The organism is Rhizobium aureum (genome assembly GCF_030182495.1).
In the GTDB taxonomy this organism is placed as follows: Bacteria; Pseudomonadota; Alphaproteobacteria; order Rhizobiales; family Rhizobiaceae; genus Rhizobium; species Rhizobium tropici_C.
On sequence record NZ_JAQJCI010000015.1, the window covers coordinates 57,672 to 115,342 of the forward strand.

Genomic DNA, 57,671 nt, shown 5'->3' on the forward strand with positions numbered 1-57,671 from the left:
GGAAGCCGGCGTCGAAGGCGCGCATCGTTTCACGCAGCGCATGTGGCGGCTGGTGTCGGAAGCCGCCGATGCTCTGAAGACAGTTGAATCGACTCCGGCTAAGGAAGGCGAGGGGCTGGCGATTTCGCAGGTCGCCCATCGTACGTTGAAGGCCGTTCAAGGTGATTACGATAAGCTCGCCTTCAACAAGGCCGTGGCGCGCATCTACGAATTCGTCAATGCGCTGGCCGCACCACTCGGCAAGGTGGCGGCCGGTCAGGCGGATGGCGCCTATCGCTCCGCTGTCCGCGAGGCCGTCGAAATCCTGATTTCGCTGGTTGCGCCAATCACGCCGCATCTGGCCGAAGAATGCTCGGCCGCCCTCGGCAACACGCATATGGTCGCGACCAGTGCATGGCCGGTCTATGACGAGGCGCTCGTCATCGAAAACGAAATCGTCTATCCCGTTCAGATCAACGGCAAGAAGCGCGCCGAATTGACAATCGCGCGCGATGCAGATCAGAATGCCGTGCAGCAAGCCGTGCTCGCCCTGGATGCCGTTACGAGCGCATTGAATGGTCAGGCGCCAAAGAAGATCATCGTCGTTCCACAGAGGATCGTAAACATTGTCGTCTGATAGTCTTTTCAAGTTCGCCCGCATCGCTGGCGTCGCTTCCCTTGTGGCTGTTGCCGGCCTTCTGTCCTCCTGCCAAGTTCGGCCGCTGTATGCCGTCAGCACCGGTGTGACGCAGAAGCTCTCCGAAGTCGCTTTCTCCGACGTCGGTTCGCGCGTCGGACTGCAGGTCCGCAATCAGCTGATCTTCATTGCGGGCCGGGGCGCCGGCGAAACGAAGACGCCGAAATATACCGTTGACCTCAGTGTCACCTCCGGTACGGGAGGCGTTATCTATCTGCCGTCGTCCAGTACGTCGGCCGCCGGCCGCACCACGGTGACGGCGTCCTTTACGTTGAAGGAAGCAGTCACCGGTAAGGTCCTTAAATCCGGTAGCCGCTCGGTGACGTCGCTTGTCGACTTCCCGACACAGGAATTCGCCAAGCAGCGCGCGATCCGGGATTCGGAAGATCGGGCCGCCCGCGAAGTTGCCGAGATGGTGGCTGCCGACATAGCAGCTGCACTCAGCCACTGACAAAGAGCGCGGCATGGCGGAAATCAAGTCTCACGAATTCGACGGATTTCTCCAAAATGCCGCGCGAAACTACCGCATCTTTGCTATTTATGGGCCGGATCGTGGCTTGGTATCCGAACGTGCCGCCCAAATCGCCGGCAAGACCGGCGTAGACCTGAACGACGCCTTCTCTCTCATCAAGCTCGACGTCGCGGATCTGCAGAATGATGCCGGCCGCCTGCTCGATGAAGTAAACGCCATCGGTTTGTTCGGCGGCGAGAAGCTCGTCTGGATTCGCGGTGCCGCCAACGAAAAGGCGCTCATCGAATCGCTGCAGATCCTTGCTGACAATCCTCCAGATGCGAGCTTCGTCATTATCGAAGCCGGTGATCTCAAGAAAGGATCGGGGCTACGCAAGGTCGCGGAGCCGGCTCGCAGCATCGCCACGATCCCTTGCTATGCTGATGACATTAGGGCTCTCAACAGCCTGATCGATACTGAGCTGGCAAACGAAGGGCTGCGCATCACGCAGGCGGCTCGCCAGACACTGCTGGAGCTTCTTGGCGGCGATCGCATCGCCTCACGCAATGAAGTTCGCAAGCTAGCCCTTTATTGCCGCGGTCAGGAGATGATCGAGGAGCAGCACGTCATCGAAATTATCGGCGACGCCAGCGCGGTTTCCGCAGATGACGCGGTCGACGCCATCCTGAAGGGTGATTCGGAGGCTTTCCTGCGCGCGATGCAGAGAATTGCTTCATCCAAAACTCCGATGTTCCTCGTGCTTCAGGGCTGTTTGAGGCAATTTCAGATGCTTGATACGATGCGAGCAGAGATGGATGAAAAGCGGATCGCTCCCGCCCAGGTCATGCAGACACATGGCCGTCATCTGCATTTCCGCCGCAAGCCCATCATCGAACAGGCGCTGAGAAGCTGGACCGCGCCGGCCATTGCCCGGGAAATGAATAGATTGCAGACAGCGATTCTCCAGACACGCCAGCGGGCTAGCCTGGAAGATACTATTGCCACTCAGACCCTATTGTCGACTACCTTGCAATCGGCTCGAAAAGGTTGATGCTTCACCAGAAATGACAGGAAAAGTTATAGGGCCCATTCCTGATGGACCCGGTTTTGCCTCGGTATGCTGACTGTAATCGCCAGGGCTACCGTTTGCCTTTAGCGCCGCTCCAGCAGCCGGCAAATCTCCTCGAGCTGCTCCAGCGTCTTATAGCTGATCTTCACCTGGCCGCCATTGCCGCGATGGTTGATCGAAACGTCCAGACCGAGCGTGTCGGAGAGCGTGCGCTCCAGCGCCAGCGTGTCAGAATCCTTTTCGTCCTTGCGGGCACCTGCGGGACGGGGATCGTTCTGCGCCTTGATGTCATTCTGCGCCAACCGCTCAGCATCACGCACCGACATGCCTTTGGAGACAATGGTGCGGGCCAGCGAGGCCGGATCGGAGGTCGACACCAGGGCACGCGCATGGCCGGCAGAAAGACTGCCGCTGGCAAGCATATCGCGCACCGTATCGGGCAGCTTCAGCAGCCGTAGTGAATTGGCGACATGGCTGCGGCTTTTACCGATGATTTCGCCAAGGTCGTTTTGCGTATAGCCGTGCTCGGCAATCAGTTGCTCATAACCCAATGCCTCTTCCAGCGGGTTGAGATCGGCGCGCTGGACGTTTTCAACGATCGCAATTTCAAGGGCGGTCTTGTCGTCGACATCCCGGACAATGACCGGAATTTCGATCAGGCCGGCGAGCTGCGCGGCCCGCCATCGCCTTTCGCCGGCTATGATTTCATAGCGGTCCGCCGAAACCGTGCGTACGACAACCGGCTGGACGATGCCGTGTTGGCGGATAGAGCTGGCCAGATCATGCAGCTCGGTCTCATCGAAATAGCGACGCGGGTTTCTCGGATTACGGCTGATGAATTCGATCGGTACAAGGCGATCCGGATTGACAGCCGGCTTGCCCGCATCCACCGGCGTCGGCTGGTCCATCTCACCGATGAGAGCCGCCAGTCCGCGCCCGAGACGCCGCTTCGAAAGATCATCATTCATCACCAATACTCACTCTGGAACAATACTAATTCATGCGGCAGCCTTGCGCTGCCGTTCTCTCTGGATCACTTCCGAGGCCAGTTGCAGATAGGCTTGGCTGCCCGCACACTTCAGGTCGTAGAGAATGGCTGGCTTACCGTAAGAAGGTGCCTCGGACACGCGTACGTTGCGCGGGATCAACGTATGGTAGACTTTTTCTCCCAGGTGAGTGCGGACATCGCTGACCACCTGCTGCGCCAGATTGTTGCGGGAATCGAACATCGTCAAAACGATCCCCTGAATATCCAGAGACGGATTGACTGTACGGCGCACCTGATCGACGGTTTCCAGGAGCTGGCTGAGGCCTTCCAGTGCGAAAAATTCGCACTGCAGCGGCACGAGCACCGAATGAGCCGCCGCCATGGCATTCATCGTCAGCAAATTGAAAGAAGGCGGGCAATCGACGAGAATATAGGAGAAGGCGAGGGCCTCCGAGGCATTCAACGCCCGACGTAGCTTAAAGACGCGATCCGACTGCTGCGCGATCTCCATCTCGATACCAAGCAAATCCATTGTCGATGGCACAATGAAAAGATTAGGAACAGCGGTTTCCTGAACGGTATCCATGACCGAATGAGTGCCAACTAGGAGATCGTAGGAAGAGAGCTTCCGATCCCGCCGCTCGATACCGAGACCCGTGCTGGCATTGCCCTGCGGATCGAGATCAACGATCAGAACGCGCTCGCCGATCGCGGCCAGCGCAGTCGCCAAGTTGATGGCGGTCGTGGTCTTGCCGACGCCGCCCTTTTGATTTGCGATGGTAATAATCCGGTTTCGCTCGCCGATCATCTGCCGCATATCCAATGATGGTTAATTCAGGCGTCGCAGGCGATTAAGCTCCAAAATAACGGAATCTCGCTCGACGACACTTCGATGTTTTACCAGATCGAATTCCCAACGGCCACGGGCTTTCTCAAGCTCACGCTCGTAATCCCGGCCTTTATGCAGGAAAAGGCGCAGATTTTCATTGCGCTCCACCCAAGGAGCTGCGTAGTCCAGCAGCAAGTCCAGCTCCGCAAGAGCCCGCGCCGAGATCAAGTCGCAATGTCTGACAATGCCCGGCGCCTCCTCGATGCGAACCGCGTGAACTGCGCCCCGGGCTTCGCATTCCCGCAGGCAAACCCGCAGGAAGGCGGCCTTCTTCTGGTTGCTTTCGATTAAATCGACATGGCCGAAGCCCGTTTCGGCCAGGAGAATCGCCGTTATCACCCCAGGAAAGCCACCGCCGCTCCCGAGATCGACCCAATGGCTCGGCGCGGGATGAAGCTGAAAAATTTGAGCGCTATCGGCAATATGACGGCGCCAGAAATCATCAATGGTCGAGGGCGCAACAAGGTTTATCGTCTTCGCCCACTTCTGGAAGAGCTCAGCGAAATGCTGCAGTCGCTCCTGTGTTTCACGTGAAACACGTACACCGTTCAATTCCATGCTTTGGACTCTCTAACCTTGTAGTATCAAGATACGAGCTTTTGCGCATCCTGAGTGCTCATCTTTCTAAGATGGGCCAGCAACAGAGAAATGGCCGCTGGCGTCATTCCGTCGATCCGCGACGCTTGAGCAATGTTCTTCGGATTCGCTGTGGCCAGTTTCTGCTTCAACTCGTTGGACAGACCAGAGAGAACGGCGAAGTCGAAGCCAGAAGGGATGGCGCGCTCTTCTTCTTTCCGAGCCTGCGTTATATCCGCAGTCTGCCGATCCATATAGACCGCATAGACCGCTTCGATCTCGACCGCTTCGGCGACGCTCCGTTCCATGGATTGCAGCTCCGGCCAAAGGCGCGACAGCGCTTCGATCGACTGACCCGGATGCGAGAGGAGTTCATACGCCGAACGCCACTGACCATCCTTGTTCAGGTGCATGCCGGCTTTTTCGGCTTCGTTCGGAGTGATCCTCAAATCTTTCAGACGAATGCGTGCTTGTTCAAGCTTCCTCACATACCGGTCGAAACGCGATGCACGATCAGCACCGACGCAACCGATGGACAGGCCAGCCGGCGTCAGGCGCACATCCGCATTGTCGGCTCGCAGCGAAAGACGATACTCCGCGCGGGAAGTGAACATGCGATAAGGCTCCGCGACGCCGCGCGACGTCAAGTCGTCGATCATCACGCCAATATAGGAGTCCGTTCGGCTGAATTCGATCGCTTTGCCACCGGAGGCAAGACGCGCCGCATTTAAGCCGGCGACAAGGCCCTGTGCGCCTGCCTCTTCATATCCCGTCGTGCCGTTGATCTGTCCGGCCAGAAAGAGACCGGGAATCTTCTCCACTTCCAGGGAGAGTTTCAGTTCGCGCGGATCCACATGATCATATTCAATGGCATAGGCGTGCTGGAGAATTGTAACTCGTTCCAGGCCCGGAATGGTTTTGATGAAGTCCTCCTGGACATCCTCCGGAAGGGAGGTGGATATGCCGTTCGGATAGACGGTCGTGTCATCGAGGCCTTCCGGCTCCAGGAATATCTGATGGCCATCGCGCTCACCGAACTTCACGATCTTGTCCTCGATAGAGGGACAATAGCGTGGTCCAACGCCTTCGATCTGCCCTGAATACATCGCCGAACGTTTGAGATTCTCGGCGATGATCCTATGCGTATCCGGAGTCGTTCGCGTCACGCCGCATTCGATCTGTGGATTCACGATGGAATCAGTCATGAAGGAAAAGGGCGTGGGATCTTCATCCGCGCCTTGTCTTCCGACTGAGGCCCAGTCGATCGTCGTGCCATCGAGGCGAGCCGGGGTTCCCGTCTTCAAACGGCCGAGGGCGAGCCCATGCCGCAACAACGTGCCTGAAAGGCCTACTGAAGGCTCTTCGCCAACGCGCCCAGCTGGAATTTTCTTGTCGCCAATATGAATAAGGCCGCGAAGAAAGGTTCCTGTTGTCAAAACGACAGCGCCACACCGGATGATCCTGCCATCCTTCAACGTGACTGCAGAAACGCGCCCGTACTCAAGAACGAGATCAAACGCATCCCCTTCTATGACATCAAGATTGTCGATCGCGCCAATTTCGGCCTGCATGGCCAGACGATAAAGCTTACGATCGGCCTGTGTGCGCGGCCCACGGACAGCGGGGCCCTTCTTGCGATTGAGCATGCGGAATTGAATACCGGCCGCATCGGCAACCCGCCCCATCAGGCCGTCGAGTGCATCGATTTCCCGCACGAGATGGCCTTTGCCAAGACCGCCGATCGCGGGGTTACAGGACATGACGCCGATCGTGTCTCGTCTATGTGTCACCAACGCGGTGCGCGCGCCCAGGCGTGCGGCCGCGGCCGCGGCCTCGCTGCCGGCATGGCCGCCACCTACAACGATCACATCATATGATTCATCGAACATCATCAAGTCCTCGGTCGTGCCGCCTGTTTGGCACACCAATTTCAGGAGTCAAGAAGGTTTCACGTGAAACGTCGGTTCGAATCCACTTCGATATCCGATCGGCATGTTTCACGTGAATCATTTGCCGATGCAGAACTCCGAGAAAATCACATCCAACAGATCTTCGACATCGACGCGTCCTGTGATCCGCCCAAGGCTCGCAGCGGCCCGTCGCAAATACTCCGCCCTGATATCGAGACCTCTGTCCTCGGAGGCGAGTGCCGCAGCGACGGCAGCTAAACTCTCACCCAGCAGCATCCGATGCCGCAAGCGGCTCGGCAATGCCAACGACAGAGATTCCGAGCGATCCTGCAGATCTTGCCGGAGAAATTGATGTAGCGCCGGCAAGCCCGCCCCCGTCTCCGAGGAGATAAGCACATCATACTCGCCGTCGCCCTGACCAGGGTGTAAGTCTGATTTCGTCCCGAGCGTGACGATCTTGCCGGAGAAACCGGGGAAATCGAGCTGCGGACCATGGCCGATTTCCGCTAACGATAGGACAAGATCGGCATCAGCGACGGTGTTAAGGGCGCGACGTATCCCCTCGCGCTCGACAATCTCATCGGTTTCCCGCAAGCCTGCCGTATCATAAAGCTTGACAGCATATCCCTCTATATTCAGATCGATATGCAGAACGTCTCGCGTCGTTCCGGCGATGTCGGTGACGATCGCCACCTCCCGCTTCGCCAACGCATTCATGAGGCTGGACTTGCCGGCATTCGGCGGCCCGGCAATCACCACTTTCAGACCATCGCGGATAATCTCGCCAAGATCGGCGCCCTTGAGATGGTCGGACAACTCAGAATGCAGACGCTGCATGTCTGCCCATACCATATCCGATACGGAGCCGGGAACGTCATCCTCGTCTGCGAAATCCAGCTCGGCTTCGATCAGCGCCCGCGCGTGGGTCAGCCGGTCAGCCCAGCCATTATAGAGCTCCGATAATCCGCCAGCAGCGTGTTCCAACGCGAGCCGGCGCTGCATTTCCGTCTCGGCACCAATGAGATCCGCCAGGCCCTCCACCTCGACAAGATCCATTTTGCCGTTCTCAAGGGCACGGCGCGAGAATTCTCCATGCTCCGCAAGACGGCACCCATCAAAAGTGGCAAGCTCTGCCAGAAGCGCATTCACAACGGCCTTGCCGCCGTGAACATGAACCTCGACGCAATCCTCTCCGGTAAAAGAGGCTGGCCCCGGAAAAATTAAAACAAGACCATGGTCGATAGTTAAACCGTTACGAGCCCGAATCGTTTTCAGCGCGGCTTGCCGAGGAGCTGGCAGCGTTCCGGCAAGGGACCCAGCGACGGAAAAAGCGGAACGACCGCTGATACGGATAACGGCGACGCCGGCTGGCAAGCCGCCGCTGGAGAGTGCATAGATGGTTTGGTCTGCCGTCATTGAACTGATCCGTATCCGAATCGATTTTCGTTGATACTTCGCCTAAGAAATTCTGCTCAATAAAACGAAATCGGGGCCGCTAGAAGGCGACCCCGATCATAGCATGTGCACCGTATCTCTAAAGCGATACGCTTACGGAATCCGGCTAAGGATTACGTATTCATCGAATCGAAGAAATCCGGATTGTTCTTCGTCTGCTTGAGCTTGTCGATCAGGAACTCAATCGCGTCGGTTGTACCCATCGGCGCCAGAATGCGGCGCAGGACGAAGATCTTCTGCAGATCCTGGCGCGGCACCAGCAGGTCTTCCTTACGCGTACCGGACTTGAGAATATCCATTGCCGGGAAGATGCGCTTGTCGGCCACCTTGCGGTCGAGCACGATTTCCGAGTTACCGGTACCCTTGAATTCTTCAAAGATAACTTCGTCCATGCGGCTGCCGGTATCGATCAGGGCCGTCGCAATGATGGTCAGCGAGCCGCCTTCTTCGATGTTACGCGCAGCACCGAAGAAACGCTTCGGGCGCTGCAGGGCGTTGGCGTCGACACCGCCGGTCAGAACCTTACCAGAGGAGGGGACCACGGTGTTATAGGCGCGGCCGAGGCGGGTAATCGAATCGAGCAGGATGACGACGTCGCGGCCATGCTCAACCAGGCGCTTGGCCTTCTCGATGACCATTTCAGCAACCTGGACGTGGCGCACGGCCGGCTCGTCGAAAGTCGACGAGATGACTTCGCCGCGCACGGAGCGCTGCATATCCGTCACTTCTTCCGGACGTTCGTCGATCAAGAGAACGATCAGGTAGCAGTCCGGATGATTGGCGGTGATGGAATGGGCGATGTTTTGAAGGAGAACGGTCTTACCGGTACGCGGTGGTGCGACGATCAGGCCGCGCTGGCCCTTGCCGAGCGGTGCTACGAGATCGATCACGCGGGGCGAAAGATCCTTCGACGTGGGAACGTCGAGTTCCATACGAAAACGCTCGTTCGGATAAAGCGGCGTTAGGTTATCGAAGTGAACCTTGTGACGGATCTTTTCCGGATCATCGAAATTGATCGTGTTGACCTTCAGCAGCGCGAAGTAGCGTTCGCCTTCCTTCGGTCCGCGGATCGGTCCCTCGACCGTGTCGCCCGTCTTCAAGGAGAAGCGGCGGATCTGGGAGGGGGAAATATAGATATCGTCCGGACCGGGAAGATAGTTAGCGTTCGCGGAACGCAAGAAACCGAAACCATCTTGCAGAACTTCGACGACGCCCTCGCCGATGATTTCTACGTCTTGGCTTGCCAGCACCTTCAGGATTGCAAACATCAATTCCTGCTTGCGCATCGTGCTGGCGTTTTCCACTTCGAGCGATTCGGCAAAGGCCAGGAGATCGGTCGGGGATTTATTTTTCAGTTCCTGAAGCTTCATTTCAGCCATGAAGGGAGTTACTCATTTTTTAGGAGGGGAAGGCAATGTTGCTCGTATTCAGAACCGCGATAGGGGCGCTCGCGGGAGACAGAATGGATACATGCCACGAAGAGAAGATGGCGGGAAAATAGCGACTCACTTTCTGAACCGCAAGGGGGGCACGCAAAATGAAAGAAATTTTACGTCGTGTCTAATATAGCCCCGCCTCACGCAAAGGGCTTGACGACCACGAGAATGACGATCGCGATCATCAGAAGCGTCGGCGCCTCGTTCATGACCCGCCAGTATCGGGCAGAATGCTTGTTCTGATCGCGGGCAAAGGCGCGCACCGCAGCGCTGAAATGGCCGTGAACGCCCGAGAGAATCAAGACAAGCCCGATCTTGGCGTGCAGCCATCCGCCTTGGAAATCATAGACGGACCAGGCAAGATAAAGCCCGAAAATCCAGGTCAAAATCATTGCCGGGTTGATGATGTAGCGCAGCAGTCGCTGTTCCATGACCTTGAACGTCTCGGATTGCTGCGAACCGGGTTCGGCGTCGGTGTGATAGACGAACAGCCGCGGCAGATAAAACATGCCGGCCATCCAGGAGATGACGGCGATGATGTGCAGCGCCTTGATCCAGAGATAGAGATCGGCCGGATGCCAGGCGAAAAGTCCGATCGCCAGAACCGCAAAAATGAGGATCATGACATAGGCGCGTCGTCCAGCCCTCTGACCCGGAGCGGCGTCCGTCTGCTTTTCCACCGTCATCAGTTCCTCCATCCCCGCACACGCTCAACAAGCCTGGCAACATTATCGGGATCCGCCTGCGGGGTAATGCCATGTCCGAGATTGAAGATCAGCGGGCCATTCCCGAGCTGCTGCAGGATATCGTCGATCCCGACGTCCAAAGCCTTGCCGCCGGCAACCACGCGCATCGGATCGAGATTGCCCTGCACCGGCCCGTCCTTCTGCAGTTCCCGAGCAAAGGCCAACGGCACCGACCAGTCGAGACCGATCGCATCGGCTCCCGTCTTCTGCCGATAGGTTTTCAGCAGGTATCCAGCCCCTTTGGCAAAAGCGATCACCCGCGCCTTTGGCCGCCGTGCCTTCACCGATGCGATCATTTTCGCAACCGGCTTGACCGCAAAAGCCTCGAATTCCTTCTCGCCGAGCACGCCGGCCCAAGAATCGAAAATCTGCACGGCATCGGCGCCGGCGTCGATCTGCGCTACGAGATAATCGGCCGAGATATCGGCAAGCAGCATCAGCAGATGTTCGAACGCTTTGGGATAGCGATAGGCAAACAGCCGGGCAGGGGCCTGATCGGGCGTACCATGGCCGGCGATCATATAGGTCGCAACGGTCCAGGGTGCGCCACAGAAGCCGAGGAGCGTCGTCTCCACCGGCAACTCCTGACGCAGCCGCCGTACCGTCTCCATGACCGGCGCCAGATGCGCCATGATGCCCTCCGGCTTCAATGCAAGGATGCCGGTCTCATCGATCGGATCCATCTCCGGCCCATGCCCTTCGGTGAAGCGGACATTCCGCTTCAATGCGTCGGGGATGACCAGGATGTCGGAAAAGAGAATGGCGGCATCGAAACCATAACGTCTTATCGGCTGCAGTGTTACCTCGACGGCGTGATCGGGCGTATAACAGAGATCAAGGAAGCTCCCTGCCTTTGCGCGAGTCTCTCGATATTCGGGAAGATAACGGCCCGCCTGCCGCATCAGCCAGAGAGGGGGAGGGGTGAGCGTTTCACCGCTCAGCACTCGCATGATCTTCCGGCGTTCATCGCTCACAGACGTCGTCCTATATAAAACCAAACATATATTGAAAGGTTTCTATTTCTTAGAGTCGGTGACTAGCAAGGATTAAAGTTCATCCAGCGCCTGTCCAATTTGTCGCGCCTTCGGCATGAATCTGCAAAGATTCTGACGCGAGCTGTCGATATGTGGAAAGAAAAGATGATCCTTCAATCTTTTGAAGAGCTTGCAAAGAGATCTGTCTCCCGCCGTTCTGTGGATAAATCGAGGATGGAAGTGGCGCTACCGATCTTGTCCACATTGCCCACAGCCGCGGCGGAAGCCGTCTCGCGAAAATTCCAAATGTGGAAAACTTGGCCGTTTTCCACTTGCCGAGGACGGGCCCCTTCTCGTACCTGTCTTTTCTCCCGAGATATCAACAGGTGATGGAAAGTAGCGTGGAAAACCGAACAAGCTTCTTTCATCTGCACCTGATTTCTGACTCAACGGGTGAGACTCTCATCTCCGCCGGCCGTGCCGCCTCGGTGCAATTCCATGCCAGCCAGCCGATCGAGCATGTCTATCCGCTGATCAGAAACCGCAAGCAGTTGCTGCCGGTTCTGGAGGCGATCGATAACAGCCCCGGCATCGTCCTTTATACGATCGTCGATCGTGAACTCGCCGATTTCATTGCCGAGCGGTGCAAGGAAATGGGCGTACCATCGGTCAACGTTCTCGAACCGGTCATGAATGTCTTCCAGACCTATCTCGGCACGGCATCGCGCCGCCGAGTCGGTGCGCAGCATGTGATGAATGCCGATTATTTCGCTCGCATCGAAGCGCTGAACTTCACCATGGATCATGACGATGGCCAGATGCCCGATGATTATGATGAAGCCGATGTCGTCATCATCGGCATCAGCCGCACCTCGAAAACGCCGACGAGCATCTACCTGGCCAATCGCGGCATCAAGACCGCCAATATCCCGATTGTCCACGGCGTGCCGTTGCCGGAGAGCTTGAGCAGGGCGACGAAGCCGTTGATCGTCGGACTGGTGGCAACGACCGACCGGATCTCGCAGGTACGCGAAAACCGTATTCTCGGCACGACACCCGGCTTCGATCGTGGCGACTACACGGATCGCGCCGCCATCTCCGAAGAGTTGAAATATGCCCGCTCACTCTGCGCGCGGCACAATTGGCCGATCATCGATGTCACGCGGCGCTCGATCGAAGAGACCGCCGCCGCCATTGTTGCCCTGCGCCCCAAGCTGCGTTAAGCGCTGCACATTATTATCTCGGAGGCAGCCTTCATGACCGCGCCCCTTATTCTTGCATCATCCAGCCCGTTCCGACGAATGCTGATGGAAAATGCCGGATTGCATTTCCAGGCCATCGCCGCCGATATCGATGAACGCGCGATCGAAGCCCCGCTCGAACGGGATGGCGCCAGTCCGGATACCGTCGCGCTCGTGCTGGCAAAGGCGAAGGCGAAGGAGGTCAGCGATCGCTTCCCCGGTTCCCTCATCATCGGTTCGGACCAGACCATGTCGCTTGGTGTCCAGGTCTTTCACAAGCCGAAAACAATGGCGGATGCGGAAAATCATCTGCGAACCCTGTCGGGCAAGACGCATCGCCTGAACAGCGCCATGGCGCTGGCGCGCAATGGCGATATCATCTGGGAGCACGTGTCTCACGCCGATCTGACCATGCGGGACCTCGCGGCTGACTTCATCCACCGGCATCTCGGGCGCGTCGGAGAGAAGGCATTGTCAAGCGTCGGCGCCTATCAGCTCGAGGGAGAGGGCATCCAGCTCTTCTCGAAAATCGACGGCGATTACTTCACGATCGTTGGATTGCCGATGCTGCCGCTGCTGGAAAAACTGCGTGAGTTGGGGACGATCGATGGATGATTCACGTGAAACATCGCCCGTAAACGCTTTCGTAACGGGTTATCCGGTCAAGCATTCGCGCTCGCCGCTGATCCACGGTTATTGGCTGAAGCAGCTTGGTTTGGCTGGGACCTATCGTGCCCATGAAGTCTCTATAGAGGATTTCTCTGCCTTCGTCGCGTCTTTGAAAGCTGGCACCAGCGGCTTCGTCGGCGGCAACGTCACGATCCCTCACAAGGAAGCGGCGTTCAAGCTCGCCGATCGGCCTGATGAGCTTTCGGAAGAACTTGGCGCGTCCAACACTTTGTGGCTCGAGGACGGGCTGCTGCATGCGACGAATACCGATGGCCGCGGTTTCACGGCGAACCTCGACGAGCGCCATCCCGGCTGGGATCGCACCGATAGCGCCGTCATTCTTGGGGCAGGCGGTGCCAGCCGGGCCGTGATTCAGGCCGTGCGCGACCGCGGCTTCAAGGAAATCCACGTCGTCAACCGCACGGTCGAGCGGGCGCAGGAATTGGCGGATCGCTTTGGCGAACGGGTCCATGCTCATCCGATGGCCGCGCTCGGTGAGGTCATGCAGGGTGCCGGCCTCTTTATCAATACGACATCCCTTGGCATGGACGGCGAAGCAGCACCTCGGATCGATTTCTCGCCTCTTGCACAAGGGGCTGCCGTCACCGACATTGTCTATGTACCCTTGAAGACGCCGCTTCTGGCGCAGGCCGAGGAGCAGGGCTTTGCCATCGTCGATGGTCTTGGCATGCTGTTGCACCAGGCGGTGCCAGGTTTCGAAAAATGGTTCGGAAAGCGTCCGGCGGTTGACGATAGTTTGAGGGCGTTGATCATCGCGGATATGGAAAAACACTGATGATCAGGATCGGGCTGACGGGATCGATCGGCATGGGAAAATCCACCTCGGCGAAGCTCTTTGCCGAAGCCGGAATCCCGGTGAACGATTCCGATGCGGTCGTTCATGATCTCTATAGCGGCGAAGCGGTTCCTCTGGTCGAGGCTGCATTTCCCGGTGCGACTAGTGGCGGCAAGGTCGACCGGCAGGAACTTAGCCGGAAGCTTGCAGACGATCCCTCCGGTTTCAAGCGTCTCGAAGCCATTATCCATCCGCTTGTTCGCGAGCGCGAGCGCGAGTTCCTGGAACGCCAGCGGCAGGCCGGCGCCGACATGTTGGTGCTGGATATCCCGCTTCTGTTCGAAACCGGCGCGGACAAGAGGGTCGATAAGATCGTCGTCGTCAGCTGTGATCCACAGATTCAGAGAGAGAGAGTGCTTGCCCGGCCGGGCATGACGGAGGAAAAATTCAACATGATTCTCTCCCGGCAGACGCCGGATGCGCAAAAGCGGGCGCGCGCCGATTATGTCATCGATACCGGCGGCAGTATCGATGAGGCCCGCAAGCAGGTAAGAGAGATCATCGCGGATCTGCGGCGCAAACAGCAGATTGAGAAATAGGAAAGCGGAACTCCGACATGCGCGAAATCATTTTCGATACGGAAACCACCGGCCTCGACAACAGGGCAGACCGGATCATCGAAATCGGCGGCATCGAGCTCTTCAACCATTTCCCGACCGGAAAGACGCTGCACATCTATATCAATCCGGGTGACCGCAAAGTACACCCCGATGCTCTGGCCGTGCATGGCATTACCGATGAGTTCTTGGCGGACAAGCCACCCTTCGAAACCGTCGTGGATCAGATCCTCGAATTTTTCGGCGATGCCAAGTGGATCGCACACAACGCCACCTTCGATATGGGTTTCGTCAACGCGGAATTTGCAAGACTCGGCCGTCCGCCGATCCTGCCTGACATGGTGATCGATACGCTGGCCATGGCCCGGCGCAAGCATCCGATGGGTCCGAATTCGCTCGATGCGCTCTGCCGTCGATACGGCATCGACAACTCGCACCGCACGAAACACGGAGCCCTGCTCGACTCCGAACTGCTGGCCGAAGTCTATATCGAGATGATCGGTGGCCGGCAGACGGCACTCGGGCTTGGCAGCGCCACCGGTTCGTCGATGCGCTCACGCCAGAACGATCTCGTGGAAGAAGTCGTCGTCGACATCTTCGCGCGGCCCGCTCCGCTGCCGGGCCGGCTGACCGAGGAGGAACTCGCGGCTCATGCGGCGCTGGTCGCCAAACTCGGCGCGAAGGGAATCTGGTCGAAATATAGCGCTTCCGAGTAAAAGCACTTTCCAAAACACCAAAAGAAAATGCCCGGACCTGTAATCCGGGCATTTTCTTTTCCAGAACAGGAAAGTTCAGGCTTAGTTCGGAACGGCCGAAACCTGGGCGCGGGCCTGTTCTTCGGCCATGCGCTGCGTGAACATCTGCGCGAAATCGATCGGGTCGATCATCAGCGGCGGGAAGCCGCCATTGCGCGTGACATCGGCGATTATCTGGCGTGCGAAGGGGAACAGCAGGCGCGGGCATTCGATGAAGAGCAGCGGCAGCATGTGCTCCTGCGGGAAGCCGGTGACGCGGAAGACGCCGCCATAGACCAGCTCGGTATGGAAGAGAACACGCTCGCCATCCTTGGCTTCGGCGTTCAGCGTCAGTACCACGTCAAAATCCTCGTCCGACAGCGGATTGGCGTTGACGTTCACATTGATATTGATGTCGGGAGCATTTTCCCGGGCCTGAAGCGAGCGCGGAGCACCCGGATTTTCGAAGGAAAGATCCTTGGTGTACTGAGCAAGGATGCTAAGGCTCGGGCTGGCTGCACCGTTGCCGTTGGTCTCGTTGGCCATGGGGGTGTCCTCTCACGTCTCGATGGGTGTCGCCATCTAGCATTTAGAAAAGGGGCTTACAACCCTTATGGATCCGGCGCTCCCGAGGCCGTCCCCTAGTCTTCCAGACGCTTTTGATCCGACCACGGTGACTTCCGGTTCGGCTCGCGATGGAAATCGTCTTCGTCGAGATCGACAACGTTTCCGGGTTTGTTCGGCCGGCCTTGCGGTTCGGCGCCCGGACCCTGTCCTCGCCGGAAAGCACGCGAATTGCCGACGACGACGATGCGCTTGCGCAGGACCGTCCAGGCGAGATCGCGCACTGCCGGAATGAAAAGCAGCAGGCCGATGATGTCGGAAATGAAGCCGGGCAGCATCAGGAAGAAGGCGGCGACGACAATCATGGCGCCATGCACCATCTCCCGGCCGGGATCGCCGCCATTGCGGCTTTCGGCCGAGATGCGCTGGAGAATGCCGATCCCCTGGATCCTCAAAAGAGCGGCACCGAGCAGCACGCTGAGGATGACGAGCCCCAATGTGGCCCAGACGCCGATCATCTTTCCGACGATGATGAATCCGGCAATTTCTGCCAGAGGCATCAGAGAAATGAAGACAGGAAGAAGTGATAGGCGCATGTTACGGTGGTCCTGAAAGCGGGTTTCTTCGGTTAGGCGTTGGTTTCTCCGCGTATAATAAAGAAACCGGTCCGCTATTTGAATGATAGATCGATGGGGACTATATGGGGATTGATCTTTCAATTTTAACGGTGGTTCCGATACGAGATGGGTGCAAACGACTTTGTGACGATCTTTTTCCTGGTGGCGGCGGTGCTGATCTTCTTTCAGCTGCGTAGTGTTCTTGGCCGCCGCACGGGAAATGAGAAGCCGCCGCGCGATCTCTATGGTTCCGCAGATCCGGTAAATGGCCCGACGCCGCCGGATGCCGGCAAGGTCGTGACCCTGCCGCGGCGCGACGCGGCCGAAGAGGAAGGCCGTTTTGCTGCCATCGATACATTCACTCCAGCCGGCACGCCGCTGAACGATTCTCTGCGTGAAGTGAGCAAGGCCGATCCTGCCTTCAATCCGAAGGAATTCGTCAACGGCGCCCGCATGGCCTACGAAATGATCGTCATGGCCTTTGCCGAGGGCGACCGCAAGTCGCTGAAGGGTCTGCTGTCGCGCGAAGTCTACGAAGGATTCGATGCTGCCATCTCCGACCGAGAGGCCAAGGGCGAGAAAGTCAAATCGACCTTCGTCGGCATCGACAAGGCCGATATCCTCAGCGCCGAGATGAAGGGAACGGAATCTTTCATCACCATGCGCATCGTCAGCCAGATGATTTCGGCTACCTACGACAAGGCCGGCACTTTGATCGATGGCGATGCCGAAGCCGTGGCCGAGATCAGCGATCTCTGGACCTTCGCCCGCGACACGCGTTCGCGCGATCCGAACTGGAAACTCGTGGCGACCGAATCCGAACAATGACGATCCCATCGCAGGAATTCAGGCTGGAGCCGGCAACCTTCGCCGATCTGAAGGGCTGGAAGGACGATGATCCTTCCAGCCTTTTTCGCACGATGATGGACTGCCGGACCTATATTCGCGACGTGAAGCCCTATCGCACGGGCGCGGCGGGACTGACAGCCGATGATCTCCTGACACTCCTCGATGCCGCCGAAGGATGGAAACCGCGCGATGCAGCGGAGGCTAGGGCTTTTTTCGAGGAGCATTGCCGGCCTTTCTTCATTCGTCGCAATGGCGGTGCGACCGGTTTCGTGACCGCCTTCTATGAGCCGGAAATCGCAGTTTCAGCGGAGGCGGACGAAACCTATCGTTACCCCTTCTATCGCAGACCGGATGATCTGATCGATCTGGATGACGGCAATCGGCCTGCCGAGCTGGACCCTTCCTATATGTTCGGCAGGCTCCAGGGTGGCGCAATTTCCGCCTATCCCGATCGCGGCGAGATCGATCGCGGCTATCTGGATGGGAAAGGGCTGGAGATCGCCTGGGCAAAATCCAAGGTCGATGTCTTCTTCGTGCATGTGCAGGGCGCGGCGCGTCTGCGCTATGCGGATGGGCGTCTCGGCCGTATTACCTATGCCGCCAAGGCCGGCCATCCCTTCTCGGCCGTCGGGCGCCTGCTCATTGACCGCGGTGTGTTGGACCGCGCGACGATCTCCATGCAGACGATCCGCGACTGGCTCTACGCCCACCCGGATCAGGTCGACGAGGTCCTCTGGCACAATCGATCCTATATCTTCTTCCGTGAAGCCGATGTCAGCGATCCCGCTCTCGGGCCGATCGCAGCGGCGAAGGTGCCGCTGGTACCGGGCCGCTCCCTCGCGGTCGACCGGCTGATCCACACCTTCGGCTTTCCCTTCTTCATCCAGTCTGAAAGCTTGACCCATCTCGATGCCGGCAAGCCTTTCGCGCGGCTGATGCTGGCGCTCGACACGGGCTCGGCGATTGTCGGGCCGGCGCGCGGCGATATCTTTACCGGTTCGGGCTATGATGCGGGAGAGCTCGCCGGCACCGTGCGCAATGACGCCCATTTTTATATACTCATTCCGAAGGCGGCGGCGCAGAGGTTCGGCTGATGGCCCCGGAACGGCAGAATAAGGATCGAAAGCTCAGCGCGGAAGACCGCATCCTGTGGGGTAAGGTCGCCAAGAGCACCCGCCCCATGCCGGGCCGAATGGCCGATATCGAGGCTTTTGAAGCAGCGCTACGCGCGGAAGCCGAAAATGAGGAAAACAGCCGCGCCGCAAAGGCGAAGACGGCGCCTGTCCCAGCAGAAATTCAGGAAGCATCAGCGCCTGCGAAGCAGCCCAGCGGCCGGCACCATCCGCTGGAACGTCCGGTCAAGCGCAAGATCGCCAAAGGCCATCTGGCACTCGAAGCCCGCATCGACCTTCACGGCCTCATCCAGAGCGAGGCGCATTCCATGCTTCTCGATTTTCTGCTGCGGGCTCATAGCCGCGGCCTTCGCCATGTCCTGGTCATCACAGGCAAAGGCAGCTCCATGGGTAGCGAGGGTGCGCTGAAGCGTGCCGTGCCGCTCTGGTTTTCCAAGCCTGAATTCCGCTTTCTGATCTCCTCCTATGAGACGGCGGCACAACATCACGGTGGCGAGGGTGCGCTTTATATCCGCCTGTCGCGCTTGAAGGGGGAAAAGCCTTGACTCCGTTCGGCGAAGCAGTGCGCAAGCTGCGGCTGCGCAAGGGCGTCTCGCAGAAGCAGATGGCGGCCGCCCTCAATGTGACTCCGGCTTACTTATCCGCCTTAGAACACGGAAAGCGCGGTCTGCCGACCTTCGATTTGCTGCAGCGCATCGCCGGATATTTCAATATCATCTGGGACGAAGCCGAAGAACTCTTCCTGCTGGCCCGATTTTCCGATCCGCGCGTGGTTGTCGATACGTCCGGGCTTGCGCCCGAATATACGGCCTTTGTCAACCACTTGGCCGGCAGGATCCGCAGCCTTGACGCCGCGACGATCCGTGAACTGACCCGCGTTTTGGAAAATGCCGGGAAAACCGGCTGAAAACCGCCGTAATCCCCTGTTTTATACCTGATTTCGGGGCCTTCCGTTTGGAACTTCAGGGCGAAACATCCTATATACAGGCTAGGAAAAACCGCTGATTCGTTAGGGTCGGATGATTTCAGGTCGCAGCGACCGGAAATCCGAATCCGCTCTAAACTCAAAGAAGTAGAGCATGATGTCGTCCGAAAACCGCTCACACCGTTCGGCATCACGCTCTAGCGATCGGCAAGGTTCTCTAAAACACTGGAAAGACTTCAATATATGACCGACACATCCGTAACCGACAACGGCGGCAACGCCGAGTATGGCGCAGATTCCATCAAGGTCCTGAAAGGACTTGATGCGGTGCGCAAGCGTCCCGGCATGTATATCGGCGACACGGATGACGGCTCGGGCCTGCATCATATGGTCTATGAGGTCGTCGACAACGCCATTGACGAGGCCTTGGCCGGCCATGCCGATATCGTAACGGTGACGCTCAACCCTGACGGTTCCGTCACGGTCACAGACAACGGCCGCGGCATCCCGACGGATATTCACAGCGGCGAAGGTGTTTCGGCCGCTGAGGTTATCATGACCCAGCTTCACGCCGGCGGTAAGTTCGACCAGAACTCCTACAAGGTCTCCGGCGGTCTGCACGGCGTCGGCGTTTCGGTCGTCAACGCGCTGTCCGTCTGGCTGCGGCTGAAGATCCGCCGCCACGGCAAGATCCACGAAATGAGCTTCACCCATGGCGTTGCCGATGCGCCGCTGAAGGAGACGGGTGATGCCGGCGATGCCACCGGCACGGAAGTCAGCTTCATGCCGAGCTCCGAAACCTTCACCATGACGGAATTCGACTACGGCACGCTGGAACATCGCCTGCGTGAACTCGCCTTCCTCAATTCCGGTGTCCGCATCCTGCTGGCCGACAAGCGCCATTCCGACATCAAGCAGGAAGAAATGCTTTATGACGGCGGCCTGGAAGCCTTCGTTTCCTATCTCGATCGCGCCAAGAAGCCGCTGGTCGACAAGCCGGTCTCAATCCGCGGCGAAAAGGACGGCATTACGGTCGAAGTGGCGATGTGGTGGAACGATAGCTACCATGAAAACGTGCTCTGCTTCACCAACAACATCCCGCAGCGCGACGGCGGCACTCATATGGCCGGCTTCCGCGCGGCCTTGACGCGCCAAATCACCTCCTACGCCGACACCTCGGGCATTACCAAGAAGGAAAAGGTGACGCTGACGGGTGATGACTGCCGCGAAGGCCTCACGGCCGTGCTGTCGGTCAAGGTTCCCGATCCGAAGTTCTCGTCGCAGACCAAGGACAAGCTGGTTTCCTCCGAAGTTCGTCCCGTCGTCGAAAGTCTCGTCAACGAAGCGCTCAGCACCTGGCTAGAAGAACATCCGTCCGAGGCCAAGGTTCTGGTCGGCAAGGTCGTCGAGGCCGCTGCCGCCCGTGAAGCTGCCCGCAAGGCGCGCGAGCTGACCCGCCGTAAGGGCGCGCTGGATATCGCATCGCTGCCCGGCAAGCTTGCCGATTGCTCCGAGCGCGATCCCGCCAAATCCGAAGTCTTCCTCGTCGAGGGTGACTCGGCGGGTGGTTCGGCCAAGCAGGGCCGGTCGCGCGAAAACCAGGCCATCCTGCCGCTGCGCGGCAAGATCCTGAATGTCGAGCGCGCCCGCTTCGACAAGATGCTGTCGAGCCAGGAAATCGGTACGCTGATCACCGCGCTCGGCACTGGCATCGGCAAGGACGAATTCAACGCCGAGAAGCTGCGTTACCACAAGATCATCATCATGACGGACGCAGACGTCGACGGCGCGCATATTCGCACACTGCTCCTGACCTTCTTCTTCCGCCAAATGCCCGATCTCATCGAGCGCGGCCATCTCTACATCGCCCAGCCGCCGCTCTATAAGGTGACGCGCGGCAAGTCGGTGCAGTATGTCAAGGACGAGAAGGCGCTGGAAGAATATCTGATCGGCCAGGGCACGGAGGATGCTAGCTTGCGCCTCGGCAACGGCGAAGTCCGCATCGGCCAGGATCTGCGCGAGGCGATCTATGATGCGCTGCGCCTGCGCACGCTGATCGACAATCTGCATTCCCGCTACAATCGCGCTGTCGTCGAGCAGGCTGCTATTGCAGGGGCCCTCAACGCCGAAATGGTCAGCGATCCCACGCGAGCGGAAGCGCTCGCCAACGACGTTGCCAAGCGGCTCGATGTCATCGCCGAAGAAACCGAACGCGGCTGGAGCGGCGCTGTGACCGGCGAGGGTGGCCTGCGCTTTGAACGCACCGTACGCGGCGTCAAGGAAGTCGTGTTCCTCGACATGGCGCTTATCGGTTCGCAGGATGCCCGCCTCATCGACCAACTCGGCTCACGGCTGAAGGAAGTCTATGTCACACCGCCGAAGCTTGTTCGCCGCGATGGAGAGACGGAGATTTCAGGTCCCCGCCAGCTGCTGGATACGATCTTTGCCGGCGGCCGCAAGGGCCTGACGCTGCAGCGTTACAAAGGTCTTGGCGAGATGAATGCCGAGCAGCTCTGGGAAACGACGCTCGATCCGAATGTCCGTTCCCTGCTGCAAGTGAAGGTAACGGATGCGACCGATGCCGACGGCTTGTTTGCCCGGCTCATGGGTGATGAAGTCGAGCCGCGGCGCGAGTTCATTCAAGACAACGCGCTGAACGTCGCCAATCTCGACATCTGACCATTTACGTCAGATGCAAAAAGGCCCGCCGAAGGTTTCGCGGGCCTTTTTCTTTTCTATCAATTACTTGGCGATGAAGGTGCCGTTGAAGGCCAGCTCCGAGAGCGGCTTGCGCTGGCTCGGCACCTCGCGCTCGCGCAGCTTTTCCGGAAGCTGGTTCTTGTCGCCGACCTTGCCGATCGCGACCGCGGCCTCGACGCGGAAACCGTCGGGAATGCCGAGAACTTCATAGGATTTTTCGACATGGAAGCCGGTCATGCCATGGGCTTCGTAGCCGGCTAGATGCGCTTGGATCGCCAGGAAGCCCCAGGCCGCTCCGGCATCGAAGGAATGGCTGTAGCTGGGCTTCTGTTCGGCCGAGCCGAGCTCGCCACTGTGGGTGCGCGAAATGACGAAAAGCAGGGCGGATGCGGATTTCACCCAGCCCTGGTTGAAGTCGATGAGGACGCTCAGGAACCTGTCCCAATGTTCCGAGCCGCGTAGCGCATAGAGGAAGCGCCAGGGTTGCAGGTTTGAGGCGGAGGGTGCCCAGTGCGCCGCTTCCAGAATAGTCAGCAGATCGGCTTCCGGCATGGTCTCGTTGGAATAGGCGCGCGGCGACCAGCGGTCGAGAAAGAGCTTGTCGATCGGATATTGAGATTCGCGGCTGTTGCTTGATGTCATGAGGGCTTCTTTCCTTGGAGATGATCGGTCGCAGGCGGTCGAAACCGGCCGTTGGCTGGTTATAGATAGAGGATGCGAACTTAAACTCGGGCAGCCCAGCTTACGTCGAGCTCCTCGCGAAAGGCGAAGCGCTTGAGGTGATCCACGACAACGTTCTGCATGCGCTCGAGGTCTTCGGGCTTCTCGACTGTCAGCGTCATGATCAGGTTGCCGGGCTGGGCCGCCAGATCGAGGAAGCTTTCCGCACTGAACGGTACCCTGCCGGCGGTCGCATTGAATTCGACGCTGAAGCGGTGGCTCCAGTGCTTGCAGAGCTGCTGGAGATAACGGCTGGCATGGTCGGTTTTAACGTTGGAAACGGATGTCGCCACAGGATTTGTCCGATAAAGCTGATCGCAAACGCATCATTGCATACATAGAGCTATCCGCATTCGCCAGGTAGACAGTCTGTTTCAAGTTTGCGTTATTCCGGTGAAATTCTGTTCCGCTATGGTGCCCTCACGAAGGAACGCGCGCGAGTGGAGACAGAGCCTTGCTGGTAAATGGGAAATGGACTGAGGATTGGCAGCCGGTCCAGGCAAAGGATGAGAAGGGCGGCTTCGTCCGCCAGACTTCGAGCTTTCGCAATTGGGTCACGTCCGATGGCCGCGCAGGACCGACGGGCGAAGGCGGGTTCAAAGCTGAGGCTGGCCGTTATCATCTTTATGTCGCGCTGATCTGCCCCTGGGCGTCGCGGACCCTGATCGGTCGCAAACTGAAGGGGCTGGAAGAGGCCATTTCCGTTTCCATCGTCGAACCTGCCCTGTCCAAACAAGGCTGGCGGTTCGGCGAATATCCAGGCGCCACGAACGATGCCATCAACGGCGCCACCTATATGCACGAGATCTATACGAAAGCCGATCCGGCCTTCACCGGCCGCGCCACGGTGCCAGTCCTATGGGACAAGCGCACCGGTACAATCGTCAACAACGAGTCATCCGATATCCTGCGCATGCTGAATGACGGTTTCGGCGATCTCGCAAGGCATGACATCGATCTTTATCCGGCCGGAAAGCGCGACGAAATCGACGGTTTCAATGCCCGGATCTATCCCGCTCTCAACAACGGCGTCTATCGCGCAGGCTTCGCTACGACGCAGATCGCTTATGAGGAAGCCTTCAATGAAGTCTTCAATTGCCTCGATCAGGTCGAGACCGAGCTGGAAGGCAAGGATTTCCTCTTTGCTATCAATCCTACCGAAAGCGATATCAGGCTCTTCGTCACCCTCGTCCGTTTCGACCTCGCCTATCACGGCCTGTTCAAATGCAATCTCCGCCGGCTGTCGGATTACGCCAACCTCCAGTCCTTCTGCCGTCGCATGCTGGATTGGCCGGGGATTGCCGAAACCGTCAGCTTCGATCATATCAAGCGCGGCTACTACTCGATTTCGACGCTCAATCCCAGTGGCATCGTACCGCTAGGACCTGCTCTCGACGAGCTGTTCTGATACTCGACCACATATCAAAACCGGTCTAAGGTCCGCCTCGTTCGATGGAATAGGGAGGGCCGTCATGGATTGGGAAGAGTTCCGGCAGTGGTCGGAGAAGGCGGCACATTGGGGAGCCGATTACCGCGCATCGCTTCGCGACAGACCGGTCCGGGCGAAGATGGCACCGGGCGAAATATCGGCGCATATAGCTGATTCTCCACCGGACACGGGCGAAGCCATGGAGGATATCTTCAGCGATTTTGAGGATATCCTCGTGCCTGGCATGACGCACTGGCAACACCCGCGCTTCTTTGCCTATTTCCCAGCCAACGCCGCTCCTGTCTCGGTGGTTGCCGAATATCTGGTCAGCGCCATCGCCGCCCAATGCATGCTCTGGCAGACATCGCCCTCCGCGACCGAACTTGAAACGAAGGTCGTCGATTGGCTGCGACAGGCGCTCGGCCTGCCGGAAACCTTCACCGGCGTCATTCAGGATTCCGCCTCGACCGCCACGCTTGCCGCCGTCCTCGTGATGCGCGAGAGGGCGCTGGACTGGCAGGGCAACAAAAGCGGCCTTGCGACAAACAAGGCAGTGCGCATCTATTCTACAGATCAGGTCCACACTTCAATTGACCGTGCCATCTGGATTGCCGGTGTCGGGCAGGAAAATCTGGTGCGGATTCCCTCTGGTGGTCCCAACAAGGCTATGGATCCGAAAGCACTTGCCGATGCGATCGAGCGTGATCGCGCTGCCGGGCTGCTGCCGGCCGGCGTCATCGCCTGCGTCGGTGGCACCAGCGTCGGCGCCTGTGACGATGTCGCTGCTGTCGTCAAAGTGGCCCATGCGCACGGACTTTATGTGCATGTCGATGCCGCCTGGGCGGGCTCGGCGATGATCTGCCCCGAGTTCCGCACCCTGTGGCAAGGCGTCGAGCAGGCCGATTCCGTGGTCTTCAACCCGCATAAGTGGCTTGGCGCGCAATTCGATTGCTCTGTCCAGTTCGTTCGCGAGCCGGAGACGCTGGTCCGAACACTGGCGATCCAGCCCGAATATCTGCGCACGCATGGCCATGACGGCATCATCAATTACTCGGAATGGTCCGTGCCGCTTGGGCGCCGCTTTCGCGCACTAAAGCTCTGGTTCCTGTTGCGCTATCACGGCTTGGAAGGATTGCGGACGATGATCCGCAACCATGTGTCCTGGTCGCAGAATCTGGCTAAGCGTCTTGCTGCCGAGCCTGATTTCGAAATCGTCACCGAGCCCTTTCTGTCGCTGTTCTCTTTCGATCACAAGGCGCCTGCGGGTGTCGGTCAGGAAGAGCACACACAGCGACTGATTACGGCTATCAATAACGACGGCCGCATCTACCTGACGCAGACTCGTGTCGGCGGCCGGCTGGTCATTCGCTTCCAGGCCGGCCAGTTCGAGTCGACGGTTGATGATATCGCCATGGCTTTCGACGTCATCGTCGAAATCGCCAGGTCATTATCCCCGAACTAGAAAAGCTGTTTTTCCAGCGCGAAGCCCCCGAGCCATGCTAGGCTCTCGAAAATCGATTGATGACACTGGTGAATAATTCGTTCATATATGATGTTATCAATCTCGTCTTTTGAAAATGCAGGGAAGGAAAATCCATGAAATTGTTGCGTGTTGGCGAAGCCGGCAAGGAAAAGCCGGCGCTTCTGGATAGCGACGGCAAGATCCGCGATCTCTCCGCCCATGTCGCCGATATCGGCGGCGAGGCCATTTCGCCCGCAGGTCTTGCGAAGATCGCAGCCCTTGATCCGAAAAGCCTACCTGAATTGCCGGAAGGCCGTCTCGGCGCTTGCGTTGCTGGCACCGGCAAGTTCATCTGCATCGGCCTGAATTTCTCGGATCACGCCGCCGAAACCGGCGCCACCGTGCCGCCGGAGCCGATCATTTTCATGAAGGCAAGCTCGGCCATCGTCGGCCCGAACGACAACGTGCTGATCCCGCGCGGCTCTGAGAAGACCGACTGGGAAGTCGAGCTCGGCGTCGTCATCGGCAAGACGGCGAAATATGTCAGCGAAGCTGACGCGCTCGACTATGTCGCCGGTTACTGCGTTTCCCACGATGTCTCCGAACGCGCGTTCCAGACCGAGCGTTCCGGACAGTGGACCAAAGGCAAGTCCTGCGACACCTTCGGCCCGATCGGTCCCTGGCTCGTTACCAAGGATGAGATTGCCGATCCGCAGAATCTCGGCATGTGGCTGAAGGTCAACGGCAAGATGATGCAGAACGGTTCGACCAAGACGATGGTCTACGGCGTCGCTTACCTCATTTCCTATCTCAGCCAGTTCATGTCGCTGCATCCGGGCGACATCATTTCCACCGGCACACCTCCCGGCGTCGGCATGGGCATGAAACCGCCTCAGTATCTGAAGCCTGGCGATGTCGTCGAGCTCGGCATGGAAGGCTTGGGCACGCAGCGCCAGACCTTCCTCGCCGACGCGTAAGGCCTGCGAAACTCAGGAACTTTAACCTTTCGAGATCATTGTTGATGCCGGGGAAGCGATTCTCCGGCGTTTTTTATAGATAAGAACCAATTGTAGTTATGTTGCTCTGCAGCAAAAACTGCTAGGTTGGATCATAGTAAGGATGAGGATCGCGCCCGAGAGCCGTGTCCTCCTGCTGCACAGCGCGACCGGAGGAGCGCCGCAGCGAGGCAGCGACACGCAAGGCGCGTGCGCTTCAATGATTTAAGTGATTTGCGCGGCGAAATGCCCGTATCGCAAGAGGTAAAGCCCCCATGTTTTATCAGTTTTACGAACTCAATCACGCCGCTCTCGCACCTTTTCGTGCCGCGGCGGACATGATGCGCCTGGCCTATTCCAATCCGCTTAATCCACTTTCGCATACGGCGTTCGGCCGCACCTTGACGGCCAGTCTAGAGGTTTTCGAGCGCACCACTCGGCGCTACGGCAAGCCGGAATTCGGACTTCCGGAGACGACGATCGACGACAAATCGGTCTCAGTGCATGAAAAGATTGTCTGGAAGAAGCCCTTCTGCAATCTCATCCATTTCGAGCGCAGCCTGCCCGCCGGCCACAGCGCCGATCCGCGCATCCTGATCGTCGCGCCGATGTCGGGCCACTATGCGACGCTGCTGCGCGGCACGGTGGAAGCCCTGCTGCCGGGCGCCGATGTCTATATTACCGACTGGATCGATGCCCGCATGGTGCCGATGACCGAAGGCACGTTCGATCTCGACGACTATATCGATTACGTCATCGAAATGCTGCACCATCTCGGGCCAGATACGCATGTCGTGGCCGTCTGCCAGCCCTCGGTGCCGGTCCTGGCCGCCGCTGCCGTGATGGAAGCGGCGGGCGATCGCCTGGCGCCGTCGTCGATGACGTTGATGGGTGGCCCGATCGATACCCGCATCAATCCGACCGCCGTCAACCAGCTTGCCAAGGAAAAGCCGCTGGAATGGTTTGCCGACAATGTCGTCATGAACGTGCCCTGGCCGCAGCCGGGCTTCATGCGGCCCGTCTATCCCGGCTTCCTGCAGCTTTCCGGCTTCATGTCGATGAATCTTGATCGCCATATGATCGCTCACAAGGACTTCTTCGTACACCTCGTCAAGAATGACGGCGAGCCGGCCGAGAAGCATCGCGATTTCTACGACGAGTATCTGGCGGTCATGGATCTGACGGCGGAATTCTATCTGCAAACGGTCGATCAGGTCTTCATCAAGCATGCGCTTCCCAAGGGCGAGCTCATGCATCGCGGCGAACGGGTCGATCCCTCCGCCATCCGCAACATTGCGCTTCTGACTGTCGAAGGCGAGAACGACGATATTTCCGGTGTCGGCCAGACGCATGCGGCACAGACCATCTGCACCAATATCCCCGACCATATGCGCATGCACTATCTGCAGCCGGATGTCGGCCATTACGGAGTCTTCAACGGTTCGCGTTTTCGCCGCGAGATCGCGCCGCGCATTCTGGCCTTCACCCGCGAGCATGCCCGCACCGGCCGGCCGGTGGTCAAACGGGTCATCAAGGGCGGAAAATCTGCCTGAGAGACAGTAAAATCAAACGGATAGAGCGGTTCGGAGCTTCGTTGGAAGCCGAACCGCTTTTGCTGTGCAAACTATTAGCTTTTGTTGAATTATCCGCGCCGATTCAAACACTTGTCCGATTCCGCCTGGCGATCCCATTGAAGCCTCACGAAGAGGTTACCATCTCGATTCCGGCGGTACCGCAGAGATGATCGGGCCGTTTACCGCGCCGCGCGTCCTTGGAACGCGCTGAGATGCAGGTAGAGCTTTAAAAACCGCGCAGAAGCCTTTCCATCGATCGCTGTCGGTCGAGGGGCGATGCGCCGTGCGAGGATACCTGACAATGAACCAATCTGCATTGCTTCGCCCGGATTGGACTCCGGCTACTATTGCCTTGATGGTGCTTGGCTTCGTGGTCTTCTGGCCGCTGGGCTTTGCCATGCTCGCCTATATTCTCTTCGGAGAACGTTTGCGGGAATTCAAACGCGACGTGAACGAAAGGACCGATGGCATGTTTGCCGGCTGCGGCCGTCATCGCGGCCGTCACCGTCATTCCTTCTCCACCGGCAACGTCGCCTTCGACGACTGGCGCAAGGCTGAACTCGAGCGCCTCGAAGAGGAGCGCCGCAAGCTCGACGAGATGCGCGCCGAGTTCGACACCTATGTCCGCGAGCTGCGCCGTGCCAAGGATCAGGAGGAGTTCGACCGTTTCATGCGCGAGCGCAACAGCGTCAAGCGCAATGACAATGGCGGTTCGCCGACCGAATTCCAGACGCCGTGACGGAAGTTCCGTCGCGAGGTCAAAACCGGCATCAAACGATGCCGGTTTTTCTTTGCCAGAAATCCCTGCGAATCATATAAAATTGTCTCATGTTTCCGCTGCTCTCCAGATCCCGCAAATCGCAAGCCAAGCTGGCCGCGCCGGAAACGCGCACGCTCGATGTCGCCGGCCGGCTGATGCCGCTGACAATCCGTCAGCACGAGCGGGCCACGCGCATTACGCTCCGGATCGAGCCCGGCGGCAGGTCGCTGAAGATGACCATTCCACGTGGGTTGGCGGCACGCGAGGTCAATGCCTTCCTCGACCGGCACCAGGGCTGGCTGCTGACGAAGCTTGCAAAATTCTCCGTCGACACGAGTCTGCGCAGCGGCAGCGAAATCCTTCTGCGCGGCGTGCGCCACCGGATCGAGCATACCGGAACCCTGCGCGGCCTCACCGAAGCCATCGTCGTCGAGGGCGTTCCGGTGCTGCGCGTCAGCGGCCTGCCGGAACATGCCGGCCGCCGCATCGCCACTTTCCTGAAGAAGGAGGCTCGCGCCGATCTCGAAAAGCTTGTGGCTGTCCACGCCAGGGCCATCCGCGCCAGCGTCACGTCCATCACCATGAAGGATACCCGCAGCCGCTGGGGCTCCTGCTCCTCGCAAGGGAACCTGAGCTTCTCCTGGCGCATCGTCATGGCGCCGCCTTTGGTCATCGATTACCTCGCCGCCCATGAAGTCGCGCATTTGCGCGAAATGAACCACGGCCCGCGCTTCTGGGCCCTCTGCCGCAAGCTTTGCCCCGACATGGACGAGGCCAAAGCCTGGCTGAAACGCCATGGCAGCCAGCTGCACGCGATTGATTTTGATTGAACTGCATAATGGCGCGCAAGGCATTCGCATATAGGCAGGTTGGACCCTCATCCGTCCTCTCACAGTTCGCTTCGCTCAACTGTTCGAGTCCACCTCTCCCCGCCTCTCGACAAGCTCAGGACGGAGCGAAGGATTTGGCGCTGTCGTCCCCCTCTGCCCGTCAAAACGGGGAGAGAGCCGGGGTGAGGGGCACTTTCTATTTCATATGCGATGGCTCTGGAACACCGCAAAAATCCCGCTAACGTCGCCTTTAGGCTCGACTCTTGCGAAATTTCGTGTCACTCCGCTGCCATGAACCCCGATATCAAAATTTGTGGTCTGAAGACGCCGGAAGCGGTGGATCGTGCTCTTGAGCGCGGCGCCACCCATATCGGCTTTATCTTCTTTGAAAAGAGCCCGCGCTATATCGAGCCGGATCTCGCCGGTGAGCTTGCCGAGCGCGCACGCGGCAAGGCGAAGGTCGTTGCCGTTACGGTCAATCCGTCGAATGACGATCTCGACGAGATCATGTCGCTAGTGAAGCCGGATATGCTGCAGCTCCACGGCAATGAGAGCCCCGAACGTGTCTTGACCATCAAAGCGGTCTATAATGTCCCCGTCATGAAGGCCATGTCGGTGCGCGATGCTGACGATCTGAAGCGGGTGGAATCCTATATCGGCATCGCCGACCGCTTCCTGTTCGACGCCAAGCCGCCTGTTGGTTCGGAGCTGCCGGGTGGAAACGGCGTGTCCTTCGATTGGAGCCTGATGAACTGGGTCGACGATCGCGTGGACTATATGCTGTCGGGCGGTGTCAACAAGGACAATGTCGCCGAGGCGCTAGCCTCCACCAGGGCCAGCGGTATCGATCTTTCCTCCGCGCTGGAAAGTGCGCCAGGTGTGAAGGATCTTGGCAAGATCGACCAGTTTTTCGACGCTTTTGCAGAAGCATGTCTGCCGGAACCGGCAGCAGGGAGTAGAAAGTGAACCAGACGCCTAAACCCAATTCCTTCCGCTCCGGCCCCGACGAGGACGGCCGTTTCGGCATTTACGGCGGCCGTTTCGTAGCCGAAACGCTTATGCCGCTGATCCTGGATCTGCAGGAGGAATGGGCGAAAGCGAAGGACGATCCGGCCTTCCAGGCGGAGCTGAAGGCTCTCGGCGCCCATTATATCGGCCGCCCGAGCCCGCTTTATTTCGCCGAGCGCCTGACGGCCGAGCTTGGCGGCGCCAAGATCTATTTCAAGCGTGAGGAGCTGAACCACACCGGTTCGCACAAGATCAACAACTGCATCGGTCAGATCCTACTCGCCAAGCGCATGGGCAAGACCCGCATCATTGCCGAAACCGGCGCCGGCCAGCATGGCGTGGCATCGGCGACCGTTGCCGCCCGCTTCGGCCTGCCCTGCGTCGTCTACATGGGCGCGACCGATGTCGAGCGCCAGGCGCCGAACGTCTTCCGCATGAAGCTCTTGGGCGCCGAGGTCATTCCGGTAACGGCCGGCAGCGGCACGCTGAAGGACGCCATGAACGAAGCCCTTCGTGATTGGGTTACCAATGTCGAAGACACCTATTACCTGATCGGCACGGCCGCCGGCCCGCACCCCTATCCGGAAATGGTTCGCGATTTCCAGGCCGTGATCGGCACCGAAGCCCGCGCGCAGATCCTGGAAGCCGAAGGCCGCCTGCCGGATCTGGTCATCGCGGCCGTCGGCGGCGGCTCGAATGCCATCGGCATCTTCCATCCCTTCCTCGATGACGAGGGCGTCAAGATCGTCGGCGTCGAAGCAGGCGGCAAGGGTTTGCAGGGCGATGAGCATTGCGCCTCGATCACTGCCGGCTCGCCCGGCGTGCTGCATGGCAACCGCACCTATCTGCTGCAGGATGGCGACGGCCAGATCAAAGAAGGTCATTCGATTTCGGCTGGTCTCGACTATCCCGGCATCGGCCCGGAACATTCCTGGCTGAACGATATCGGCCGCGCCGAATATGTGCCGATCATGGACCATGAGGCGCTCGAAGCCTTCCAGATGCTGACGCGCCTCGAAGGCATCATTCCGGCGCTCGAGCCGAGCCATGCGCTCGCCGAAGTGATCAAGCGCGCCCCGAAGATGGGCAAGGACCAGATCATCCTGATGAACCTCTCCGGCCGTGGTGACAAGGACATCTTCACCGTCGGCAAGATTCTGGGAATGTGAGTTAGACGCCATGACCGCACGTATGGACAAACGCTTCGCCGCTTTGAAGGCAGAAGGCCGCCCGGCACTCGTCACCTATTTCATGGGCGGCGATCCCGACTACGAGACCTCGCTCGGCATCATGAAGGCGTTGCCGGAAGCCGGCGCCGACGTCATCGAACTCGGCATGCCCTTTTCCGACCCCATGGCTGACGGCCCGGCGATCCAGCTTGCCGGCCAGCGCGCCCTGAAGGCCGGACAGACGCTGAAGAAGACGCTGCAGCTCGCCGCCGATTTCCGTAAAGTCGATGCCGATACGCCGATCGTGATGATGGGCTATTACAATCCGATCTATATTTACGGCGTCGAGAAGTTCCTCGATGACGCGCTTGCCGCTGGGATCGACGGCCTGATTGTGGTCGACCTGCCGCCGGAAATGGATGACGAGCTCTGCATTCCGGCGATCCGCAAGGGCATCAACTTCATTCGCCTCGCAACACCGACCACCGACGATAAGCGCCTGCCGGCGGTTCTGAAGAACACGACCGGTTTCGTCTACTATGTCTCGATGAATGGCATCACCGGTTCGGCTCTACCGGATCCGTCGCTGGTTTCCGGCGCCGTCACGCGCATCAAGCAGCACACGGACCTGCCGGTCTGCGTCGGCTTCGGTGTCAAGACGGCCGAGCACGCCAAGCTGATCGGCGCTGCCGCCGATGGCGTCGTTGTCGGCACCGCGATCGTCAACCAGATCGCCACCAGTCTCACCAAGGACGGCAAGGCAACGGCCGATACCATCCAGGCCGTGGCCACCCTGGTGCGCGGTCTGTCGACAGGCACTCGTTCCGCCCGCCTTGTTGCCGCCGAATAGTTTCCCCATATAGGCCCTTCGGCAATCCGCTGCGGATTGAGGAAAAGGCCTATGGGCATTTGGTGACGACTGAGCTATCGATTAATTCGGTCGATTAGGAGTTTCGAATTGAACTGGATCACGAACTACGTCCGCCCGCGGATCAATTCCATGCTGGGCCGCCGCGAGGTTCCGGAGAATCTCTGGATCAAATGTCCGGAAACCGGCGAAATGGTCTTCCACAAGGATCTGGAAGAGAACAAGTGGGTTATCCCCGCATCCGGCTTCCATATGAAGATGCCGGCCAAGGCACGTCTTGCCGATCTCTTCGACAACGGCGAATACGAAGCCCTGCCGCAGCCGAAGGTCGCGCAGGACCCGCTGAAGTTCCGCGACTCGAAGAAATACACCGATCGCCTCAAGGATAGCCGCCTGAAGACCGAGCAGGAAGATACGATCCTCTCCGGCCTCGGCAAGGTTCGCGGCTTGAAGCTCGTCGCCATCGTGCATGAGTTCAACTTCATCGGCGGTTCGCTCGGCATGGCAGCAGGTGAAGCCATCGTAAAGGCTTTCGAGCGCGCGATTGCCGAAAAATGCCCCGTCGTGATGTTCCCGGCTTCGGGCGGCGCCCGCATGCAGGAGGGCATCCTGTCGCTGATGCAGTTGCCGCGCACGACCGTTGCCGTCGATTTGCTGAAGGAATCGGGCCAACCCTATGTCGTGGTTCTGACCAATCCGACGACCGGTGGCGTCACGGCTTCCTACGCCATGCTCGGCGATATCCATCTCGCCGAACCCGGCGCCGAAATCGGCTTTGCCGGCAAGCGCGTGATCGAGCAAACGCTGCGGGAAAAGCTTCCCGAGGGCTTCCAGACCTCGGAATACCTGCTGGAGCACGGCATGGTGGACATGGTCGTCAAGCGTCACGACATTCCGGACACTTTGGCGACGCTTCTGAGGATCCTGACCAAGGCGCCGGCAAACGACGTATCGGTCAAGAGCAAGAATGGCGCGGCACTGGCGATAGCAGCGAGCGCCTGACATCATCGATTGCCGACGGGCGGAGGTGCGGGATGACGTCTATGGATCAGTCCGCAATGAGCGAGGCAGCACGCGAGATAGAGAAGCTCATGGGGTTGCACCCCAAGGGCTTTGATCTTTCTCTGGAGAGAATAACAAGGCTGCTCGAAGTCCTCGGAAATCCCCACCAGAAATTGCCGCCGGTGATCCATGTTGCCGGCACCAACGGCAAGGGCTCGGTGACGGCCTTTTGCCGCGCGCTGCTCGAAGCCGGCGGCTATAGCGTTCATGTCCATACCTCGCCCCATCTCGTCAACTGGCACGAGCGCTACCGCATCGGCGTCAAGGGCGGCCGCGGCAGGCTTGTCGACGATACCGTGTTCGCCGATGTGCTGAGGCGTATCGCCAAGGCCAATGACGGGCAGAAGATCACCGTTTTCGAAATCCTGACAGCCGCGACCTTTCTCCTCTTTGCCGAGCATCCGGCCGATGTTGCCGTCATCGAGGTCGGTCTCGGCGGTCGCTTCGATGCCACCAATGTCATTTCCGATCCCGCCGTCTCGGTCATCATGCCGATTTCGCTCGATCATCAGCCCTACCTCGGCGATCGCGTCGAGCTGATCGCGGCCGAGAAAGCGGGCATCCTCAAAGCCGGCCATCCGGTCGTCATCGGCCATCAGGACTATGATGCCGCGCTCGATGTGCTGATCTCGACGGCCGAGCGGCTTCGCTGCCCGACGGCCGTGTTCGGTCAGGATTTTTCCGCCCATGAGGAATATGGCAAGCTGGTCTATCAGGACGAGTTCGGTCTGGCCGATCTGCCGCTGCCGCGCCTGCCGGGCCGTCATCAATATGGCAATGCCGCTGCCGCCATACGGGCGGTCAAGGCCGCCGGTTTCGTCGTCACCGAAGCGATGATGGAAAAAGCGATGACATCGGTCGAGTGGCCGGGACGCCTGCAGCGGCTGACGGATGGCGAGTTGCTACCGCATGCCCCCGAGCGTGCGGAAATCTGGGTCGATGGCGGCCACAATCCCGGCGCCGGCGAAGTCATCGCGGAGGCCATGGCCAATTTCGAGGAACGTCAGCCGCGACCTCTGTTCCTGATCATCGGCATGATCAATACCAAGGATCCAGTCGGATACTTCAAGGCCTTTGCTGGCCTTGCGGAGAAGGTCTATTGCGTGCCGATCCGCGGCAGTGAAGCGATGATCGATCCGGTCATCCTGGCCAATGCCGCCTATGATGCCGGCCTCATAGGCGAGCCCATGTCTGATGTCGTCGAGGCGCTGGATGCCATCAAGGCCGTCGCAGTGCCGAACTCGTCAGCGCCGCGCATTCTGATCGGCGGTTCGCTTTATCTGGTCGGCGATGTGCTTGCGGACAACGGCACGCCGCCGCGGTGATTTTCGTCGGGTGGTCAACCACCCGCCCTCGTGCTTCGAGACGGCCTGGGGGCCTCCTCAGCATGAGGGCTAACCTTTGCGCCCAGCCGCTCCGGGCTCATTTCTTCGTTGCCTGTGCTTTGCCACGGCGACCAGCCTGCCCCATCCTTACCCTGAGGTGCGAAGCCTCGAAGGGCGAGGATGGCTCGCTCTCTCCGCACCAACAAAAAACCCCGCCGAAGCGGGGCTCTTGTTCCATGCGATCGATACGGATCAGGATGCGCTGGAAATCCAGCTCTGCAGGGCTGTCTTGGGGGCGGCGCCAACCTTGATGTCGGCAACTTCGCCGGCCTTGAACATGGCGAGCGTCGGGATCGAGCGAACGCCAAACTGGGCGGCCAGTTCCGGGTTCTCGTCGATGTTAAGCTTGGCAACCTTGACCTTGCCTTCGAACTGCACGGCGAGTTCTTCCAGAGCCGGGGCGATCATCTTGCACGGGCCACACCATTCGGCCCAGAAATCAACGACAACAGGCTCTGCAGACTGCAGCACTTCAGTGGCGAAGTTGGAGGTATCGACTTTAACGGTAGCCATAGGCTGCTCCTTACCAGGATTTGCGGGTTGCAAGATATGTGATGGTGCGGTGCCCATATGTCAATATGTGGTATTTCACTTTGTCTCGAGCTCCGCAAGCGCCAATGCAAGCGCCCCGTCCGACAGCATGTAGATCGAGGCATTTTCGGTATAGACCAGCATGCAGTCGATGCGCTTTCCGGAGTAAAGCGGCGCAAGGATCTCGCGATAGATGGCAAGCTGTGCCTTATGCGCGAAGGGAATGGCGTTTTCCTCGTCAGGCGGCACGCGATTCGTCTTGTAGTCGAGAATGACGACACGGTCGTCGAGCACCGCGAGTCGGTCGATACGGCCAGAGACGGCATAGGACTGACTGCCGAGCTTTAGCGTGCCCATGATCGATACTTCGGCCTGCGCATGGGTGCTGAACGTGCCCTGCAGATCCGGATGCGACAGCAGCGCCATGACAGATTTTACCAGTGCCTCGCGCTCGGCCTGCGGCCAGAAGCGCGCGGCCCGTTCGGCATAGCGGCGGGCGGCATCGGCGCGCTCCTCGGGCGCGATCTCGGGCAAGGTCTGCAGCATCCGGTGAATGAAGCGGCCTTTCTGCAGGGCGCGGTCGGATTTCGCCTTCTCGCCGAAAAGCGCCGAAGTCACCAACAGATCGTCGGCTTCCTCATCGATGACGGTGCCGACGCCGGAGGGGCTGAGAGGCCGCGGCAGGCTTCTTTGCGGTGGTAGGGGCCGGTGGAGGCTGCCAGGCAGGCCAGCGCGTTCGGAGCGCTTCTCATGCCCCTTAGCGGTCTCGAATTCGAGCTGGACCTGGGCAACCCGCCAGCTCAAGCCTTGCCAATCGCCATCAGGGCCGGTGAAAGTCTTCTGCGTGCAGTGCAGCTCATCGCCACGCAGGGCGGTTGAAATCATCGCATGCCAGGTATCGGCATTCTCGCGGACGCCACGGTAGCCGCAAATGATCAGCCGGTCGGCGGCGCGGGTCATGCCGACATAGAGCAGTCGGCGATATTCCTCCTCCGCCAGCGCCTGCAGCCGCGCCGTATCGGCCTGCGTCAGCGAATTGGCGAGCGCCGAGACCGGTACCCAGACCGGCAGCGGGATCTCATCTCCTCTGGTTTCGATCAGCCGCAACTTCGGCAGATGTGTGTGGGTGAAGGCCTTGCCGCCGCCATCGACGAGAAAGACGATCGGCGCTTCCAGCCCCTTCGAGGCATGCACCGTCATGATTCGCACTTCGTTGCGGCCCTTGTCCTGCTCGCGCTTGACCGTCGGCGCTTCCAACTCCAGCGTCGAGATGAAGGATTGCAGGCCGGGCAGGCCGCTCGTCTCGTGATCGAGCGTGAAGGTCAGGAATTCGTCGAGGATATCGCTGACCTCCGTGCCGAGCCGTGCCAGAAACTTCCGTCTGCCGCCGAAGCTGCCGAGCACGCGCGCATAGAAATCGTGCACGGGCAGGCTCTTCGAGAAGGCAAGGAAAGTCTTCAGCCGTTCGACCACCTGGCTGAAGCGGTCGTGGCCGTCGGTTGCAAATCTCTGCAGATGGCTCCAGACGCTTTCCTCGTCATCGCGATAGGCGGCAACGGCAAAGACATCTTCCTCGCTCAGATCGAACAATGGGCTTTTCAGGAGCGCACACAGCGAGAGATCGTCCTCCGGCAGCAACAGAAAGCGGCCGAGCGCCAGAAGATCCTGAATGGCGATATGGCTGGTCAAGACAAGACGGTCGGCACCGGCGACGGGAATGTTGCCGCGCCGCTTCAGGGCGCGGGTCAGCGCGTTGACGAAGCTGTCGCGCTTGCGCACCAGCACCAGAATGTCGCCGGCCTCGATAAAACGGGCCTTGCCCTTCTCGATAATTGTTTCCCGCCCGACGAGATTGCCGATCGTATGTGCCATCCGTCGTGCCAGAATGGCCGCGGGTGCGCTTTCCGGCGTCGAATCGAAAGGTGCCGTCCAGTCCTCTTCCTTGGCGGCCGGCTCTGGCGCGATTATCTCCCAGAGGTCAACGGCGCCGGGGTGGCCGATGCGGCTGGAGCGGTGCACGACAGGCTCGTTGACGGCGCTAAGCCCCCGGGCATTCTCCGCACTGGTGAAGACATGATCGACGGCGCCGAGCACATCGGCCGTCGAGCGGAAGGAGAGGGGCAGGCGGATCGACGAGAATTGCTGGCCGCTCGCCGCCACGCGCCGCCTTGTGCGGTCGCTCTCCTCCGAAAATCGTTCGGGACGGGCACCCTGGAACGAATAGATCGATTGCTTCTCGTCACCCACGGCAAAGATCGTGCGCAGCGTCGGCCGGGCGCTGTCACCGGAGAAGAAATCCTCCGCCAGCGACTGGATGACGCTCCACTGGATCGGGCTCGTATCCTGCGCCTCGTCGACGAGAATGTGATCGATGCCCTGATCTAGCTTGTAGTGGATCCACGGCCCGACATCCTTCTTGGTCAGAAGGTCGGCCGTGCGGGTGATAAGGTCTTCGAAATCGAGCTGGCTGCGCCGCTTCTTCAGCTCCTCATAGTCGCGATTCAGACGATCGGCGAGAATGAGCGCAGCATGGGTGGCCCGATACATCCGCATCAGCTTCAGCCGGTCGCGGCTGGCAACGACATGGGCGCGCGCCGCAGCCACGGCATCGGCGAGGGCAGGCGCATCGGCGAGCATTGCCTTGACGAAGAACTGGCTGTCCGATTTCGGTTCGCCCTTGGCGGTCAGCATGGCCTTCTCGAGGATCTCGGCGCGGGCAAGCGGATCTGCCTCGCGTTTGGCGAGGCGCAGCGCATAAGCAACTTCCTGAGCCTTGGCACCGCCCTTCTGGTCGGCGAGCGTGAGATAAAGCTCCAGTGTTGCGCCGGACAGATCGGGCAACGGCCAATACTGCTCGGCAATGCCCGTTTCTGTCTCTCCGGGCGTGAGGCCGAGCCGGGCAAGCAACGCGGCCTCGATGCCACCTTTGCGTTCGGCCGCTTCCGTGAAACGACGGATCGCATTGCGATTGGCAACGATATCGCCGAGCAGGGTCTCGAGCCCGGACTCGTCGCCGAGATCGAGTACATAGTCGAACGCTCGCGCCAGTTCGGCATCGCCATGCGGTGTCGTTGCCGTCAGCAGCGCACGGCGGGCATCATCAAGCAGGACCTCGGCCGCTCGATCGTCGAGAACGGAGAAATGCCCGGCGACGTTTGCCTCGAGCGGGAACTGATGCAGCATGGCTTCGCAGAAGGCATGGATGGTCTGGATCTTCAGTCCACCCGGCGTTTCCAGCGCCTTGGCAAAGAGCCGCCGCGCCTCGGCAAGCTTGAAGAGATCCGGCTCGTTGCCCTCGATATCGGCGATACGTTTCTTCAATTCTTCGTCAGGCATCGTCGCCCAGGCCGCGAGCCGGTCGAAGACACGGTTCGACATTTCGGAGGCCGCGGCCTTCGTATAGGTGAGGCAGAGGATCGCCGAGGGCCGCGCGCCGGAAAGAAGCAGACGGATGACGCGCTGCGTCAGCACGTGCGTCTTTCCGGAGCCGGCATTGGCCGAAACCCAGGCTGAGCGTTCGGGATCGGAGGCGATGGACTGCTGGATGGTCGTCCAGCTGATCCAGACGCCGGGATCGTCGCTCTCGGGCAGGATGGCGATATCGTCGGCGGGAAAGTCACTCATCGCCGCCGCCTTCCTGCTCGGTCTCGGCCGTCGACCATTCCGAAACGCGGGCGAGATGATCGTAGTCACCGCCATATTCGAACTGCTGCGCCGGGATCAGCCGCGAGGAAAAGCCTTTCTCGCCCGATTGCAGCAGCGAGACGAATTTCACCAGCTGGTCCATCGATTCCTGCGCGAGATCCATAGCCGACTTCGTTTCCGTCTTGCCGCCGCGGCTGGAATGCTCGTTGTTGACCTGGTCGACCTTGAAACGATCGCCGGGCCGCAGCCGCACATAAAGCAGGTTCTCGGGGATCAGTGCGCCGATATTGCGGAAGGCGCCTGCCTTCAGCGCATAGGCTTCCAGTGCCAGCTGCGGATCGAGCAGCGCGCGCGCTTGCGGCGGCGAGGGATTGTAGCCGGTCTTGTAATCGATGAGATCGGCGCCCTTGTCGCTCTTGATATCGATGCGGTCGGCAACGCCTGTGAGACGAATGCCGATAGGCTCGATCTCGACGCCGGCAGGCACTTCCGTCGCAGTTTTGCGAACCACCGGCCGCCGTTCCGCTTCCCAATCGAGGAAGGCGCGCGCTACCTCGCGGAAACGTGGTCGCCAGACGCTGTCGATATGGACGGGCAGCTTTTCGGCATCGAAAAGCTCCGCGATGATGTGATCCATCGCCAGTGCCGCATCGGGCGTGCCAGCCACATGCCCTTCGCGGACGAAGCGATCGATGATCTTATGGTAGAGTGTGCCCCGCTCAGCCGGGCCGGGATCGCGGTTGAACGGATCGACCGGATCGAGCCGCAGCACGCGCCGGGCATAGATCGCATAGGGATCTCGTCGCAGCCGGCCCACTTCGCTAAAGGAATAGCTCTTCGGCTGCAATTCTGCAGGCGGCTTCGGAGCCGGGCGCAGCGCCGGCGCCTGGTTTTCGCCGTCATCGATCATCGCTGCCCAATGGCGATACTGGTCGCCGCGCGCCTTCATGGCCTCTTCCAGCTCCTTGCCGCCGAGTGCGATCAGCCGCTGCAGCCAGCGGGATGCGACCGTCGGCGTCGAGCCCTGTCGCAGCGCGCGGGAATAGATCAGGTCGCGCGTTCCGTTCGCCATTTCGAAATCGTGCGCCAGCTGGCCGATGCGGCGCTCGGGTGGCTCCAGTCCGATCTCGGTTTTCATGCTGCGCGAAATGAAGGGATTGTTTGCCGTTTGCCCCGGCCAGGAACCCTCGTTCAACCCTCCAAGGATCAGCGTATCGACGCTCTGCAAGCGCGCTTCCAGCGTGCCGAAGATGAAGAGACGGGGATGGCTGAGCGCCCGCGGCTTCACCGCCTGTCCCACACCGAGCGCAGCCATGATGTCGATCCACTGCACGCCATCGGCTTCAAGCTGACCTTCGGTCTCGATAACATCCCGAAGCAGGCTGGCAAGCGTATCTCCCGCCTCGCCAGACCAGAGGCCTGCCAGGCTGCCGCGCTCGTCGACGGCTGCAGCTTCAAGGGCACGGCCCGTACGCTCGGCCCAATCCGAAAGTGTTAGGAGGCTCTCTGACGCGGGCAGGGACAGCGCCGATACCAGCGGTTCGCAGGCCGCCGTCACTCGCTGGGCTAGCGCCCGCGCATGCTCGATGGCCTCGGCCGGCAGCGCTTTGCGCCATTGCGGCGCATGGCGGTCATTTGCCTGTTCTGCCACGCGGTCGTCGAGCAGGGCTTCCAGCCTGCCGATGTCGATGTTGTCGACGCCGCCCCTGAGCGCGAGGATCTCCAGCGCATCGATGCCCGGCTGGTGTATTTCTGCTGGCAGGCCGAACAAAGCGAGGGGATGTTTGAGCAGTGAGACGACGGCAACGGGATCGCCGGGTCGAAGGGATGCTTCCAGTAGCAATTGCAGCAACGTGCCCTGTGGCGTTGCGTTCAGCGGCGTGCCGGCCGAATCGTCGGCGGTGATGCCGAAACGGGCAAGCTCGGCCGTCACGCGTCGGGCGAGATTGCGGTCGGGCGTGATCAAGGCCGCCTGGCTTTCACCGCCGTTGCGCCCCGGCTTGTCCAACGCCAGCCGCAAGGCGATGGCGATCGCGGTCGCCTCCTCGCGCTCATTAGCCGCTTCTATCAGCGCCACATCGGCGAATGCATCCGGGATCGCATCGGAAGCGAGCGTCTTGCGCCAGCTTCCCCAGCCGCTCGTCGCCTTGGCCGGCGCCAGGGCGCGCGACAGGATCTGGGCCCGCATCTGCATGGTATCAGCCGCATCCGCGACAGGTTCGACATCGCGTCGGGTGACGCGCAACCGCTTCAGGAGCAGGGAAAGACCATATTGCGGATGGCTGCGCGTCGTCGGGTCTGCCCTTTCGCCGATCGATGTTTCGGGCGCCACCAGCTGCCAATCCTCTTCCGGCATCGCAAGATCGACGCCGGGCAGCACGATCACGCCTTGCGGCAGGGCCGCGACGGCCGCGATCAGCTCCGCCGTTGCCGGCACCGAGCCGGTCGAGCCTGCAACGATGACAGGCCCGGGGTGCCGCATGGTGGAGATCCGCTGCGCTTCGGCACGCAGGATGGCATTGCGGTTGCGGGCGGGCGACGATTTGCCGAGCTCTTCGAGGCGCGCCGGCCAGAAGGCGCTGGCAATCGCCAGGAATTCCGCCGTCAGCTGCCACCAGAGCGCATGATCCTCTGCGTTGAGGCTGGCAAGCTCGCTCCATTCACGATCCTCAGTCTCAAGCGAATCGATGAGCTCGGCGAGATTGCGGGCGAGCCATATGGCATCCGCCGGGCTTGCAGGCGCCACCAGCGGCGAGTCGGAGTGAATGTCGCGCACGATCTGCGGCAGTTTGTTGCGCCATGCAAGAATCAGCCGCGCCAGTTCCAAGAGCCGCGCCGTATTGGCAAGCGGCTGTGCCAGGTCGGCCGTTTCCGGCAGGGCTTCTTCGAAATAGCCGCTGTCGTCATCGGTTTCGCCGAGCGGGCGGATGACGGGCAGAATGGCGGAACGGCCGCCGAGCAGATCGACGAATTCCGACCGCAGTACGCGCGCCGCGCGCCGCGTCGGCAGGAAGATGCTGACCTTGGCGAGCGACAGCGGGTCGCTCGGATCATGGCGGAAATGTTCGGTCAACCGCCCGTCGCAGAGAGCGGACGCAAGGGTCTTCAGGAAGGGCAGGCCCGCCGGAATCGTCAGGATGCGCTGCCGGTGCCCGCCCGTCATAGGCTCACGCAAACGCCCGGAACGTCCGGATCGCTTCCTCCGCCTCGCCGATCGCCTCCGGCGTACCGACAGTCAACCAGTGACCATCCATCATGGTACCGTAGAGCCGGCCGCGCTCAATGGCCTTGTCGAAGTAGATATTGACGTTGAAGGCATCATCAGGCGCGTCATCGAGGAAGGAGGGGTTCATCGCGATTGCACCGGCATAAACGACGCCATCGCGTCCGACATCGCGGTAGCGGGCGAGCCTTCCGTCTTGCGCCATGGCGAAGTCATTCTTGCCGTTATGGCCTGTGGTCCGTTCCAGTTCGACGCAGAGCATAGCCATGTCCATGCGCTGGTCGTCATAGAATCCGGCTAACTTTTCGAGATTGGTCGGATGGCCTGGCTTCTCGCCGATCCAGAACAGATCGGCGTTCATGACGAACACCAGATCGCGGCTCAGAAGTTTCAGGCCTTTGACGAGGCCGCCGCCATTGTTCAGCAGCGCGTCCCGTTCGTCGGAAATCAGGATTTCAAGGCCGCGATAGCTGCGCAGATGCGCCTCCATCTGGTCGGCATGGTGATGGACATTGACGACAGCCCGCTCGACACCTGCCTGCACCAATGCATCCAGCGTATAATCGATCATCGCCTTGCCGGCGATCTTCACCAGCGGCTTCGGGATGGTGTCGGTGATCGGCCGCATGCGGGTTCCAAGCCCTGCGGCCAATACCATGGCTTGCTTGATGGTCATCTCGCCTCGAACTTTCGATTCGCTATCCGTTTTCCTTAGCACAGGGGAGGAAAGCCGTCGCCGGTCTCTGGCTCTTATGCCCGGCCGATCCCAGCTTTCTCGCACCATTCGCGCAGAGGCGCGAGCGCTTCGTGCTCGAAGGCGATGGCGAGGTAGGCGAGCGTGCGCGGCATATGCTTCAGATATCCGGGCTTGCCGTCACGCTGCAAGAGCCGCACCCAGAGGCCGGCGAGCTTACAATTGCGCTGCGCCGACATGATCGCCCAGCTCTTCAGGAATTTAGCCTCGTCGAAGCCGCCCTGGGCATGGCGAAGTGCGAGATAGTCCGCCATCAGCTGGTCATGCAGATCGCGCTCGATCGTCACCCGCGCATCCTGCACCAGCGAAGCGACGTCATAGGAGGTCGGCCCGATCATCGCGTCCTGGAAATCGATGAGGCCGATACGCTTTATGCCCTGTTCATGCGCCCGCCAGATGATATTCGGCGAATGCATGTCGCGCAGCAGCAGGTTCGTTTCCGCGTCATCGAGCTGATCTATCAACTTGTCCCAGATCGTCAGATAGTCGGCCCGTTCCTCGTCGCTTGCCGGCGCGCCCCGCTTCCAGGGCAGATGCCAGTCGAGCAACAGCCGCGCTTCCATCTTCATCGCGGTCCGGTCGAAATCCGGAATGTGATGGAGGTGATCGGGCGTGACTGGAATATCGCGGGGAATCGAAAGGCCGTGCAGATGCGCAAGGCAGGCGACGCTGGCACGATAGCGTTCGGCAATAGGCTTTCCCTCGGCGTCGAGCACGCCGCCGGTGCCGAGGTCCTCGATCAGAAGAATGCCCTGGTCGTAGTCGGCGGCGAAGATTTCCGGCGCAGCGAAACCGTTCTCGCGCAGGATATTGGCGACCGCAACGAAAGGATAGGCATCCCAGGCCAGATGCGCGACCTTCGGATAAGGCTTGCCGTCGAGCACGGCCGGCCCTTCCGGCAGGCGTGGCCAATCCATCAGGATCACGCGGCCGCCACCGTCCTTGGGATAGATGGACTCATAGGCACGCAGCGAGGCATCGCCCGTGAGGAAGCGCCTATGAGCACTGCGATAGCCATGCGAATCGAGAAAGGTGCGGATGGCTAGCACGCGCTCGATGCGCGCCATCTGTTTGGCCGGTGCCGTGATTGCGGCGCGCCGCCCTTCGCCCTCATGCATGAGCTTGAGGTCCACGCGCTCATTCGGCAGTTCTCCGTCGGCCATTTCCGGCCATTCGACGAGGCAGATACCGGTCTGCAGGGCCTCGTCAAAGCCGAGCTCCGTCAATTCGCTCGGATCGCCGAGGCGATAGAGGTCGAAATGCGAGACCGGGATGCGCAACTCATAGAATTGCACCAGCGTGAAGGTCGGGCTCGGCACATCCAGTTCGGCATCGTCCGCCATGGCTCGCAGCAGCGCGCGTGCGAGCGAGGATTTGCCCGCGCCAAGATCGCCCGACAGTGCCAGACAGTCACCGGCCTTCAAGGCCAGTGCCAGATCTTCGCCGAGCTGGGCTGTGGCCGTATCATCTGCGAGGAAGAGGGAAATGCTGCTGCCGGAGGCTGTCATTCTGCTGCGACGGAATGGGGCAACTCAGCCGAAGGGATCCGGCAGGTCACCATCGTCCCCTTGCCGGCCTGGCTTTCGATGGAAACCTCGCCCTCATGCAGGCTGACGAAGCTTTCGACGATGGAAAGGCCAAGGCCTGCACCGCTGCGCTTGCCGCCCTTGCCGCCGGAGGCGAAGCGGTTGAAGACCGTGTGAAGCAGCTCTTCCGGAATGCCGGGACCTCTGTCTGAGACCGAGAAGACGAAATCCATGCCCTCGCGTCCGCATTTAAGCGAGATCGTCGACCCCTCGGGCGCGAAATTGGCGGCATTGGTCAGGAGCTTCAGCAGGATCTGCTTCAGCCGCTGCTGGTCGGCGACGATGGAGCCGAGATGGGCAGGCACGGTGATCTCAAGCATCACGCCGCTTTCCTGCAGCCGGTCGGCGATCTGCATCGATACTTCATCGAGCAGATCGTTGAGCACGATCTCGGAATAGTTCAGCCGCATAATGCCGGCATCGACCGTCGCGAGGTCGAGAATGTCGTTGACCAGCGTCAGCAGTACGGAAGACGAGGTCGAGATATGGTCGATATATTCGGCCTGCCGCTCGTTCAATGCGCCGATGCCCGGCGTCTTCAGGAGGTCAGTGAAGCCGATGATGTTGGTCAGCGGTGAACGTAGCTCGTAGGAGACGTGCTGGACGAAATCGTTCTTCAGCTCGTCGGCCTTGAGCAGCGCCTCGTTCTTCTCGGTCAGGGCGCGCTCGGCGCGCACGCTGTCGGTCTTGTTGACGAAGGTCAGCATGGTCTGCGCATTCGGCAATGGAATGACGGCGTAGTCGAGCACGAGATTGGAGTAAAGCTCGAGTGTGCCCTGCGATGAAGGCCGCTCGTCGTCGAAGCTGGTGATCTGCTCGGCAAACCGCTTCCAGCCGTCCGTCCGGTCGTAGGAAGGCGCGCACGCCTCCGCCAGAGCCTGGATATGCGTTCCGGGCTTTGCCTGTGCCTCGGTGATGTTCCAGAGGATGCGGAATGCCGGGTTCGACAGTCGGATGCGGCCATCGGGGCCGAAAACGGCGACGCCTTCGGAAAGGTGGTCGATGGTTTCGCCCTGAACCTTGACCAGCGTGTTGTAACGCGTTTCGAGATCGACCTGCTCGGTCAGGTTCTCGAATACCCAGGTGGCGCCACCCTGCGGATGCGCCGTGGCGAAGACCCGGAGAATCTGGCCGTTGGGTAGGTGCCAGAGATCGGCCTGTGTATCGAGTGCGCGATAGACCGAAAGGACGTCGTCCTTCCATGTCTTCCAGTTCAGCTGCTCGGGCAGCTTCTTGGCGCTGCGCAGCCGGTCCAGAAGCTCGCTATTGTCGGGCCGCTTTTCCAGAAATGCTATGTCGAGCTCCCAAAGCTGGACGAAAGCCTGATTGTAGAATTGCAGCCGCCGCTCGCCGTCGAAAATCGCAACCGGCGTCGCCAGATGGTCGAGCGTTTCGGCGTGGCTCTTCAGCGTGCGCGCGAGCTCCGCGCGAACGGATTCCGCCTCGGACACGTCGATGGCGATACCAGCCGATCCGTTCGGAGCCCTGACATCGACGACATCGAAGAAGGTGCGGTTGCCGTGCACGACAGTGGAGATCTTGTCGTGGAAGGGCGATTCCGGCGTGGCCGCCGCACGAATGCGTTCGCGGGCCACCGTCGTCAGGAATTCGCGCCCCTCGCGGAGTGCCTCTTCTGCGGAAACCGCTTCCACCGCTTCGCTATAGGCCTGGTTGACCCAGGTGAGCTTGCCTTCGGTATCGCGTTGCCACACCGGCAGGTCGATGGCATCGAGCAGGCTCTGGAAGGTGGAAATCGAGGTCATCAGCCGGTCGCGCTCGATCTTCAGCTCGGCGAGTTCGGCACGCAGATTGTTGAGCGCGATGAAGCGGACGAAGGCGCGCCCGCCGGAAATGCGGCCCTGTGCCTCCAGGATCTCGTCGCGGTTGGTTTCGACCACCATGTCGAAGCTCTGGCCGCTGCCGCGCAGCTTGTCGATCGCCTTGTCGAGTTCGCCGGCCGACCATGATTTCAGCCAGCGGCCAAAGGCGAGGAATTCGTTGTCCTGCGGCGCGCCGGTCTCGACTGGAAGCTGGCCGAGCAGTTCGGGCCGCGCGTTCGGGCCGTCCCAGATGACGATGCGGCGGTTCTTGTCGGCAATCAGCGCCTGATATTGCGAAATGCGCTGGTTTGCGTCCGAAAGGGCCGTCCGGATCTCGCGGCTTTCGCTTTCCATGTTGCCGCGCTGTCGGACCATCCACATGGTCGAGAGGAGCGCGGCGGAAATGACGCCGATGATGACGGAGAAGACGGCCATTTCGGATGAGGTGAAGAGACGCATGCTCGCCTGCGCGGCGCTGTTGCTCTGCGCGAGAACGGGACCTGCCAGACCGGCTATGAGGCCGCCGAAAACGCTGAGCCGCAGCAAGCGGCTCAGGCGCGCCAGCCGACCTTTGCCCTGCTTCGTTCTTGCCGAAAGCCGATATGAACTACCCCGCTGCAACCGCGCCGCCACTCGGTGTAGCGCTGGTTGATGCAGGTTGTCTTCCCCTTCAAACATAAGAGGTCTGTCTCCGTCCTATAATGTGCCGCATCCTGACAAGACATCCCATTTTCATGGCTCCGGGCGGGCCCGGTTCGTCACGAATCAAGTGTAAAAACAATACTGCCTAAGGAAATCGGCGGGAAGGGAGCTGGCTAAAAAATAAGCCCCGGCACTTTGTCAATGCCAGGGCCACAAGATGTTGTGGATACTGTTTTTTATAATCAGTATCTGTAGTGGTCGGACTTGAATGGCCCCTTCGGCGTCACGCCGATATACGAAGCCTGCTCTTCGGAAAGCTCCGTCAGTTTGACGCCGAGCTTGGCAAGATGCAGGCGAGCGACCTTTTCATCGAGGTGCTTCGGCAGCACGTAGACTTCGTTCTTGTACTGGCCGGGCTTGGTGAAGAGCTCGATCTGAGCCAGCGTCTGGTTGGTGAAGGAGGCCGACATGACGAAGGAAGGGTGGCCGGTGGCGTTGCCGAGGTTCAAGAGGCGGCCTTCCGACAGCAGGATGATGCGGTTGCCCTTGGCGAACTCGACCATGTCGACCTGCGGCTTGATGTTCGTCCACTTGAGGTTCCGCAGCGCGGCAACCTGGATCTCGTTGTCGAAGTGGCCGATATTGCCGACGATCGCCATGTCCTTCATCGCGCGCATATGGTCGATGCGGATGACGTCCTTGTTGCCTGTCGTGGTGATGAAGATGTCGGCCGAGGAAACGACGTCCTCGAGCTGAACGACTTCGTAGCCGTCCATGGCGGCCTGCAGGGCGCAGATCGGGTCGACTTCCGTGACCTTGACGCGGGCGCCGGCGCCGGAGAGCGAAGCGGCAGAACCCTTGCCGACGTCGCCATAGCCGCAGACGACGGCGACCTTGCCGGCCATCATCACGTCGGTGGCGCGGCGGATACCGTCGACCAGCGATTCCTTGCAGCCGTACTTGTTGTCGAACTTCGACTTGGTGACGCTGTCGTTGACGTTGATCGCCGGGAAGGGCAACAGGCCCTTCTGGCTGAGCTGGTAGAGGCGGTTGACGCCGGTGGTGGTTTCCTCGGTCACGCCCTTGATGGCGTCACGCTGCTTGGTGAACCAGCCCGGCGTTGCCTGCAGGCGCTTCTTGATCTGTGCGAAGAGGATTTCCTCTTCTTCCGAATGCGGATGGGAGAGCACGTCCTCGCCGGCTTCGGCACGAGCGCCGAGCAGGATGTACATCGTGGCGTCGCCGCCGTCGTCGAGGATCATGTTGGAGAGGCCGCCATCGGCCCACTGGAAGATCTTGTCGGTATAGGTCCAGTAGTCCTCCAGGCTCTCGCCCTTGACGGCGAAGACCGGGACGCCGGAAGCGGCGATGGCCGCGGCGGCATGGTCCTGCGTGGAGAAGATGTTGCACGATGCCCAGCGCACCTGAGCGCCGAGGGCCACCAGTGTCTCGATGAGAACGGCCGTCTGGATCGTCATGTGCAGCGAGCCGGTGATCCGCGCGCCTTTCAGCGGCTGCGCTTCGCCGAATTCGGCGCGGCAGGCCATCAGGCCGGGCATTTCGGTCTCGGCGATTGCGATTTCCTTGCGACCATAGTCGGCAAGGCCGATATCCGCGACGAGGTAGTCCTTTTCAGTGCTCATGAAGATCTCCAGCCTGAACGATGCAATCGTGCCGTGGGCAACGCCTCGGCCGAATGCAACAAGAATTGCACGCTGACAGCGTGTGGATGATGCCGTGTAGCAGGCTTCAGGTTGGAAATCAATGATGATATAAAGAAGTCTTTATGTCTTTATATCCAGTTGGGATTGCAGGCAAGCGCCCTAGATTTCCTCGCCGAACTTGTTGGCAACCAGCTGGTCAAGCGCTTCGAGCGCTTCGGCGGCCTGATTGCCGCTTGCCGTCACCAGCACGCTGCAGCCGGGGCTGGCCGCCAGCATCATCAGGCCCATGATCGAGGTGCCGCCGACCGTCGTGCCGTCTTTCGAAACGGTGATGGCGGCGTCGTAGGCTTCGACGGTCTGCACGAATTTTGCCGAGGCACGGGCGTGCAAGCCCCGCTTGTTGACGATCAGGAGTTCCCGGGAAAGTTCGGTCATGGGGGCGGTGTCTGCCTCGTTATTTGCCACTGAGCACACGGCTGGCCACGTTGATGTATTTGCGCCCGGCCTCCGAAGCTTCCACCAAGGCCCTTTCCATGTTGTTGTCGCCGCGCACGCCCGCAAGCTTGATCAGCATCGGCAGATTGACGCCAGCGATGACCTCGGTGTGGCCGCTATTCATGACGGAGATTGCGAGATTGGAAGGAGTGCCCCCGAACATATCGGTGAGGATAATGACGCCATGCCCGTCATCCGCGCCGACGACAGCCTGCAGAATGTCCTGCCGCCGCTTGTCCATGTCGTCTTCGGGACCAATGCATACCGTCTCTATGAACTTCTGCGGACCAACGACATGCTCGACAGCATGCCGAAACTCTTCAGCCAGCTTGCCATGAGTGACAAGCACAAGTCCAATCATGATATTACTGCTCCCATGGCATACGCAAACAGGTGGCCCATATCGCAATGCAGCAATGTCGTCCACCGGTGGGGGGACATCTTGGCGATGAAAAGGCGAAGTGCAAGCTTAAAATATAGGATCTGCGTGCCTGTACGGGCCTAAATGGCCGATTAGCCAAAACTCGCGCCGATTTTCGCCATTATTATGGCCAGGGGATTCGCGGAGGTTGCGGCTAGGCGGATCAAGGGCAACCGGATGGAGTCGCTAATATCGACCTGCTCGTCCTCCGGTGGCAGCCTTTCCGCCGATTCCGGGTCGACCGGGCGGATGGCAAAGTGCATTTCGCCCTCGGAAATATAAGGCATCCGAACGATACCGGTGTAGCGGATTTCCATGAGCCCCGCGATCGAGGGCGGGCATTTCGCGAGAACGGAGCCATTCTGTTCTGTGATCAGCACTCGGTCGTCTGCGATCAGGCTCGCGGCAAGCCCGAGCGGCCTGGCTGCCGTCAGGCATGAGAAGGCAAGGGTGGATTTGCCGCTGCCCGAGGGGCCGAGAAACAGAAGCCCGGTCGTACCGATGACGATTGCAGTGGCGTGGATATTGGTCGCTTCGCCGGCCATGCGAGCGCTCACGCCGTCGTCTGGGCGGGCAGCGAGAGGATGAAGCGGGCGCCAAGCAGCGTCGAGCCGTCGCTGTCGACGATGTTCTCGGCGCGCAGCGACCCACCATGCGCCTCGGCAATCTGCCGGCTGATCGAGAGACCGAGGCCGGAATTCTGCCCGAAACCTTCGGATTCGGGCCGGTCGGTGTAGAAGCGTTCGAAGATGCGGTCGATATTTTCGGCCTGAATACCGGGACCATTGTCTTCGATATAGATGACGCAGCGCGTCCGCGTCCGCGTCAGCCGCACGGTGATCTTGCCGGTTTCCGCGGGGACGAAGGATCGCGCATTTTCAATGAGATTGGTGACGATCTGGCCGATGCGCAGGTCGTGACCGTCGATGGAGAAGTTCGCCCTGTTGCCCGGTTTGCGGTCGACGATATAGTCGATCTCGACAGCTTTCTTGCTGTGGCCGACCTGTCTGGAAATCTCGATCATGTCGCGCAGCAATACTTCCAGATCGAGCGACTTGGCATCCGAACGTGCAAGCTCGGCATCGAGGCGCGATGCATCGGAGATATCGCTGATCAGGCGATCAAGGCGGCGAACGTCATGCTGGATCACATCCATCAGCCGCTTCTTGGAATCGTCGCTCTTGGCGAGCGGCAGTGTCTCAACGGCGCTGCGCAGCGATGTCAGCGGGTTCTTGAGCTCATGGCTGACATCGGCGGCAAAACTCTCGATCGCATCGATACGGTCATAGAGTGCCGAGGTCATGTCGCGTAGCGCGATCGACAGATTGCCGATTTCGTCCTGGCGGGCTGAGAAATCCGGAATCTCCTCGCGCTCCTTCGCCCCGCCGCGGCGCACGCGGATGGCAGCCGCCGAAAGCCTGCGCAGCGGATTGGCGATAGTGGAGGATAAAAGCAGCGACAGCACGACGTTGACCAGCGTCGCGACGCCGAAGACGCGCATAATCGCCAGGCGCTCGGCATGGACGATCTTGTCGATATCGCCGGCCTGGGTCGACAGCAGCAGCACGCCGAGCACGGCGCGGAAGCGCTGGATCGGCACAGCGACCGAAACGATCAGCTCGCCTTTCTCCGTGGTGCGGACAACAGCGCCGCGCACGCCCGTCAGCGCGTTCATGACTTCCGGATAGATGGAACCGTCGCCACCAGGCGCTTCCTTATATACGGGCAGGTTGCCCGGCTGCAGCATCTTGTTGAGCAAGCCGCTGAACCAGTCGGACCAGCTCTGCTTCTCGTCGTCGACCGGCGGCAGGTCGTAGCGCAGCACCTGGCCGCGCGAATAAAGATGGCGGCTGTCGAGCAGCAGGTTGGCATCGGCATCGAAGATGCGGGCGCGGGTGCGCGTCGGAGAGATCAACCGCGTCAGCACCGGCGCCACTTTCTCCGGATCGATCGGGAATTCCAGATCCTCGTCGTTCGGAATCGGCGTGATGCTCTGGCCTGCCTGCAGTTCCAGCAGCTTCTGCGGATCGATGGTGATGGAGTTGGTGTCGACCGATGCCGAAGCCGAGACGGCGCCGGCGATGATCTCGCCCTGCGTCAGCAGGCTCTCAACGCGGGCATCGATCAGGCCTTCGCGGAACTGGTTGAGGTAGAGAATGCCGCCGACGAGGACGACCAACGCCGCTAGATTGAAAAACAGGATGCGCCGCGTCAGGCTCGAAAAGACGGCATTGCCGAAGATGCGGCGGATCAGAACGAAGGGATGGGTCCAGCGCCGGCGCGCGATTCGAGCGCCGCTCGGGCTTTCCGAGTCGTCTATCTCTCTGTCCTGCACCAGCTGCGCCAAGCCAACGGCCCTTTCGAAGAACGGGATCGGCGATCCCGTCCGCATGCCATTATTCCATCGTCCGCCGTATGGTCTAGTTAACTCTTATGCAGCTTCGCGGAAACGGTAGCCGACGCCATACAGCGTCTCGATCATATCAAAATCGAGGTCGACCATCTTGAATTTCTTGCGTAGCCGCTTGATGTGGCTATCGATCGTACGGTCGTCGACGTAGACCTGCTCGTCATAGGCCGCATCCATCAGCGCGTCGCGGCTCTTGACCACGCCCGGGCGCTGGGCAAGGGAATGGAGGATGAGAAACTCGGTGACGGTGAGCGTCACTGGCTCGCCCTTCCAGGTGCAAGTATGGCGTTCCTGGTCCATGACGAGCTGTCCGCGCTCCAGAGAACGGGCCTGCTGGGCAGCCCCCGGCTTCGCAACGGCATTGCCGCCGGCAGCATTTGCGGCTTCGCGGGCGGAGGCACGGCGAAGCACCGCCTTGACGCGTTCGACCAGCAGGCGCTGCGAAAACGGCTTGGTGATGAAGTCGTCAGCGCCCATCTTCAGGCCGAAAAGTTCATCGATCTCTTCGTCCTTCGAGGTGAGAAAGATCACCGGCAGGTCGGATTTCTGGCGCAGTCGGCGCAACAGCTCCATGCCGTCCATGCGCGGCATCTTGATATCGAAGATCGCCAGTTGAGGCGGCCGGGCCAGCAGCCCGTCCAGCGCCGAAGCTCCGTCCGTGTAGGTCTCTACCTTATATCCCTCTGCTTCCAAGGCAATCGAAACGGAAGTCAGGATATTGCGGTCGTCGTCAACGAGCGCGATTGTCAACATGGTGTTCGTCTCCGTCATCAGTGCGCGTCTCCCGGATTTGGAATCCAGCCCAGGCGGTCTGCCAGCTCGGTCGGCGGTAACCTGGCGCGCTTATGGGGATAAAGGTGGAACAAATTGTGGCAAAGATAAAGGGGAGGATTGTCGCGAGGAAAAACCCTTGCGCTGAGGTTGTGTGATGTGACGTCCCCCCACCCTTCATTCAAACGATTTAAAATTGAGGAAATTTATTTAAATCGATTAAATAACTGATATCATTAAATATTTCTCGCTTATGGCTCTTGTGCTTTTAAAAAGAGCCCTCTACGCTTTAGTTAGTTCTAACGGCCAAGCCCCTTTGTAGAGGAAAAAGTGATGGAGCAATTCGGCGTTCGCAATCCCGCAACCGAACTGGGATCGATCGGACTGGGAGCCGCCGCCAGTGTTCGCTATAACCTCATGGAAGCTCATCTTTATGAGGAAGCGATTCGCCGGCGCGAAGCCGATCTGACCGCCGATGGCGCGCTCAGGGCCTTGACCGGCCAGCACACCGGCCGTTCTCCGAAGGACAAGTTCGTGGTGCGCAATGCCACCACGGAAGACCAGATCTGGTGGGATAACAACAAGCCGATGTCGCCGGAGCATTTCGAGTTGCTTCATGAGGACATGCTGGCCCATGCCCGCGGCAAGGACCTGTTCGTGCAAGATCTGATCGGCGGCGCCGACGTCGACTATGCTTTGCCGACGCGCGTCATCACCGAATTCGCCTGGCACTCGCTGTTCATCCGTAATCTGCTGATCCGCCCCGATCGCGCGGCACTGGAAAGCTTCGTGCCGCAGCTGACGATCATCGACCTGCCGAGCTTCCGCGCCGATCCGGAGCGCCATGGCTGCCGCACGGAAACGGTGATCGCCTGCGATCTCGTCAACGGTATCGTCCTCATCGGCGGCACTTCCTATGCCGGCGAGATGAAGAAATCGGTCTTCACCGTCCTGAACTACCTCCTGCCGGAACGCGGCGTCATGCCGATGCATTGCTCGGCCAATGTTGGCCCCGAAGGCGATGCTGCGATCTTCTTCGGCCTGTCGGGCACGGGCAAGACGACACTCTCGGCAGATCCGACCCGCACCCTCATCGGTGACGACGAGCATGGCTGGGGCGAAAACGGCATCTTCAATTTCGAAGGCGGCTGCTACGCCAAGACCATCCGCCTGTCGCCCGAGGCCGAGCCGGAGATCTACGCCACGACGCGCCGCTTCGGCACCGTCCTGGAAAATGTCGTGCTCGACGAGCATGGCCGGCCGGATCTCGATGACGGTTCGCTGACGGAAAACACCCGCAGCGCCTATCCGCTGCATTTCATCCCGAATGCTTCGGAATCCGGCATCACCGGTCATCCCGAGACGATCATCATGCTGACGGCAGACGCTTTCGGCGTCATGCCGCCGATCGCCAGACTGACGCCGGATCAGGCGATGTACCACTTCCTATCCGGCTACACCGCCAAGGTCGCCGGTACGGAGAAGGGCGTCGTCGAGCCGGAAGCGACCTTCTCGACCTGCTTCGGCGCTCCCTTCATGCCGCGCCATCCGGCCGAATACGGCAACCTTCTCAAGGAGCTGATCGCACGCCACGGCGCCCGTTGCTGGCTGGTCAACACCGGCTGGACCGGTGGTGCCTACGGCAAGGGAAGCCGCATGCCGATCAAGGCAACCCGTGCATTGCTCGCTGCCGCCCTGAAGGGCGATCTCGACAATGTCGAATTCCGCATCGATCCGAATTTCGGCTTTGCGGTTCCGATCGCGGTCGACGGCGTCGATACCGCGATCCTCGACCCGCGCTCCACCTGGGCCGATGGCGAAGCCTATGATGCGCAGGCTAGCAAGCTGGTGCAGATGTTCGTCACCAACTTCGCGAAGTTCGAGGATCATGTGGACGGCAACGTCCGTGATGCCGCTCCGGGGATCCCGGTTGCAGCGGAGTAAGTAATCTCACCGGAGCAATGACTCACGTGAAACCCGGCGGCCAGTTCGCCGGGTTTTCATTTTATCTGTCAGTAGTTTTCAACCGCGCATCAATGTGGGATAGACAGGCGCGGAGAAAATCATGGCCAGCGAAGCGCTTTACATCAACGATCGAATCACGATTGCCGGCTGGGAACTGACGGAACAATTCGTTCTGGCGGGCGGTCCCGGCGGTCAGAACGTTAACAAGGTCGCAACCGCAGTCCAGCTTTTCTTCAACGTCCAGAATTCCCCGTCGCTGACGGACCGCGTCAAGGCGAATGCGATCAGGCTCGCCGGCCGGCGGGTTTCCAAGGATGGCGTTCTGATGATCGAGGCCAGCCGCTTCCGCAGCCAGGATCGCAATCGCGAGGACGCACGCGAACGCCTGAAGGAGCTGATCCTCGAAGCTGCCGCCCCGCCGCCACCGCCGCGCCGAAAGACCAAGCCGACGAAGGGGTCGATCGAGCGCCGATTGAAGGAGAAATCCGGGCGCTCCGAGGTCAAGAAGATGCGCGGCAAGGTCGGCGGCGACTAAGGTTTGGTTTTCGGGCTGCAGTTTTGATTTGGTTGGGTAAAATGAGGCTTTGTCAGGCAAGTTCGGCGTTGCCGTAACTCTGTGCCTGGGCCTTCATCCTAACCTTCTCCCCGCAATGCGGGGAGAAGGGACGACAGCGCTAAACAACGAAACTCTCTGCTCGTGACGAGTTGGCGTCGGACACGATGGATCCCCTCGCCCCGCTTGCGGGGAGAGGGCTGGGGTGAGGGGCCAGGCACAATAGTTCGGCAATGACCGCTCACCTGACCGGCATCATCGTAGGAAACCAAAATGCTGCTCCCCAACGGAATTCGCCATCTGCCCGGATATGTCGACCGCCCCACCCAGGAAGCCTTGGTTGAAGCGATCCGCGGCGTCGTGGCCGAGGCGCCGCTCTACACGCCGGTCATGCCGGGCACCGGCAAGGAAATGTCCGTCCGCATGACCAATTGCGGTTCGCTCGGCTGGGTGACGGACAAGCAGCGCGGCTATCGTTATCAGTCGACCCATCCGATCACTGGCCGCCCATGGCCGGCCATACCGCCACAACTGCTCGATTTCTGGCGCGATATAGCAGGCTATGAAAAACCTCCGGAGGCCTGCCTCGTCAATTTCTATGGCGACGATGCCCGCATGGGGTTGCATCAGGACCGTGACGAGCAGGATCTCAAGGCGCCTGTGCTGTCGATCTCGCTGGGGAACACTTGCCTCTTCCGGGTCGGTGGCCTCAGCCGCAATGATCGCACGCTATCCTTCAAGCTTGCGAGCGGCGATATCGTCGTTCTGGGCGGTGAGGGAAGATTGTGCTTTCACGGTGTCGACCGCATCTATCCGGCAACGTCGACATTGCTGAAGAACGGCGGACGGATCAATCTTACCCTTAGGCGCGTCCAGCCCTGATCCTCAAAGCTTCCTCAACGCCACCTGCTCGATCAGGTGATTCCTGCCCTTCTGCAGGATGAGGTCGGCACGCGGCCGCGTCGGTAGGATGTTCTGGCGCAGGTTCTTCAGGTTGATGTTCTTCCACAGCCCCTCGGCGATCGCCAGCGCCTCGTCCTCGCTGATGGAGGCGTAGCGATGGAAGAAGGAATTGGGATCGCGGAAGGCCGTCTCGCGCAGCCGCATGAAACGGGCGACATACCAATTGTGGATCAGTTCTTCGTCGGCATCGATATAGATCGAGAAGTCGAAGAAATCCGAGACCATGGGTACGATCTTGCCGTCAGCCGGCAGATGCCGCGATTGCAGCACGTTGATGCCTTCGAAGATCAGGATATCCGGGCGGTCGACCGTCTTGAATTCGTTCGGCAGCACATCATAGACGAGGTGCGAATAGGAGGGCGCCTGCACATTCGGCTGGCCGGCCTTGATTGCCGAGAGGAAACGCAGCAGCGCTGCCGTATCGTAGCTTTCCGGAAAACCCTTGCGCTGCATCAGGTTGCGGCGCTGCAGCTCGGCGTTCGGATAGAGAAAGCCGTCCGTGGTGACGAGATCGACCTTCGGGCTCGATGGCCAGCGGCCCAGCAGTTCCTTCAGGATACGGGCCGTGGTGGATTTGCCGACAGCGACCGATCCGGCGATGCCGATGACGAAGGGCGTCTTGGCGATATCGGAAAGGCTGAGGAAGCGATTGCGCTGTTCGAAGAGGATCTGCGAGGATTCCACATGCGAGGATAAAAGCCGTGACAGCGACAGATAGATGCGCCGGACTTCGTCGAGATCGATCGGGTCGCCCATGGAGCGCAGCCGCGTCACTTCATCGGCGGTCAGCGTCAGCGGCGTATCGGCCCGGAATTTCGCCCATTCTTCCGAGGAGAAGAAATAGTAGGGCGAATAGGCTTTCGCCTGGAAAATATCGAGCGTCTCGTGTGTTGGCTCGGTCTTGGTCGCTATCGTCATTGCGTTTTACCGGCTTGCCTTCTCTTGAAGGCC

53 protein-coding genes (2 of these 53 cut by a window edge) are annotated in these 57,671 nt (G+C 60.0%); 27 read left to right on the forward strand and 26 right to left on the reverse strand.

Features of this window, described 5'->3' with window-relative positions; genetic code table 11:
• The 3 genes in view from leuS to holA are tightly spaced (at most 13 nt apart) and all read left to right on the forward strand, a layout consistent with a single transcriptional unit that may run on beyond the window.
• Positions 1–616, forward strand: the final stretch of a protein-coding gene (gene leuS, locus PH552_RS25815) for a leucine--tRNA ligase (protein ID WP_112339870.1). 2,015 nt of this gene lie to the left of the window's left edge; 616 of the gene's 2,631 nt are visible here — the last part of the coding sequence; its start codon lies off the left edge, out of view; it ends in the stop codon at positions 614–616.
• On the forward strand, positions 606–1,127 hold the full coding sequence (locus PH552_RS25820) for an LPS assembly lipoprotein LptE (RefSeq protein WP_112339871.1): 522 nt from the start codon (positions 606–608) through the stop codon (positions 1,125–1,127). Before leuS ends, PH552_RS25820 begins: the two co-directional genes overlap by 11 nt.
• Before the next feature lie 13 nt (positions 1,128–1,140).
• The gene (holA, locus tag PH552_RS25825; protein ID WP_113250808.1) at positions 1,141–2,178 is read left to right on the forward strand and encodes a DNA polymerase III subunit delta; all 1,038 of its coding nucleotides are present in this window, start codon (positions 1,141–1,143) and stop codon (positions 2,176–2,178) included.
• Positions 2,179–2,279: 101 nt separating this feature from the next.
• On the opposite strand, the gene PH552_RS25830 is transcribed toward holA, so the two are convergent.
• From PH552_RS25830 to hemE, 8 genes are all read right to left on the reverse strand, one after another.
• Positions 2,280–3,164: a ParB/RepB/Spo0J family partition protein gene (locus tag PH552_RS25830; RefSeq protein ID WP_113250807.1), complete on the reverse strand. Its 885-nt coding sequence runs from the start codon at positions 3,162–3,164 to the stop codon at positions 2,280–2,282.
• A 30-nt stretch (positions 3,165–3,194) separates the two neighbouring features.
• Positions 3,195–3,992 (reverse strand): ParA family protein, encoded by a 798-nt coding sequence (locus PH552_RS25835; RefSeq protein WP_112339874.1) that lies wholly within the window; start codon positions 3,990–3,992, stop codon positions 3,195–3,197.
• A 21-nt stretch (positions 3,993–4,013) separates the two neighbouring features.
• Positions 4,014–4,631 (reverse strand): 16S rRNA (guanine(527)-N(7))-methyltransferase RsmG, encoded by a 618-nt coding sequence (gene rsmG, locus PH552_RS25840; protein ID WP_285166351.1) that lies wholly within the window; start codon positions 4,629–4,631, stop codon positions 4,014–4,016.
• Positions 4,632–4,657: 26 nt separating this feature from the next.
• Complete coding sequence (gene mnmG, locus PH552_RS25845) at positions 4,658–6,538, reverse strand: tRNA uridine-5-carboxymethylaminomethyl(34) synthesis enzyme MnmG (RefSeq protein ID WP_285166352.1); 1,881 nt, start codon at positions 6,536–6,538, stop codon at positions 4,658–4,660.
• Positions 6,539–6,655: 117 nt separating this feature from the next.
• Positions 6,656–7,975 (reverse strand): tRNA uridine-5-carboxymethylaminomethyl(34) synthesis GTPase MnmE, encoded by a 1,320-nt coding sequence (gene mnmE, locus PH552_RS25850; protein WP_285166353.1) that lies wholly within the window; start codon positions 7,973–7,975, stop codon positions 6,656–6,658.
• Between the two features lie 152 nt (positions 7,976–8,127).
• Positions 8,128–9,393 (reverse strand): transcription termination factor Rho, encoded by a 1,266-nt coding sequence (gene rho, locus PH552_RS25855; RefSeq protein WP_004127423.1) that lies wholly within the window; start codon positions 9,391–9,393, stop codon positions 8,128–8,130.
• Positions 9,394–9,590: 197 nt separating this feature from the next.
• Positions 9,591–10,136, reverse strand: coding sequence for a protoporphyrinogen oxidase HemJ (gene hemJ / locus PH552_RS25860; protein ID WP_210260817.1), 546 nt, complete (start codon positions 10,134–10,136; stop codon positions 9,591–9,593).
• Entirely contained in the window at positions 10,136–11,170 is a 1,035-nt protein-coding gene (gene hemE / locus PH552_RS25865) for a uroporphyrinogen decarboxylase (protein ID WP_145645559.1), read from the reverse strand. The genes hemJ and hemE overlap by 1 nt, the downstream gene beginning before the upstream one ends.
• 401 nt (positions 11,171–11,571) lie before the next feature.
• On the opposite strand from hemE, the gene PH552_RS25870 reads away from it, so the two are divergent.
• The 5 genes from PH552_RS25870 to dnaQ are packed head-to-tail and all read left to right on the forward strand — an operon-like array spanning position 11,572 to position 15,209.
• Complete coding sequence (locus PH552_RS25870) at positions 11,572–12,393, forward strand: pyruvate, water dikinase regulatory protein (protein WP_112339878.1); 822 nt, start codon at positions 11,572–11,574, stop codon at positions 12,391–12,393.
• 33 nt (positions 12,394–12,426) lie between these two features.
• Complete coding sequence (locus tag PH552_RS25875; protein WP_112339879.1) at positions 12,427–13,026, forward strand: Maf-like protein; 600 nt, start codon at positions 12,427–12,429, stop codon at positions 13,024–13,026.
• Entirely contained in the window at positions 13,019–13,876 is an 858-nt protein-coding gene (locus tag PH552_RS25880; RefSeq protein ID WP_285166354.1) for a shikimate dehydrogenase, read from the forward strand. Before PH552_RS25875 ends, PH552_RS25880 begins: the two co-directional genes overlap by 8 nt.
• On the forward strand, positions 13,876–14,475 hold the full coding sequence (coaE, locus tag PH552_RS25885; protein WP_169646267.1) for a dephospho-CoA kinase: 600 nt from the start codon (positions 13,876–13,878) through the stop codon (positions 14,473–14,475). The genes PH552_RS25880 and coaE overlap by 1 nt, the downstream gene beginning before the upstream one ends.
• Before the next feature lie 17 nt (positions 14,476–14,492).
• Positions 14,493–15,209: a DNA polymerase III subunit epsilon gene (dnaQ, locus tag PH552_RS25890; RefSeq protein WP_112339882.1), complete on the forward strand. Its 717-nt coding sequence runs from the start codon at positions 14,493–14,495 to the stop codon at positions 15,207–15,209.
• 81 nt (positions 15,210–15,290) lie between these two features.
• Here dnaQ and secB read toward each other — a convergent pair whose 3' ends face one another.
• Positions 15,291–15,773, reverse strand: coding sequence for a protein-export chaperone SecB (secB, locus tag PH552_RS25895; RefSeq protein ID WP_112339883.1), 483 nt, complete (start codon positions 15,771–15,773; stop codon positions 15,291–15,293).
• Between the two features lie 95 nt (positions 15,774–15,868).
• Complete coding sequence (locus tag PH552_RS25900) at positions 15,869–16,387, reverse strand: FxsA family protein (RefSeq protein ID WP_112339884.1); 519 nt, start codon at positions 16,385–16,387, stop codon at positions 15,869–15,871.
• Positions 16,388–16,534: 147 nt separating this feature from the next.
• Between PH552_RS25900 and PH552_RS25905 the strand changes: the two genes are divergently transcribed.
• The 5 genes from PH552_RS25905 (at position 16,535) to gyrB (ending at position 21,994) form a co-directional block, all read left to right on the forward strand.
• Positions 16,535–17,236, forward strand: a complete 702-nt coding sequence (locus PH552_RS25905; RefSeq protein ID WP_285166355.1) for a Tim44/TimA family putative adaptor protein — start codon at positions 16,535–16,537, stop codon at positions 17,234–17,236.
• Positions 17,233–18,351: a murein transglycosylase A gene (mltA, locus tag PH552_RS25910; protein ID WP_285166356.1), complete on the forward strand. Its 1,119-nt coding sequence runs from the start codon at positions 17,233–17,235 to the stop codon at positions 18,349–18,351. The genes PH552_RS25905 and mltA overlap by 4 nt, the downstream gene beginning before the upstream one ends.
• Positions 18,351–18,935, forward strand: coding sequence for a Smr/MutS family protein (locus PH552_RS25915; protein ID WP_113250800.1), 585 nt, complete (start codon positions 18,351–18,353; stop codon positions 18,933–18,935). The genes mltA and PH552_RS25915 overlap by 1 nt, the downstream gene beginning before the upstream one ends.
• Positions 18,932–19,297, forward strand: coding sequence for a helix-turn-helix domain-containing protein (locus PH552_RS25920; protein ID WP_112339888.1), 366 nt, complete (start codon positions 18,932–18,934; stop codon positions 19,295–19,297). Before PH552_RS25915 ends, PH552_RS25920 begins: the two co-directional genes overlap by 4 nt.
• Positions 19,298–19,558: 261 nt before the next feature.
• Entirely contained in the window at positions 19,559–21,994 is a 2,436-nt protein-coding gene (gene gyrB, locus PH552_RS25925) for a DNA topoisomerase (ATP-hydrolyzing) subunit B (RefSeq protein ID WP_113250799.1), read from the forward strand.
• A 63-nt stretch (positions 21,995–22,057) separates the two neighbouring features.
• On the opposite strand, the gene PH552_RS25930 is transcribed toward gyrB, so the two are convergent.
• Both PH552_RS25930 and PH552_RS25935 read right to left on the reverse strand, forming a co-directional pair.
• Positions 22,058–22,657, reverse strand: a complete 600-nt coding sequence (locus PH552_RS25930) for a nitroreductase family protein (RefSeq protein ID WP_113250798.1) — start codon at positions 22,655–22,657, stop codon at positions 22,058–22,060.
• Between the two features lie 80 nt (positions 22,658–22,737).
• Positions 22,738–23,028, reverse strand: coding sequence for a DUF2218 domain-containing protein (locus tag PH552_RS25935; RefSeq protein WP_112339891.1), 291 nt, complete (start codon positions 23,026–23,028; stop codon positions 22,738–22,740).
• A 161-nt stretch (positions 23,029–23,189) separates the two neighbouring features.
• On the opposite strand from PH552_RS25935, the gene PH552_RS25940 reads away from it, so the two are divergent.
• The 11 genes from PH552_RS25940 to PH552_RS25990 all read left to right on the forward strand — a co-directional run bounded on the left by PH552_RS25940 (position 23,190) and on the right by PH552_RS25990 (position 35,217).
• Positions 23,190–24,143: a glutathione S-transferase family protein gene (locus tag PH552_RS25940; protein ID WP_113250797.1), complete on the forward strand. Its 954-nt coding sequence runs from the start codon at positions 23,190–23,192 to the stop codon at positions 24,141–24,143.
• Between the two features lie 64 nt (positions 24,144–24,207).
• Entirely contained in the window at positions 24,208–25,626 is a 1,419-nt protein-coding gene (locus PH552_RS25945; RefSeq protein ID WP_113250796.1) for a pyridoxal phosphate-dependent decarboxylase family protein, read from the forward strand.
• A 134-nt stretch (positions 25,627–25,760) separates the two neighbouring features.
• A complete protein-coding gene (locus tag PH552_RS25950; protein WP_285166357.1) occupies positions 25,761–26,603 on the forward strand; it encodes a fumarylacetoacetate hydrolase family protein in 843 nt (280 codons plus the stop codon).
• A gap of 293 nt (positions 26,604–26,896) precedes the next feature.
• On the forward strand, positions 26,897–28,174 hold the full coding sequence (gene phaZ / locus PH552_RS25955) for a polyhydroxyalkanoate depolymerase (RefSeq protein WP_113250795.1): 1,278 nt from the start codon (positions 26,897–26,899) through the stop codon (positions 28,172–28,174).
• A gap of 322 nt (positions 28,175–28,496) precedes the next feature.
• Positions 28,497–28,934, forward strand: coding sequence for a DUF2852 domain-containing protein (locus PH552_RS25960; RefSeq protein ID WP_112339896.1), 438 nt, complete (start codon positions 28,497–28,499; stop codon positions 28,932–28,934).
• An 89-nt stretch (positions 28,935–29,023) separates the two neighbouring features.
• Entirely contained in the window at positions 29,024–29,785 is a 762-nt protein-coding gene (locus PH552_RS25965; protein ID WP_112339897.1) for a M48 family metallopeptidase, read from the forward strand.
• Between the two features lie 291 nt (positions 29,786–30,076).
• Positions 30,077–30,751, forward strand: a complete 675-nt coding sequence (locus PH552_RS25970) for a phosphoribosylanthranilate isomerase (RefSeq protein ID WP_112339898.1) — start codon at positions 30,077–30,079, stop codon at positions 30,749–30,751.
• The gene (trpB, locus tag PH552_RS25975) at positions 30,748–31,962 is read left to right on the forward strand and encodes a tryptophan synthase subunit beta (protein ID WP_112339899.1); all 1,215 of its coding nucleotides are present in this window, start codon (positions 30,748–30,750) and stop codon (positions 31,960–31,962) included. The genes PH552_RS25970 and trpB overlap by 4 nt, the downstream gene beginning before the upstream one ends.
• Before the next feature lie 10 nt (positions 31,963–31,972).
• Positions 31,973–32,812, forward strand: coding sequence for a tryptophan synthase subunit alpha (trpA, locus tag PH552_RS25980; RefSeq protein ID WP_112339900.1), 840 nt, complete (start codon positions 31,973–31,975; stop codon positions 32,810–32,812).
• Positions 32,813–32,920: 108 nt separating this feature from the next.
• Positions 32,921–33,832 carry an acetyl-CoA carboxylase, carboxyltransferase subunit beta gene (gene accD / locus PH552_RS25985; RefSeq protein WP_113250793.1) on the forward strand — a complete coding sequence of 304 codons (912 nt, stop codon included), beginning with the start codon at positions 32,921–32,923 and terminating at the stop codon, positions 33,830–33,832.
• A gap of 56 nt (positions 33,833–33,888) precedes the next feature.
• Positions 33,889–35,217, forward strand: coding sequence for a bifunctional folylpolyglutamate synthase/dihydrofolate synthase (locus tag PH552_RS25990; protein ID WP_181592262.1), 1,329 nt, complete (start codon positions 33,889–33,891; stop codon positions 35,215–35,217).
• 252 nt (positions 35,218–35,469) lie between these two features.
• Here PH552_RS25990 and trxA read toward each other — a convergent pair whose 3' ends face one another.
• The 12 genes from trxA to PH552_RS26050 all read right to left on the reverse strand — a co-directional run bounded on the left by trxA (position 35,470) and on the right by PH552_RS26050 (position 53,221).
• Positions 35,470–35,790: a thioredoxin gene (gene trxA, locus PH552_RS25995; RefSeq protein ID WP_112339902.1), complete on the reverse strand. Its 321-nt coding sequence runs from the start codon at positions 35,788–35,790 to the stop codon at positions 35,470–35,472.
• Between the two features lie 75 nt (positions 35,791–35,865).
• On the reverse strand, positions 35,866–39,432 hold the full coding sequence (addA, locus tag PH552_RS26000; RefSeq protein WP_285166358.1) for a double-strand break repair helicase AddA: 3,567 nt from the start codon (positions 39,430–39,432) through the stop codon (positions 35,866–35,868).
• Entirely contained in the window at positions 39,425–42,616 is a 3,192-nt protein-coding gene (gene addB, locus PH552_RS26005; protein WP_183765204.1) for a double-strand break repair protein AddB, read from the reverse strand. The genes addA and addB overlap by 8 nt, the downstream gene beginning before the upstream one ends.
• 4 nt (positions 42,617–42,620) lie before the next feature.
• Positions 42,621–43,352 carry a nucleotidyltransferase family protein gene (locus PH552_RS26010; RefSeq protein WP_113250854.1) on the reverse strand — a complete coding sequence of 244 codons (732 nt, stop codon included), beginning with the start codon at positions 43,350–43,352 and terminating at the stop codon, positions 42,621–42,623.
• A gap of 74 nt (positions 43,353–43,426) precedes the next feature.
• Positions 43,427–44,938 (reverse strand): tRNA (adenosine(37)-N6)-threonylcarbamoyltransferase complex ATPase subunit type 1 TsaE, encoded by a 1,512-nt coding sequence (gene tsaE, locus PH552_RS26015; protein ID WP_285166359.1) that lies wholly within the window; start codon positions 44,936–44,938, stop codon positions 43,427–43,429.
• The gene (locus tag PH552_RS26020; RefSeq protein WP_183765189.1) at positions 44,935–47,514 is read right to left on the reverse strand and encodes a PAS domain-containing sensor histidine kinase; all 2,580 of its coding nucleotides are present in this window, start codon (positions 47,512–47,514) and stop codon (positions 44,935–44,937) included. The genes tsaE and PH552_RS26020 overlap by 4 nt, the downstream gene beginning before the upstream one ends.
• A gap of 206 nt (positions 47,515–47,720) precedes the next feature.
• On the reverse strand, positions 47,721–49,121 hold the full coding sequence (ahcY, locus tag PH552_RS26025; protein ID WP_113250788.1) for an adenosylhomocysteinase: 1,401 nt from the start codon (positions 49,119–49,121) through the stop codon (positions 47,721–47,723).
• A 180-nt stretch (positions 49,122–49,301) separates the two neighbouring features.
• On the reverse strand, positions 49,302–49,577 hold the full coding sequence (locus PH552_RS26030; protein ID WP_112339910.1) for an HPr family phosphocarrier protein: 276 nt from the start codon (positions 49,575–49,577) through the stop codon (positions 49,302–49,304).
• A 19-nt stretch (positions 49,578–49,596) separates the two neighbouring features.
• Positions 49,597–49,998: a PTS sugar transporter subunit IIA gene (locus tag PH552_RS26035; protein ID WP_075853315.1), complete on the reverse strand. Its 402-nt coding sequence runs from the start codon at positions 49,996–49,998 to the stop codon at positions 49,597–49,599.
• A gap of 152 nt (positions 49,999–50,150) precedes the next feature.
• Positions 50,151–50,603, reverse strand: coding sequence for an HPr kinase/phosphorylase (locus PH552_RS26040; RefSeq protein WP_113250787.1), 453 nt, complete (start codon positions 50,601–50,603; stop codon positions 50,151–50,153).
• Between the two features lie 8 nt (positions 50,604–50,611).
• Positions 50,612–52,405, reverse strand: a complete 1,794-nt coding sequence (locus PH552_RS26045) for a sensor histidine kinase (RefSeq protein ID WP_285166368.1) — start codon at positions 52,403–52,405, stop codon at positions 50,612–50,614.
• Positions 52,406–52,489: 84 nt separating this feature from the next.
• The gene (locus tag PH552_RS26050) at positions 52,490–53,221 is read right to left on the reverse strand and encodes a response regulator transcription factor (RefSeq protein ID WP_210209400.1); all 732 of its coding nucleotides are present in this window, start codon (positions 53,219–53,221) and stop codon (positions 52,490–52,492) included.
• Between the two features lie 351 nt (positions 53,222–53,572).
• On the opposite strand from PH552_RS26050, the gene PH552_RS26055 reads away from it, so the two are divergent.
• The 3 genes from PH552_RS26055 (at position 53,573) to PH552_RS26065 (ending at position 56,639) form a co-directional block, all read left to right on the forward strand.
• Positions 53,573–55,183: a phosphoenolpyruvate carboxykinase gene (locus PH552_RS26055; protein ID WP_113250785.1), complete on the forward strand. Its 1,611-nt coding sequence runs from the start codon at positions 53,573–53,575 to the stop codon at positions 55,181–55,183.
• A 121-nt stretch (positions 55,184–55,304) separates the two neighbouring features.
• The gene (arfB, locus tag PH552_RS26060) at positions 55,305–55,739 is read left to right on the forward strand and encodes an alternative ribosome rescue aminoacyl-tRNA hydrolase ArfB (RefSeq protein ID WP_106999661.1); all 435 of its coding nucleotides are present in this window, start codon (positions 55,305–55,307) and stop codon (positions 55,737–55,739) included.
• A gap of 291 nt (positions 55,740–56,030) precedes the next feature.
• Complete coding sequence (locus PH552_RS26065) at positions 56,031–56,639, forward strand: alpha-ketoglutarate-dependent dioxygenase AlkB (protein ID WP_183765181.1); 609 nt, start codon at positions 56,031–56,033, stop codon at positions 56,637–56,639.
• A gap of 3 nt (positions 56,640–56,642) precedes the next feature.
• Here PH552_RS26065 and coaA read toward each other — a convergent pair whose 3' ends face one another.
• Complete coding sequence (gene coaA, locus PH552_RS26070; RefSeq protein ID WP_113250782.1) at positions 56,643–57,638, reverse strand: type I pantothenate kinase; 996 nt, start codon at positions 57,636–57,638, stop codon at positions 56,643–56,645.
• A 6-nt stretch (positions 57,639–57,644) separates the two neighbouring features.
• Positions 57,645–57,671, reverse strand: partial view of a phosphoribosyl-ATP diphosphatase gene (locus PH552_RS26075; RefSeq protein WP_113250781.1) — the end only. It continues 288 nt past the right edge of the window; the window shows 27 of its 315 coding nt (coding positions 289–315); its start codon lies beyond the right edge, outside the window; its stop codon occupies positions 57,645–57,647.

What these genes read in the sequence shown, in the direction of transcription:
- PH552_RS26035 (WP_075853315.1), bottom strand. Translation starts at nt 49,998, where the DNA reads ATGATTGGACTTGTGCTTGTCACTCATGGCAAGCTGGCTGAAGAGTTT.
- PH552_RS25835 (WP_112339874.1), bottom strand. Translation starts at nt 3,992, where the DNA reads ATGATCGGCGAGCGAAACCGGATTATTACCATCGCAAATCAAAAGGGC.
- arfB (WP_106999661.1), top strand. Translation starts at nt 55,305, where the DNA reads ATGGCCAGCGAAGCGCTTTACATCAACGATCGAATCACGATTGCCGGC.
- rho (WP_004127423.1), bottom strand. Translation starts at nt 9,393, where the DNA reads ATGGCTGAAATGAAGCTTCAGGAACTGAAAAATAAATCCCCGACCGAT.
- dnaQ (WP_112339882.1), top strand. Translation starts at nt 14,493, where the DNA reads ATGCGCGAAATCATTTTCGATACGGAAACCACCGGCCTCGACAACAGG.
- PH552_RS25915 (WP_113250800.1), top strand. Translation starts at nt 18,351, where the DNA reads ATGGCCCCGGAACGGCAGAATAAGGATCGAAAGCTCAGCGCGGAAGAC.
- PH552_RS25875 (WP_112339879.1), top strand. Translation starts at nt 12,427, where the DNA reads ATGACCGCGCCCCTTATTCTTGCATCATCCAGCCCGTTCCGACGAATG.
- hemJ (WP_210260817.1), bottom strand. Translation starts at nt 10,136, where the DNA reads ATGACGGTGGAAAAGCAGACGGACGCCGCTCCGGGTCAGAGGGCTGGA.
- PH552_RS25930 (WP_113250798.1), bottom strand. Translation starts at nt 22,657, where the DNA reads ATGACATCAAGCAACAGCCGCGAATCTCAATATCCGATCGACAAGCTC.
- PH552_RS25965 (WP_112339897.1), top strand. Translation starts at nt 29,024, where the DNA reads ATGTTTCCGCTGCTCTCCAGATCCCGCAAATCGCAAGCCAAGCTGGCC.
- PH552_RS25970 (WP_112339898.1), top strand. Translation starts at nt 30,077, where the DNA reads ATGAACCCCGATATCAAAATTTGTGGTCTGAAGACGCCGGAAGCGGTG.
- tsaE (WP_285166359.1), bottom strand. Translation starts at nt 44,938, where the DNA reads ATGACAGCCTCCGGCAGCAGCATTTCCCTCTTCCTCGCAGATGATACG.
- PH552_RS26010 (WP_113250854.1), bottom strand. Translation starts at nt 43,352, where the DNA reads ATGACCATCAAGCAAGCCATGGTATTGGCCGCAGGGCTTGGAACCCGC.
- PH552_RS26030 (WP_112339910.1), bottom strand. Translation starts at nt 49,577, where the DNA reads ATGACCGAACTTTCCCGGGAACTCCTGATCGTCAACAAGCGGGGCTTG.
- phaZ (WP_113250795.1), top strand. Translation starts at nt 26,897, where the DNA reads ATGTTTTATCAGTTTTACGAACTCAATCACGCCGCTCTCGCACCTTTT.
- PH552_RS25905 (WP_285166355.1), top strand. Translation starts at nt 16,535, where the DNA reads ATGGGTGCAAACGACTTTGTGACGATCTTTTTCCTGGTGGCGGCGGTG.
- PH552_RS26065 (WP_183765181.1), top strand. Translation starts at nt 56,031, where the DNA reads ATGCTGCTCCCCAACGGAATTCGCCATCTGCCCGGATATGTCGACCGC.
- addA (WP_285166358.1), bottom strand. Translation starts at nt 39,432, where the DNA reads ATGAGTGACTTTCCCGCCGACGATATCGCCATCCTGCCCGAGAGCGAC.
- mnmG (WP_285166352.1), bottom strand. Translation starts at nt 6,538, where the DNA reads ATGTTCGATGAATCATATGATGTGATCGTTGTAGGTGGCGGCCATGCC.
- PH552_RS26050 (WP_210209400.1), bottom strand. Translation starts at nt 53,221, where the DNA reads ATGTTGACAATCGCGCTCGTTGACGACGACCGCAATATCCTGACTTCC.
- secB (WP_112339883.1), bottom strand. Translation starts at nt 15,773, where the DNA reads ATGGCCAACGAGACCAACGGCAACGGTGCAGCCAGCCCGAGCCTTAGC.
- PH552_RS25950 (WP_285166357.1), top strand. Translation starts at nt 25,761, where the DNA reads ATGAAATTGTTGCGTGTTGGCGAAGCCGGCAAGGAAAAGCCGGCGCTT.
- mnmE (WP_285166353.1), bottom strand. Translation starts at nt 7,975, where the DNA reads ATGACGGCAGACCAAACCATCTATGCACTCTCCAGCGGCGGCTTGCCA.
- PH552_RS25830 (WP_113250807.1), bottom strand. Translation starts at nt 3,164, where the DNA reads ATGAATGATGATCTTTCGAAGCGGCGTCTCGGGCGCGGACTGGCGGCT.
- PH552_RS25990 (WP_181592262.1), top strand. Translation starts at nt 33,889, where the DNA reads ATGAGCGAGGCAGCACGCGAGATAGAGAAGCTCATGGGGTTGCACCCC.
- holA (WP_113250808.1), top strand. Translation starts at nt 1,141, where the DNA reads ATGGCGGAAATCAAGTCTCACGAATTCGACGGATTTCTCCAAAATGCC.
- rsmG (WP_285166351.1), bottom strand. Translation starts at nt 4,631, where the DNA reads ATGGAATTGAACGGTGTACGTGTTTCACGTGAAACACAGGAGCGACTG.
- trxA (WP_112339902.1), bottom strand. Translation starts at nt 35,790, where the DNA reads ATGGCTACCGTTAAAGTCGATACCTCCAACTTCGCCACTGAAGTGCTG.
- coaA (WP_113250782.1), bottom strand. Translation starts at nt 57,638, where the DNA reads ATGACGATAGCGACCAAGACCGAGCCAACACACGAGACGCTCGATATT.
- PH552_RS26020 (WP_183765189.1), bottom strand. Translation starts at nt 47,514, where the DNA reads ATGTTTGAAGGGGAAGACAACCTGCATCAACCAGCGCTACACCGAGTG.
- mltA (WP_285166356.1), top strand. Translation starts at nt 17,233, where the DNA reads ATGACGATCCCATCGCAGGAATTCAGGCTGGAGCCGGCAACCTTCGCC.
- PH552_RS26040 (WP_113250787.1), bottom strand. Translation starts at nt 50,603, where the DNA reads ATGGCCGGCGAAGCGACCAATATCCACGCCACTGCAATCGTCATCGGT.
- ahcY (WP_113250788.1), bottom strand. Translation starts at nt 49,121, where the DNA reads ATGAGCACTGAAAAGGACTACCTCGTCGCGGATATCGGCCTTGCCGAC.
- PH552_RS25900 (WP_112339884.1), bottom strand. Translation starts at nt 16,387, where the DNA reads ATGCGCCTATCACTTCTTCCTGTCTTCATTTCTCTGATGCCTCTGGCA.
- PH552_RS25945 (WP_113250796.1), top strand. Translation starts at nt 24,208, where the DNA reads ATGGATTGGGAAGAGTTCCGGCAGTGGTCGGAGAAGGCGGCACATTGG.
- PH552_RS25960 (WP_112339896.1), top strand. Translation starts at nt 28,497, where the DNA reads ATGAACCAATCTGCATTGCTTCGCCCGGATTGGACTCCGGCTACTATT.
- trpA (WP_112339900.1), top strand. Translation starts at nt 31,973, where the DNA reads ATGACCGCACGTATGGACAAACGCTTCGCCGCTTTGAAGGCAGAAGGC.
- PH552_RS26055 (WP_113250785.1), top strand. Translation starts at nt 53,573, where the DNA reads ATGGAGCAATTCGGCGTTCGCAATCCCGCAACCGAACTGGGATCGATC.
- addB (WP_183765204.1), bottom strand. Translation starts at nt 42,616, where the DNA reads ATGACGGGCGGGCACCGGCAGCGCATCCTGACGATTCCGGCGGGCCTG.
- coaE (WP_169646267.1), top strand. Translation starts at nt 13,876, where the DNA reads ATGATCAGGATCGGGCTGACGGGATCGATCGGCATGGGAAAATCCACC.
- PH552_RS25880 (WP_285166354.1), top strand. Translation starts at nt 13,019, where the DNA reads ATGGATGATTCACGTGAAACATCGCCCGTAAACGCTTTCGTAACGGGT.
- gyrB (WP_113250799.1), top strand. Translation starts at nt 19,559, where the DNA reads ATGACCGACACATCCGTAACCGACAACGGCGGCAACGCCGAGTATGGC.